The 57,671-nt window shown below is 68.0% G+C and carries 50 protein-coding genes, 2 tRNA genes and 1 pseudogene (1 of these 53 running past the window's edge); 25 read left to right on the top strand and 28 right to left on the bottom strand.

The genetic code is table 11. The annotated features are described in order from the left end of the window. A protein-coding gene (locus AC5P09_RS22500) for a peptidylprolyl isomerase (RefSeq protein ID WP_266436628.1) crosses the window boundary here: on the bottom strand, positions 1 to 25 show its 5' portion. The gene continues 509 nt to the left of window position 1, outside the view; the window shows 25 of its 534 coding nt (coding positions 1-25); its start codon is at positions 23 to 25; the stop codon falls past the left edge of the window. 364 nt (positions 26 to 389) lie between these two features. Here AC5P09_RS22500 and AC5P09_RS22495 point away from each other — a divergent pair, with 364 nt between their 5' ends. Continuing rightward, positions 390 to 1,103: a DUF5324 family protein gene (locus AC5P09_RS22495; RefSeq protein WP_493875610.1), complete on the top strand. Its 714-nt coding sequence runs from the start codon at positions 390 to 392 to the stop codon at positions 1,101 to 1,103. Positions 1,104 to 1,284: 181 nt separating this feature from the next. Here the strand turns inward: AC5P09_RS22495 and AC5P09_RS22490 are convergent. Next, positions 1,285 to 1,357, bottom strand: a tRNA-Ala gene (locus AC5P09_RS22490). 182 nt (positions 1,358 to 1,539) lie between these two features. On the opposite strand from AC5P09_RS22490, the gene AC5P09_RS22485 reads away from it, so the two are divergent. Then, positions 1,540 to 2,088 carry a helix-turn-helix domain-containing protein gene (locus tag AC5P09_RS22485; RefSeq protein WP_053753862.1) on the top strand — a complete coding sequence of 183 codons (549 nt, stop codon included), beginning with the start codon at positions 1,540 to 1,542 and terminating at the stop codon, positions 2,086 to 2,088. A 203-nt stretch (positions 2,089 to 2,291) separates the two neighbouring features. Then, a complete protein-coding gene (locus AC5P09_RS22480) occupies positions 2,292 to 4,595 on the top strand; it encodes a protein kinase domain-containing protein (RefSeq protein ID WP_493875609.1) in 2,304 nt (767 codons plus the stop codon). A gap of 31 nt (positions 4,596 to 4,626) precedes the next feature. Here AC5P09_RS22480 and AC5P09_RS22475 read toward each other — a convergent pair whose 3' ends face one another. Further along, positions 4,627 to 6,018 carry a hypothetical protein gene (locus AC5P09_RS22475; protein WP_493875608.1) on the bottom strand — a complete coding sequence of 464 codons (1,392 nt, stop codon included), beginning with the start codon at positions 6,016 to 6,018 and terminating at the stop codon, positions 4,627 to 4,629. Positions 6,019 to 6,160: 142 nt separating this feature from the next. After that, positions 6,161 to 6,289 carry a DLW-39 family protein gene (locus tag AC5P09_RS22470; RefSeq protein WP_003999697.1) on the bottom strand — a complete coding sequence of 43 codons (129 nt, stop codon included), beginning with the start codon at positions 6,287 to 6,289 and terminating at the stop codon, positions 6,161 to 6,163. A 338-nt stretch (positions 6,290 to 6,627) separates the two neighbouring features. Between AC5P09_RS22470 and AC5P09_RS22465 the strand changes: the two genes are divergently transcribed. Next, complete coding sequence (locus AC5P09_RS22465) at positions 6,628 to 7,005, top strand: DUF6344 domain-containing protein (protein WP_493875607.1); 378 nt, start codon at positions 6,628 to 6,630, stop codon at positions 7,003 to 7,005. Positions 7,006 to 7,266: 261 nt separating this feature from the next. Here AC5P09_RS22465 and AC5P09_RS22460 read toward each other — a convergent pair. The 9 genes from AC5P09_RS22460 to dnaA form a co-directional block, all read right to left on the bottom strand. Then, positions 7,267 to 7,343: transfer RNA gene (locus AC5P09_RS22460), tRNA-Ile, on the bottom strand. A gap of 111 nt (positions 7,344 to 7,454) precedes the next feature. Further along, entirely contained in the window at positions 7,455 to 8,297 is an 843-nt protein-coding gene (locus AC5P09_RS22455; protein ID WP_493875606.1) for a DUF3566 domain-containing protein, read from the bottom strand. An 18-nt stretch (positions 8,298 to 8,315) separates the two neighbouring features. Continuing rightward, the gene (gene gyrA, locus AC5P09_RS22450) at positions 8,316 to 10,910 is read right to left on the bottom strand and encodes a DNA gyrase subunit A (RefSeq protein WP_493875605.1); all 2,595 of its coding nucleotides are present in this window, start codon (positions 10,908 to 10,910) and stop codon (positions 8,316 to 8,318) included. A gap of 42 nt (positions 10,911 to 10,952) precedes the next feature. After that, positions 10,953 to 13,022: a DNA topoisomerase (ATP-hydrolyzing) subunit B gene (gene gyrB / locus AC5P09_RS22445; RefSeq protein ID WP_493875604.1), complete on the bottom strand. Its 2,070-nt coding sequence runs from the start codon at positions 13,020 to 13,022 to the stop codon at positions 10,953 to 10,955. Between the two features lie 406 nt (positions 13,023 to 13,428). Further along, entirely contained in the window at positions 13,429 to 13,965 is a 537-nt protein-coding gene (locus AC5P09_RS22440; RefSeq protein WP_307676045.1) for a DciA family protein, read from the bottom strand. Next, positions 13,962 to 15,083, bottom strand: coding sequence for a DNA replication/repair protein RecF (recF, locus tag AC5P09_RS22435; RefSeq protein ID WP_493875603.1), 1,122 nt, complete (start codon positions 15,081 to 15,083; stop codon positions 13,962 to 13,964). Before recF ends, AC5P09_RS22440 begins: the two co-directional genes overlap by 4 nt. A gap of 92 nt (positions 15,084 to 15,175) precedes the next feature. Beyond that, positions 15,176 to 16,051, bottom strand: a complete 876-nt coding sequence (gene gnd, locus AC5P09_RS22430; RefSeq protein WP_307676043.1) for a phosphogluconate dehydrogenase (NAD(+)-dependent, decarboxylating) — start codon at positions 16,049 to 16,051, stop codon at positions 15,176 to 15,178. A gap of 228 nt (positions 16,052 to 16,279) precedes the next feature. Next, a complete protein-coding gene (gene dnaN, locus AC5P09_RS22425) occupies positions 16,280 to 17,410 on the bottom strand; it encodes a DNA polymerase III subunit beta (RefSeq protein WP_266436648.1) in 1,131 nt (376 codons plus the stop codon). Positions 17,411 to 18,291: 881 nt separating this feature from the next. After that, positions 18,292 to 20,208 (bottom strand): chromosomal replication initiator protein DnaA, encoded by a 1,917-nt coding sequence (dnaA, locus tag AC5P09_RS22420; RefSeq protein WP_493875602.1) that lies wholly within the window; start codon positions 20,206 to 20,208, stop codon positions 18,292 to 18,294. A gap of 371 nt (positions 20,209 to 20,579) precedes the next feature. On the opposite strand from dnaA, the gene rpmH reads away from it, so the two are divergent. From rpmH to AC5P09_RS22375, 9 genes are all read left to right on the top strand, one after another. Next, the gene (gene rpmH, locus AC5P09_RS22415; RefSeq protein WP_006381191.1) at positions 20,580 to 20,717 is read left to right on the top strand and encodes a 50S ribosomal protein L34; all 138 of its coding nucleotides are present in this window, start codon (positions 20,580 to 20,582) and stop codon (positions 20,715 to 20,717) included. A gap of 21 nt (positions 20,718 to 20,738) precedes the next feature. Then, the gene (gene rnpA / locus AC5P09_RS22410; protein ID WP_307676041.1) at positions 20,739 to 21,110 is read left to right on the top strand and encodes a ribonuclease P protein component; all 372 of its coding nucleotides are present in this window, start codon (positions 20,739 to 20,741) and stop codon (positions 21,108 to 21,110) included. Then, positions 21,107 to 21,460, top strand: coding sequence for a membrane protein insertion efficiency factor YidD (gene yidD / locus AC5P09_RS22405; protein ID WP_266436653.1), 354 nt, complete (start codon positions 21,107 to 21,109; stop codon positions 21,458 to 21,460). The genes rnpA and yidD overlap by 4 nt, the downstream gene beginning before the upstream one ends. 3 nt (positions 21,461 to 21,463) lie before the next feature. Continuing rightward, positions 21,464 to 22,717, top strand: a complete 1,254-nt coding sequence (yidC, locus tag AC5P09_RS22400) for a membrane protein insertase YidC (RefSeq protein ID WP_493875601.1) — start codon at positions 21,464 to 21,466, stop codon at positions 22,715 to 22,717. Positions 22,718 to 22,733: 16 nt separating this feature from the next. After that, positions 22,734 to 23,246, top strand: coding sequence for a Jag family protein (locus AC5P09_RS22395; protein ID WP_307676038.1), 513 nt, complete (start codon positions 22,734 to 22,736; stop codon positions 23,244 to 23,246). Between the two features lie 126 nt (positions 23,247 to 23,372). After that, the gene (gene rsmG, locus AC5P09_RS22390; RefSeq protein WP_208780334.1) at positions 23,373 to 24,089 is read left to right on the top strand and encodes a 16S rRNA (guanine(527)-N(7))-methyltransferase RsmG; all 717 of its coding nucleotides are present in this window, start codon (positions 23,373 to 23,375) and stop codon (positions 24,087 to 24,089) included. Between the two features lie 265 nt (positions 24,090 to 24,354). Beyond that, on the top strand, positions 24,355 to 25,428 hold the full coding sequence (locus tag AC5P09_RS22385; protein ID WP_307680130.1) for a ParA family protein: 1,074 nt from the start codon (positions 24,355 to 24,357) through the stop codon (positions 25,426 to 25,428). Then, a complete protein-coding gene (locus tag AC5P09_RS22380) occupies positions 25,425 to 26,525 on the top strand; it encodes a ParB/RepB/Spo0J family partition protein (protein ID WP_307676037.1) in 1,101 nt (366 codons plus the stop codon). The genes AC5P09_RS22385 and AC5P09_RS22380 overlap by 4 nt, the downstream gene beginning before the upstream one ends. Positions 26,526 to 26,846: 321 nt before the next feature. After that, a complete protein-coding gene (locus tag AC5P09_RS22375; RefSeq protein WP_266436666.1) occupies positions 26,847 to 27,464 on the top strand; it encodes a GNAT family N-acetyltransferase in 618 nt (205 codons plus the stop codon). A gap of 52 nt (positions 27,465 to 27,516) precedes the next feature. On the opposite strand, the gene trxA is transcribed toward AC5P09_RS22375, so the two are convergent. The 7 genes from trxA to AC5P09_RS22340 all read right to left on the bottom strand — a co-directional run bounded on the left by trxA (position 27,517) and on the right by AC5P09_RS22340 (position 37,263). Continuing rightward, positions 27,517 to 27,849, bottom strand: coding sequence for a thioredoxin (gene trxA, locus AC5P09_RS22370; RefSeq protein ID WP_217234882.1), 333 nt, complete (start codon positions 27,847 to 27,849; stop codon positions 27,517 to 27,519). A gap of 42 nt (positions 27,850 to 27,891) precedes the next feature. Continuing rightward, positions 27,892 to 28,860, bottom strand: a complete 969-nt coding sequence (gene trxB / locus AC5P09_RS22365) for a thioredoxin-disulfide reductase (protein ID WP_493875600.1) — start codon at positions 28,858 to 28,860, stop codon at positions 27,892 to 27,894. Positions 28,861 to 29,027: 167 nt separating this feature from the next. Next, the gene (locus AC5P09_RS22360; RefSeq protein WP_493875599.1) at positions 29,028 to 29,951 is read right to left on the bottom strand and encodes an anti-sigma factor family protein; all 924 of its coding nucleotides are present in this window, start codon (positions 29,949 to 29,951) and stop codon (positions 29,028 to 29,030) included. Further along, on the bottom strand, positions 29,948 to 30,673 hold the full coding sequence (sigM, locus tag AC5P09_RS22355; protein WP_493875598.1) for an RNA polymerase sigma factor SigM: 726 nt from the start codon (positions 30,671 to 30,673) through the stop codon (positions 29,948 to 29,950). The genes AC5P09_RS22360 and sigM overlap by 4 nt, the downstream gene beginning before the upstream one ends. Before the next feature lie 74 nt (positions 30,674 to 30,747). Continuing rightward, the gene (locus AC5P09_RS22350; protein WP_493875597.1) at positions 30,748 to 32,439 is read right to left on the bottom strand and encodes a protein kinase family protein; all 1,692 of its coding nucleotides are present in this window, start codon (positions 32,437 to 32,439) and stop codon (positions 30,748 to 30,750) included. 118 nt (positions 32,440 to 32,557) lie between these two features. Next, positions 32,558 to 34,825: a murein biosynthesis integral membrane protein MurJ gene (murJ, locus tag AC5P09_RS22345; protein ID WP_493875596.1), complete on the bottom strand. Its 2,268-nt coding sequence runs from the start codon at positions 34,823 to 34,825 to the stop codon at positions 32,558 to 32,560. A 44-nt stretch (positions 34,826 to 34,869) separates the two neighbouring features. After that, a complete protein-coding gene (locus AC5P09_RS22340) occupies positions 34,870 to 37,263 on the bottom strand; it encodes a DUF6049 family protein (protein ID WP_493875595.1) in 2,394 nt (797 codons plus the stop codon). A 257-nt stretch (positions 37,264 to 37,520) separates the two neighbouring features. Here AC5P09_RS22340 and AC5P09_RS22335 point away from each other — a divergent pair, with 257 nt between their 5' ends. Continuing rightward, positions 37,521 to 38,963, top strand: coding sequence for a CCA tRNA nucleotidyltransferase (locus AC5P09_RS22335; protein WP_493875594.1), 1,443 nt, complete (start codon positions 37,521 to 37,523; stop codon positions 38,961 to 38,963). Between the two features lie 117 nt (positions 38,964 to 39,080). Here the strand turns inward: AC5P09_RS22335 and AC5P09_RS22330 are convergent, their stop codons facing one another. The 3 genes from AC5P09_RS22330 to AC5P09_RS22320 all read right to left on the bottom strand — a co-directional run bounded on the left by AC5P09_RS22330 (position 39,081) and on the right by AC5P09_RS22320 (position 42,233). After that, a complete protein-coding gene (locus tag AC5P09_RS22330; protein WP_493875593.1) occupies positions 39,081 to 40,343 on the bottom strand; it encodes an MFS transporter in 1,263 nt (420 codons plus the stop codon). Positions 40,344 to 40,422: 79 nt separating this feature from the next. Then, positions 40,423 to 41,505 (bottom strand): inositol-3-phosphate synthase, encoded by a 1,083-nt coding sequence (locus AC5P09_RS22325; protein ID WP_266436686.1) that lies wholly within the window; start codon positions 41,503 to 41,505, stop codon positions 40,423 to 40,425. A gap of 44 nt (positions 41,506 to 41,549) precedes the next feature. Further along, positions 41,550 to 42,233 (bottom strand): PadR family transcriptional regulator, encoded by a 684-nt coding sequence (locus tag AC5P09_RS22320; protein ID WP_493875592.1) that lies wholly within the window; start codon positions 42,231 to 42,233, stop codon positions 41,550 to 41,552. A gap of 386 nt (positions 42,234 to 42,619) precedes the next feature. Between AC5P09_RS22320 and AC5P09_RS22315 the strand changes: the two genes are divergently transcribed. Together AC5P09_RS22315 and AC5P09_RS22310 are read left to right on the top strand one after the other, a co-directional pair. Beyond that, complete coding sequence (locus AC5P09_RS22315) at positions 42,620 to 45,331, top strand: transglycosylase domain-containing protein (protein WP_493875591.1); 2,712 nt, start codon at positions 42,620 to 42,622, stop codon at positions 45,329 to 45,331. Between the two features lie 100 nt (positions 45,332 to 45,431). Next, positions 45,432 to 46,958, top strand: a complete 1,527-nt coding sequence (locus AC5P09_RS22310; RefSeq protein WP_493875590.1) for a glycosyltransferase family 87 protein — start codon at positions 45,432 to 45,434, stop codon at positions 46,956 to 46,958. A gap of 100 nt (positions 46,959 to 47,058) precedes the next feature. On the opposite strand, the gene AC5P09_RS22305 is transcribed toward AC5P09_RS22310, so the two are convergent. From AC5P09_RS22305 to AC5P09_RS22295, 3 genes are all read right to left on the bottom strand, one after another. Then, positions 47,059 to 48,090 carry an alanine racemase gene (locus AC5P09_RS22305; RefSeq protein ID WP_307676025.1) on the bottom strand — a complete coding sequence of 344 codons (1,032 nt, stop codon included), beginning with the start codon at positions 48,088 to 48,090 and terminating at the stop codon, positions 47,059 to 47,061. A 74-nt stretch (positions 48,091 to 48,164) separates the two neighbouring features. Beyond that, a complete protein-coding gene (gene femX / locus AC5P09_RS22300) occupies positions 48,165 to 49,286 on the bottom strand; it encodes a peptidoglycan bridge formation glycyltransferase FemX (protein WP_266436693.1) in 1,122 nt (373 codons plus the stop codon). Positions 49,287 to 49,464: 178 nt separating this feature from the next. Further along, entirely contained in the window at positions 49,465 to 49,767 is a 303-nt protein-coding gene (locus AC5P09_RS22295; protein WP_266436695.1) for a hypothetical protein, read from the bottom strand. Between the two features lie 265 nt (positions 49,768 to 50,032). Between AC5P09_RS22295 and rpsF the strand changes: the two genes are divergently transcribed. From rpsF to rplI, 4 genes are all read left to right on the top strand, one after another. Continuing rightward, entirely contained in the window at positions 50,033 to 50,323 is a 291-nt protein-coding gene (gene rpsF, locus AC5P09_RS22290) for a 30S ribosomal protein S6 (protein WP_005482942.1), read from the top strand. 77 nt (positions 50,324 to 50,400) lie between these two features. Next, complete coding sequence (locus tag AC5P09_RS22285) at positions 50,401 to 51,009, top strand: single-stranded DNA-binding protein (protein WP_307676022.1); 609 nt, start codon at positions 50,401 to 50,403, stop codon at positions 51,007 to 51,009. A 57-nt stretch (positions 51,010 to 51,066) separates the two neighbouring features. Then, entirely contained in the window at positions 51,067 to 51,303 is a 237-nt protein-coding gene (gene rpsR, locus AC5P09_RS22280; RefSeq protein ID WP_003949403.1) for a 30S ribosomal protein S18, read from the top strand. Positions 51,304 to 51,321: 18 nt separating this feature from the next. Beyond that, positions 51,322 to 51,768: a 50S ribosomal protein L9 gene (gene rplI, locus AC5P09_RS22275; RefSeq protein WP_067018185.1), complete on the top strand. Its 447-nt coding sequence runs from the start codon at positions 51,322 to 51,324 to the stop codon at positions 51,766 to 51,768. A 143-nt stretch (positions 51,769 to 51,911) separates the two neighbouring features. Here rplI and AC5P09_RS22270 read toward each other — a convergent pair whose 3' ends face one another. Beyond that, complete coding sequence (locus AC5P09_RS22270; RefSeq protein WP_493875589.1) at positions 51,912 to 53,249, bottom strand: MATE family efflux transporter; 1,338 nt, start codon at positions 53,247 to 53,249, stop codon at positions 51,912 to 51,914. Between the two features lie 459 nt (positions 53,250 to 53,708). On the opposite strand from AC5P09_RS22270, the gene dnaB reads away from it, so the two are divergent. Then, positions 53,709 to 55,187, top strand: coding sequence for a replicative DNA helicase (dnaB, locus tag AC5P09_RS22265; RefSeq protein WP_266436707.1), 1,479 nt, complete (start codon positions 53,709 to 53,711; stop codon positions 55,185 to 55,187). 230 nt (positions 55,188 to 55,417) lie between these two features. Then, positions 55,418 to 56,233: a TnsA-like heteromeric transposase endonuclease subunit gene (locus AC5P09_RS22260; protein WP_493875588.1), complete on the top strand. Its 816-nt coding sequence runs from the start codon at positions 55,418 to 55,420 to the stop codon at positions 56,231 to 56,233. Here the strand turns inward: AC5P09_RS22260 and AC5P09_RS22255 are convergent. Next, positions 56,146 to 56,325: pseudogene (locus AC5P09_RS22255) on the bottom strand (helix-turn-helix domain-containing protein); the annotation flags it as partial. The gene AC5P09_RS22260 and the pseudogene AC5P09_RS22255 sit on opposite strands and share 88 nt — an antisense overlap. A 129-nt stretch (positions 56,326 to 56,454) precedes the next feature. On the opposite strand from AC5P09_RS22255, the gene AC5P09_RS22250 reads away from it, so the two are divergent. The 3 genes from AC5P09_RS22250 to AC5P09_RS22240 all read left to right on the top strand — a co-directional run. Then, on the top strand, positions 56,455 to 56,850 hold the full coding sequence (locus AC5P09_RS22250; protein WP_493875587.1) for an MmcQ/YjbR family DNA-binding protein: 396 nt from the start codon (positions 56,455 to 56,457) through the stop codon (positions 56,848 to 56,850). Then, positions 56,847 to 57,215 carry an MmcQ/YjbR family DNA-binding protein gene (locus tag AC5P09_RS22245; RefSeq protein ID WP_493875586.1) on the top strand — a complete coding sequence of 123 codons (369 nt, stop codon included), beginning with the start codon at positions 56,847 to 56,849 and terminating at the stop codon, positions 57,213 to 57,215. The genes AC5P09_RS22250 and AC5P09_RS22245 overlap by 4 nt, the downstream gene beginning before the upstream one ends. A gap of 202 nt (positions 57,216 to 57,417) precedes the next feature. Beyond that, the coding region (locus tag AC5P09_RS22240) for an SDR family NAD(P)-dependent oxidoreductase (protein ID WP_493875585.1) at positions 57,418 to 57,671 on the top strand (254 nt) is incomplete at its 3' end.

Genomic DNA, 57,671 nt, shown 5'->3' with positions numbered 1-57,671 from the left:
GGGTGGCGTAAAGCTGCTCGGCCACGATCTGCCTTCCGTTGTCCTTCTGTGCCCTTCCGATCCTTGCATGGTTCCTGCCGTGCGTCGTCCGGCACCCGCCCGGGCGCCCGGCGTTCGGCGGTTTCGCATGCAGAAATCCGGTCGAGTGGCCCCGGGCCGGGGGCGCATGGCGTCGATCCGTGGCATTGTCGACGACAAGCTCCTGTTGCCCTGTATTCATCCGCTATTACACGTGATCGGATCTTGAGCAGTTCTTGATCGGAGATCATCCGGAGTCTGTGGCTGTGACCCGGATGCCCGCCCTCACATGCTCCGGCGCTTCCGGACAGGCATGATCCGTAAAAGGGTGGAAAGTCGAAATACCGTACGCCACCGAGGAGGAGGAACCCGTGACCCGCATCGACAGCGTGCGCGCCGCGACCGGCTCGGCGAAGGACAGCGTGCTGCACGCCGCGGAAGTGGTGGCGCCCTACGCCGACACGGCCAAGGACAGGGCCGCACACTACGCACACGAGGCACGCGTACGGCTCGCGCCGAAGGTGTCGCAGGCCGCTGAACAGGCTCGTGTCCAGTACGACGCTCATCTCGCGCCGCGTCTGGAGTCGGCCCGTTCGCAGGCTCTCGCACATGTCCCGCCGAAGGTCGACCAGGCCGCACACGAGGCCGCGACCCGTACCCGTATGGCCGCCAAGCAGGCCGCCGACTACTCCCGACCGCGGATCGGGCAGGCGGTGGCCGTGGCCGGTCCCGTTCGCGACGAGGCCGCCGCCCGTAGCGTGGCCGCGGTGGCCGCCCTGCGCGGTCAGGTCTCACCCAAGGAGATCCAGAAGCTCATCCGCAAGCACGAGCGGCGGGCGCGGGCCGGCCGGCTCGCCAAGGCGCTGGCAGTGGCGGGCCTGGTCGCGGGCGGCGCCTTCGCCGCCTGGAAGTGGTGGGACAAGCAGGCCAACCCGGACTGGCTGGTCGAGCCGCCCGCCGCGACCGAGGTACCGGAGTCGAGCCACCTGACCTCGGTCGACGGCAGTGGTCAGGCCGTACTCGACCCTGAGGTACAGGCCAAGCAGGCCGAGGAGGAGGCTGCGCACCGCGACGAACGCGGGTGAGCAAGACTCTCACTGTGGGGCGGAGGACCGAGCGGTCCTCCGCCCCACAACTTCCTTGAGTCGGCCACGGGTTGGGCGGTTTCACGTGAAACAGCGCCCACTCGCCCAGGCCACCCCGGCATGACCATGCAAAAACGCCCCCTGAAACTGCGTTTCCGCAGATCAGGGGGCGTTTGGCGCGTGGAGCCTAGGGGAGTCGAACCCCTGACATCTGCCATGCAAAGACAGCGCTCTACCAACTGAGCTAAGGCCCCGGAAAATGGCCGCCCGCCCGGAAGAACCGCACACCGGGTGGCGACGCTGACCAGAGTACCGGGTCACCCCCAGGATCTCGCAAAAAGATGGGGGGTCCCCGTGGACGACCACTCTCCGTAAGATGCTCCGCGTGGTTCGCTACAGCGAACCACCGTTTTTGGGGAAGCGATGGGGAGACGCAATGGACGCCGCACAGCAGGAAGCCACCGCAAGAGCGCGGGAACTGCAGCGGAACTGGTACGGGGAGCCGCTGGGGGCGCTCTTCCGTAAGCTCATAGACGATCTTGGTCTCAACCAGGCTCGTCTCGCGGGGGTTCTGGGACTGTCCGCACCGATGCTGTCGCAGCTGATGAGCGGCCAGCGGGCGAAGATCGGCAATCCTGCCGTGGTCCAGCGGGTGCAACTGCTCCAGGACCTCGCGGGACAGGTCGCGGACGGCAGCGTGAGTGCGGCCGAGGCGACCGACCGTATGGACGAGATCAAGAAGTCGCAGGGGGGCTCGGTGCTCAGCAACACCACACAGACGACCAGCAGTTCGGGAGCGCCCACGGTCAAGCGGGTGGTCCGCGAGATCCAGTCGCTGCTGCGCTCGGTGGCGGCCGCGGGGGACATCATCGAGGCGGCCGACACTCTCGCCCCGACCCACCCGGAACTGGCAGAGTTCCTCCGGGTGTACGGCGCCGGCCGCACCTCCGATGCGGTCACGCACTACCAGTCCCACCAGAGCTGAACCCGCGGCCCGGCCACCGAAGGGGGTTCGGCAGCCGGGCCGAAGGCCGAGGAGGAACGCGAGGGGGGCGCGGCCCTCGCCAGGAGGGACACGCGGGGGTGTGTCCCGAAGCGACGAGGGCGCGAGAGGGGTCGTATCGCTCATCACGGGGGAAGCAGGGAGAAGCAAGGGGGTAACCGAAGGGGGAGGGGCGACGCACAGCCATGGGTGAGGTCTTCGCCGGCCGGTACGAACTGGCCGACCCGATCGGACGCGGAGGAGTGGGCGCCGTCTGGCGCGCCTGGGACCACCGCCGCCGCCGGTATGTCGCCGCCAAGGTCCTGCAACAAAGCGACGCGCACGCGCTGTTGCGCTTCGTCCGTGAACAGGCGCTGCGGATCGACCACCCTCATGTGCTCGCGCCCGCCAGCTGGGCCGCCGACGACGACAAGGTCCTGTTCACCATGGACCTGGTCGCCGGCGGTTCGCTCGTCCACCTGATCGGCGACTACGGCCCTCTCCCACCCGCCTTTGTCTGCACCCTGCTCGACCAACTCCTGGCCGGCCTCGCCGCGGTGCACGCGGAAGGTGTCGTCCACCGCGACATCAAGCCCGCCAACGTGCTCCTCGAAGCCACCGGCATGGGCCGGCCCCGGCTACGCCTGTCCGACTTCGGCATCGCGATGCGGCTGGGCGAGCCGCGCCTGACGGAGACCAACCTCGTGGTGGGGACGCCCGGTTATCTCGCGCCCGAGCAGATGATGGGCGCCGAACCGGACTTCCCCGCCGACCTGTTCGCCGTGGGACTGACCGCGCTGTACCTCCTCCAGGGCGCCAAACCGGATGCCAAGGCCCTGATCCAGTACTTTGCCGCGCACGGCACCCCGAGTGCCCCCCAGGGCATTCCCGACCCGCTGTGGCAGGTCGTGGCCTCCCTCCTCCAGCCCGACCCGCACGCCCGCTTCCGCACGGCAACCGGTGCGCGCAAGGCACTCGCCCCGGCCGCCGAACTCCTTCCGGAACCCGGCCCCGACGACGAGACCATCGAAATCTTCGACCAACTCGGCCCTCTCCCCCCTGGCTTCGCCCCGACCGGCCCACTCAAGCGGGCACCCGGAGTGGAGACGGGTGCGACTTCCCGGTGGTCGGCCGAGGGGGCTTCTTCCCAGTCGACGGCAGGAGCTTTCCCGCCGGCAGAGGGGGCCTCCTCGCCGGCAGCGGACGCCCGGTCGGCGGTGGGGCCTGACGGGTCGGCACTGAGGTCCCGGTCGGCGGAGGGAGCCAAGGGAGCCGACGGGCCGGTGGAGGCGGCCTGGTCGGTGGAGGGGGCCACGGGGCAGGCAGAGGGAGCTGCCGCCAAGGCTGTGGACGAGCTCGGGCAGGTGGAGGAACCTGCCGAGGCGGTGGAAGTAGCCCGGTCGTTGGAGCAAGCTGCCCGGTCGGCAGAGGGCTCTCGGCGGGTGGAGGGAGCAGCCGCGCCGACGGCAGAGACCGCCGGGTCGGCGGGCGATGGCGTCTCCTCGACACGAGGGGAAGGTGCACATTTCCGTCCCGGAGAAGGTCCGCCCGCCCACCCAGAAGCCGCCGGCATCCCCTTCCGTCTCCGTCCAGAAGAAGGGCATGCTGCTTCCCTGCCGGGAGATGCGACCCCGGTATCCGGATCGGCCGACGCGGCCTCGGTCGCACGGCATGGCAACGGCCCCAGGGCAGCCCACACCGGTACGGACTCCTCCTTGCCCACCTCCGGCACGGATTCCCTCACGCCCACCTCCGGCACGGATTCCCTCGCGCCCACGCCGGGCACGGGCCCCATGGCCGTCCAAGCCGACTCGGGCCACGTACCCGATACCCCCGTTACAGGCACCGCGCCCCCGCCCGAGCCGAGCGCGGCCAATCCAGTCGGCCAGGGCGTGGAGTCCGTATCCCCCGATGGTCGGCAAGGCGTCGGATCGATATCGCCCCCGGCCGGCGCGACGCCGTTGCCGCCCACTCACGCCCCTACGCCGCCTACCGTCCGCCCGCGACCGTCCGCCCGCACGCAACAGCCCTCGATGTCGGACACCGGCAGCTTCCTCCTGCCGCCCCCGCAGACCACCGCTGCCCCGTCCTCCCCCCAGACACCCACCCCACAGCAGCACCACTGGCAACCAAAACCACAGCCACAGCCACAGCCACAGCCACAGCCACACGCTCAACCCCACCCGGCTCCCCCGGCCCCGCCCTTCCACGTCTCCCCCCACGACCCCACCCAGGTCCTCTCCTCCTCCCCACCCAACGCCGCCGCCCCCCACTACTCCCCTCACACCCCCACAGCAGCCGCCCCGCACCATCGCGCTGAACCCTCTACTGCTTCGTACACCGCTCAGAGCCCGCAGGTTCCACCTCCCGAGCAGGCGATTTCACAGCCGCGCCACCGAGCAGCCCGCTCCGCACGCCGCGGCGGCCCGCCCGCCAAGGTGGCGGTCTCGCTTCTGTTGCTCGCGCTGACCTGCTATGCCGTGGGTTTCTGGGCGCTGACCCAAATCTGAGCAACTCGGCCCTACGCCGAGCCGTCAAGCATCACCGGCCGGCGGCACCGCGCGTCCTCACCGGCTCCCGCCGTCGCCCCAGCCCCATCCACACCCCAAGTACCGCCAGCACCACGGTTCCCCCGCCGAGACCTCCCGCGGCGATCATCTTCATCAAGGCATTCCCGCCCGCCGCAGACGCCGCCCCGCCCTCCGATGCCGCCGTCTCCCGTCGCCCCTGTGCCGTGACCTGGAAGATGTCCCGCGGCTCGGACTGCCCCGCGTACGCGGGACCGGCCTCCGCGCCGTGCGCGACCCGCACGCGCAGGGTCAGGTCGAAGGGACCGTCGCCGAAGTCGTCGGCCGTCTGGGCGGCGAGATGGACGACGAGGTAGTACGAACCGGCGAACCTCATGCCGCTGACGTGGTCGGCCACGTCAAACCGGTTGGCGTACGCGACCGGCGGAAGCGGTCGAAGCGTCGCCGACCGCTGGCTGCCGTCGTAGCCGACCCCGTCGTAGTCGACGTGGGCACGCACGGGGTTGTAGAGGGACAGGGTCAGCGCACTGGGCACGAAGCCCGCGTCGCTGCTCGCGCTGCCCAGTTCGGCGGTGGCGTAGAGCTGCTGCCCCCAGTCCACGGGCACCTCGTAGAAGCGCGTCTGCCCGGGCCGGACGTCGTCCTGCCAGACTCCCTCGCCCAGGGACGTCGCCGCTCCGAATCCCGCACCGCCCTCGCGGCGCTCCGGTTCGCCGCTGGGGGGCGCGGGTGAGGCCGAGTCCCAGACCTCGGGCGCGCTCGTCGCACCGGCCTGCGCGAGTCCGGGCTCCGACACGGGGTCGAGCTCCAGATCCCACTCGCCGAGCAACGAAGGGGAGACATCAGCAGTCCTCCGGACACGCTCGACGACCACGTAAAAGGTGCCGGCTCCCTTGCATATGGACCCACTGCGCGTGGCCTCGCGCTCCCCCATCGCCGTGACGGGGTGGGCGCTCCGGCCGGCCCCGATGCTGACCGTGTCGACGGAGCAGGTGTGGCTGTCGGCGTCCTGGAGCGACACCTTGACGCCGTCGCCGGCGGAAACCGTGGCGCCGGGGGGAGGGACGGCCGTGACGGAGACGTACGCGTTCGACGTGGCGTCGAGTTCGAGGCGGTAGTAGCGCTCGCCGGTGGCGGGGAGTGAACTGCGGTACGTCGTGCCGGGTGCCAGGCTTTCGGCTTCGGCGGTGCTCGTGGCGCCCTGGACCGACCGGGCGTCCTCGTCAAAGGCGTACGAGCCCGGAGCTCCGGCCGCCACCGCGGGCGACCCGCCCGGTACCGCCGCCGCCATCCCCAGCACCACACCCACGGCGGCCACCCGCACCACGGGCCCACGACCACGCCGTGCCGCCGCCCGCCACCACGCCGTACGCCGCCCCATCACGCGCCACCCCTCGTCGTACACCGGACCGGGACCGTGGCCCATCCTGCCCCGCAACGCCGCATGACATCCGCGCAATCCGTACGAGCGTCCGAAACACCCGACTCGCAACACAAAACCCCGACCGCGAGGCGGCCGGGGTCTGTTCAGAATCCGTTGTCGGTACTCAGGAACCCGTGGGCACGGAGTCAGTCGCCTCCGTCCACAGATCCTGCTCGGCGCGATCCGCCTGGATCTGGCGGTACACGAGGAGCCCGCCGATGGCGGCCAGTGCGACCAGGAGAAGCTTCTTCACCGCGCGACCTCGTCTTTCCTTGACGTAGGGGACTTCTGGCGCCCGACTATACACACCGACCGAGACCGATCGGTGACCTACGTCGGGCCCTCAACTCCCGTCCGGAACACAGAAAAAGAAGCGGACGGAGACGCTCCGATCAGAGGGTGATCACACCCTCACGAACGGCTACTTTGACCACTCTTCTCCCGCATCCTCTCCTTTTCGCCACCCTTGCACCCATCCGGGTGGTGTTCATCGGAAGATCGACGCGCCACGGGCGTCGGTCCACCACTTCGCGACCCTCATACACATGATGAGGAAAGTACGCAAATCGCCCAACCCGAAAGTGAGGGGCCATGGCCCAGAACAAGGTCATGAAGCTGTGGACCGCCATCGTCACCGCCTTCCTGGCGCTGTGCACGACGCTCGGCCTGATCACGACGACCGCCGCCGCGGCCGTACCGCAGACCGGGACGCCCCGCAACAGCACCGCACACACGACGACACCGGCGACGCCCCTCTGGTGCCGGTCCTCGACCAGGGACCTGCCCCCCACGATGAAACAGCGCATCCGCGCCGAGGCCCACGGCAAGACCCCCAGCTGCCGCCACCGCCCGTCGACGGACGCGGACACGGAAGCAGGTGCGGGTACGGGTACGGAGTCGAGCACCGAGTCGAGCACGGACACAGACCCTGACCCAGCGCGCGACCTCTCGACACCTCTCCTGCGCTGACCGCACGCACCGACCGCACGGCACACTGACGTAAAGGCGAACTTGCGTACGCCCGGCAAGCACATCGAGCCCCGACCACACCCGGTCGGGGCTCGACTGCGTGCCACGACATGGCGTCGGCACTCTGCTGAGACCACGAAGGACCGACACCTGTGACAGCGCAAAGCACCGACAGCACAGACAGTCGATCCAACAGTCGAACCAGCCGTTGGCCCGACGAACGAAAGACCCCCAACCGTGACCGGTTGGGGGTCTTCTCGATGGTGGGGCTAACAGGATTTGAACCTGTGGCCTCATCCTTATCAGGGATGCGCTCTAACCAACTGAGCTATAGCCCCGCCGCGCTCTGCGGTGTGTGTCCCGCGCGCTGACTCCTGAAGATTAGCGCACGACGTGGGCAGTCCCAAAATCGATAACCGGAGACCGTCAGCAGGCGGGAAACGGCACGCTCACTCGTCCTCCGCCAGCGTCAGCTCGACGCCGCCGACGAAGCCCGCGGAGAGGTTGTAGATGAACGCGCCGAGGGTCGCGAGGGCGGTCGCGAGGACGACGTCGATGACCGCGATGATCGTCGTGAACATCAGGACGTTCGGGAGGGACAGGAACGACTGGAGGTCGAAGCCGTTCGACTCGTTCGAGCCGGTGGCCTCCGAGATCGTGCCGCCGACCGTCGAGAAGACGCCCATCGCGTCCATGACCATCCACAGCACGGCGGCCGCGACGATCGTGCAGATGCCCAGCGCGATGGAGAGCAGGAAACTGACCTTCATCACGGACCACGGATCCGCCTTGGCCACCCTCAGACGTGCCTTGCGGGTGCGGGGCACGGTGCGCGCGCCGGTGCGGGGGCGGCGTACGGCACCCGCCGGGGCGGCCTGCGCGGGGTAGGCCTGCGGCGGGTGGTAGGGCCCGGCGGGCTGCTGCGGCTGCCGCTCCCCGGGCAGCGGGGAGGTCGCCTCGGGCGGCGTCGGCGGGACCGGCTGCTGCGGCTGAGGCTGGGCGCCCGGAGCGGCCGTGGCCTGGCCCGCGCCGGTGGCGGGCCGCTGGGCCTGCGGACCTCGGGTGTCCGTCACAGTTCCCCCCTGGGATCCATGCGTGTCGGGCGAGGGCGACTCGGTCGCTGGGGACTTGATCGCCTGGAGGTTGGTCGTATGCGGGTCGTTCACGCGCCCGTCCGTGGTGTGCGAGTTTGTCGAGTTCGCGGCGGAGCCACGGCCGCCGCCGTCCGTTTCCTTACCGGAAGAGGTACCGCTGGAGGTACCGACCGAACCGGCGCCCGTGGCTCCGCTCACGATGACTCACTCCTCGTGCTACTCGGGCGAGGGCACCTCACCCTCGTCCGTGCCGGTGGTCGCGGCACCTTCGGCGGTCTCGTCGACGGCCACGTCGCCGTCGACCTCCTCCGCCTCGCGTCCCGCCTCGGCGTTACGTGCGATGCCGACCACGGCATCGCGCTTGCCCAGGTTGATCAGTTGGACGCCCATGGTGTCACGGCCCGTCTCCCTGACTCCGCTGACCCGCGTACGAATCACACCGCCCGACAGTGTGATGGCGAGGATCTCATCGGTCTCCTCGACCACCAGCGCACCGACGAGCGATCCACGGTCCTCGACGATCTTGGCAGCCTTGATGCCGAGGCCGCCGCGACCCTGGACGCGGTACTCGTCGACGGCGGTCCGCTTCGCGTACCCACCGTCCGTAGCAGTGAACACGAACGTACCGGGTCGAACAACATTCATCGAGAGCAGCTGGTCGCCCTCGCGGAAGCTCATGCCCTTGACGCCCGAGGTGGCACGGCCCATGGGACGCAGAGCTTCGTCCGTGGCGGTGAACCTGATCGATTGGGCCTTCTTGCTGATCAGAAGCAGATCGTCCTCGGCCGAAACGAGTTCTGCTCCGATCAGTTCGTCGTCCGAACCGTCGTCCGTCTCCCGAAGGTTGATCGCGATGACGCCACCGGCACGCGGCGAATCGTAATCCTTCAGAGGCGTCTTCTTGACCAGACCGCCCTTCGTGGCGAGCACCAGGTACGGCGCCACGTCGTAGGTGCGGATCGCGAGGATCTCGGCGATCGCCTCGTCCGGCTGAAAGGCCAGCAGGTTGGCGACGTGCTGTCCACGCGCGTCACGTCCGGCATCGGGAAGCTCGTACGCCTTCGCCCGGTAGACACGGCCCTTGTTGGTGAAGAACAGCAGCCAGTGGTGCGTGGTGGAGACGAAGAAGTGGTCGACGATGTCGTCTTCCTTGAGCTTCGCTCCGCGCACGCCCTTGCCGCCGCGCTTCTGGGCGCGGTAGTCGTCGGTCTTGGTGCGCTTGACGTAGCCGCCGCGGGTGACCGTGACGACGATGTCCTCCTCGGCGATCAGGTCCTCCATGGACATGTCGCCGTCGTAGGGCACCAGCATGGTCTTGCGGTCGTCGCCGTACTTCTCGACGATCGCGGCGAGTTCCTCGCTGACGATGCCGCGCTGGCGGACCGGGGAGGCGAGGATCTCGTTGTAGAGCCTGATCTTCGCCTGGAGTTCGTCGTGCTCCTGGACGATCTTCTGGCGCTCCAGGGCGGCCAGTCGCCGCAGCTGCATCTCCAGGATCGCGTTCGCCTGGATCTCGTCGATCTCCAGGAGCTGCATCAGGCCCGTGCGCGCGATGTCGACGGTGTCGCTGCGCCGGATCAGCGCGATGACCTCGTCGATGGCGTCCAGGGCCTTCAGCAGGCCGCGCAGGATGTGCGCCCGCTCCTCGGCCTTGCGCAGGCGGAACTTCGTACGCCGGACGATGACCTCGATCTGGTGCGTCACCCAGTGGCGGATGAACGCGTCGAGCGAGAGCGTGCGCGGGACGCCGTCCACCAGCGCCAGCATGTTGGCGCCGAAGTTCGTCTGCAGGTCGGTGTGCTTGTAGAGGTTGTTCAGTACGACCTTGGCGACCGCGTCCCTCTTCAGGACGACGACCAGACGCTGACCGGTACGCGAGGACGTCTCGTCCCGGACGTCCGCGATGCCGCCGATCTTGCTGTCCTTCACCAGGTCGGCGATCTTCTGCGCGAGGTTGTCCGGGTTCACCTGGTACGGCAGCTCGGTGACCACCAGGCACTGGCGGTTCTGGATCTCCTCGACCTCGACGACCGCCCGCATGGTGATCGAGCCGCGGCCCGTGCGGTACGCCTCCTCGATGCCCTTGCGGCCCACCACGAGGGCGCCGGTCGGGAAGTCGGGGCCCTTGATGCGCTCCATGAGCGCGTCCAGCAGCTCCTCGTGCGAGGCCTCGGAGTTCTCCAGGTACCACTGGGCGCCGGCCGCGACCTCGCGCAGGTTGTGCGGCGGGATGTTGGTCGCCATACCGACCGCGATACCGGCCGAACCGTTGATCAGCAGGTTCGGGAAGCGGGCCGGCAGGACGGTCGGCTCCTGGGAGCGGCCGTCGTAGTTGTCCGTGAAGTCGACGGTCTCCTCGTCGATGTCACGGACCATCTCCATGGACAGCGGCGCCATCTTGCACTCGGTGTAGCGCATGGCCGCCGCCGGGTCGTTGCCCGGAGAGCCGAAGTTGCCGTTGGAGTCCACCAGCGGCATCCGCATCGACCACGACTGCGCGAGGCGGACCAGCGCGTCGTAGATCGAGGAGTCGCCGTGCGGGTGGTAGTTGCCCATGACGTCGCCGACGACACGCGCGCACTTGTAGAAGCCGCGCTCGGGGCGGTAGCCGCCGTCGTACATGGCGTACAGGACGCGGCGGTGGACGGGCTTGAGGCCGTCCCGGACGTCGGGCAGCGCACGCGAGACGATGACGGACATCGCGTAGTCGAGGTACGAGCGCTGCATCTCCGTCTCGAGCCCGACGGGCTCGACACGCTGGGCGATCTCGCCGCCCGCTTCGGGCGTGAGGGGGGTGATGTCGTCGGCCATTGCTGGTGAAGATCCTTTCTGCTGCGGTCAGCTGAGACCGACTCAGATGTCGAGGAAGCGGACATCCTTGGCGTTGCGCTGGATGAACTGGCGGCGCGCCTCGACGTCCTCGCCCATGAGGACCGAGAACAGGTCGTCGGCCTGGGCGGCGTCGTCGAGGGTGACCTGGCCCAGGACGCGGTGTTCCTGGTCCATCGTCGTGATGCGCAGTTCCTCGGCGTTCATCTCGCCGAGACCCTTGAAGCGCTGGATCGAGTCCTCGCGGATGCGCTTGCCGCGCTGGCGGCCCATCTCGATCAGCGCGTCGCGCTCGCGGTCCGAGTAGGCGTACTCGATGTCGTCCCGGCCCCACTTGATCTTGTACAGCGGGGGACGGGAGAGGTACACGTGCCCGGCCTCGACCAGCGGCCGCATGAAGCGGAACAGGAAGGTGAGCAGCAGGGTGCTGATGTGCTGGCCGTCCACGTCGGCGTCCGCCATCAGGATGATCTTGTGATAGCGCAGCTTCTCGATGTCGAAGTCCTCGTGGACTCCGGTGCCGAAGGCCGAGATCAGCGCCTGGATCTCCTGGTTCTGCAGGATCTTGTCGATCCTGGCCTTCTCGACGTTCAGGATCTTGCCGCGGATCGGGAGGATCGCCTGGTACTCCGGGTTGCGGCCGGACTTGGCCGAGCCGCCGGCGGAGTCACCCTCGACGATGAAGATCTCGCACTTGATGGGGTCGTTCGACTGGCAGTCGGAGAGCTTGCCCGGCAGGGACGCCGTCTCCAGGAGGCCCTTGCGGCGGGTCAGGTCGCGCGCCTTGCGCGCCGCCACGCGCGCGGTGGCCGCCTGGATGCCCTTGCGGACGATGTCCGCCGCCTCGACCGGGTTGCGGTCCAGCCAGTCGTTCAGGTGCTCGTAGACCGCCTTCTGAACGAAGGTCTTGGCCTCCGTGTTGCCCAGCTTGGTCTTGGTCTGGCCCTCGAACTGCGGCTCGCTGAGCTTCACCGAGATGATCGCCGTCAGACCCTCGCGGATGTCGTCACCCGTGAGGTTGTCGTCCTTCTCGCGCAGCAGCTTCTTGTCGCGCGCGTACTTGTTGATCAGGTTGGTGAGCGCCGAGCGGAAGCCCTCTTCGTGGGTACCGCCCTCATGCGTGTGGATGATGTTCGCGAAGGAGTACACGCCCTCGCTGTAACCGCTGTTCCACTGCATGGCGACTTCGAGGGAGAGGCTCTTGTCCTTGTCCTCGGCCTCGAGGTCGATCACCGTCGGGTGCACCGCCTCTCCCTTGCGGGAGTTGAGGTACTTCACGAAGTCGACGATGCCGCCCTCGTAGTGGTACGTGACGGTCTTGACCTCGGCCGTCTCGTCCGCGCCCGCCTCGTCCGCCCCGGAGGTGGCCTTCGCCGACTCCCGCTCATCAGTGAGCTTGAGCGTCAGGCCCTTGTTGAGGAACGCCATCTCCTGGAAGCGCCGCGAGAGCGTCTCGAAGGAGTACTCCGTGGTCTCGAAGATGTCGGCGTCGGCCCAGAAGGTGACCGACGTGCCGGTCTCGTCCGTGGCCTCGTGCTTGACCAACGGCGCCGTGGGGACGCCCATCTTGTAGTCCTGCGTGTGGCGGTACCCGTCGGTCTTGACCTCGACGGCGACCTTCGACGACAGGGCGTTCACGACGGAGACGCCCACGCCGTGCAGACCGCCGGAGACCGCGTAGCCGCCGCCGCCGAACTTGCCGCCCGCGTGCAGGACCGTCAGCACGACCTCGACGGCCGGCTTGCCCTCGGAGGCCACGATGCCCACCGGGATGCCACGGCCGTTGTCGACGACGCGAACACCGCCGTCGGCCAGGATCGTCACGTCGATGGTGTCCGCGTGGCCGGCCAGCGCCTCGTCGACGGAGTTGTCGACGACCTCTTGCACAAGGTGGTGAAGTCCGCGCTCACCGGTCGAGCCGATGTACATACCGGGTCGCTTGCGGACCGCGTCCAAACCCTCGAGGACGGTGATGGCGCTGGCGTCGTACGCCGTGGCTGAGGCCTCGGCGCTTCCGGCCGGAGCCTCGGTGGACGGGATGTTCTCGTTGGGGTTGCCGGAATCGGCCACGAAGCGCCCTTTCTGGCACAGCACGAGCCGGGCTCGTCGGCGGGTTGCCGGAGCGGCTGCGGCATGTTGCGTTGGTAAGCCTTGTTCAGCGTTGCTCAGCTTTTCCCGGGCGGTCCCCACGATTGGGGCGGGATTAGCTTCCAGTCTACCGGTAGCGCCGACAGTGATGGGGGTTTGCCGGTACCTGAGTCCGCATGTGCCGCCCTCAACCGGCGTCTTCCGGGTCCCCATATACGGAACGGGGCTCAAGGAGGCTCACGGAGGCACTCAGCGCTTCGGGCTGTCAACCCTCGGCTACTTGGGAGTCAGGTCGGTATTCGCCACCGCGTGCGGTGACCCGACGGGATCGTCCGGGACCTGTGGTTGTGACGTCAGTCACCCTTTGATACGGCTCGCACGTGGGCGCAGCCGGTCACCCCGGGCGCGCCCGTCACCCGTAGGTGTCGCCGGGTCCCGTGCTGCCGGGGGCGCGCAGCGGGCCGTAGCGGCGGGGAGGACCGCCGGGGCCCTGCACCTTGATCAGCGTCACCGTGCCGTGGCCCAGGTCCTCGTTCAGGCGTGCGATCAGCTGCGGAGCGAGCAGGCGCAGGTTCGTCGCCCAGGCCGTGGAGTCGCAGCGCACGACCAGGACCCGCTCGTCCTCGTCGTACTTCTCCGGCTCACAGTGCTTGGCCAGGTCCTCGCCGACGATCTGCGGCCAGCGGCCCATCACTCCGCCCACCGCGGCCGGCGCCTCCCAGCCGCGCTCGGTGATCAGCCGGTTGATCGCGGCGCCCAGCGCCATGGGGTCGCGTCCGTCGGCGCGCGCGCCGGAGCGCAGGCCGCCGCGACGCGCCTGCTTCTTCTGCTGCACCGCGTCCCCACGCGCGCGTGCCTGCTCTTTGGCGGCCCTGAGCGCCACGCGCGCGAGGTCGACGCCGGAGGGTTCTGGCTTCTTTTCGGGGGCCGGTCCGTCTTCGGTGCTCATACGCGCTCCACCGTCCCGTCCGCCACGGTGAACCGTGTACCCGCCAGCACGTGCGGTACGTCGTCGTCGACCGCGGCCGTCACCAGGACCTGCTCGCCCGGCGCGACCAACTCGGCCAGGCGCTCGCGGCGACGGGTGTCCAACTCGGCGAAGACGTCGTCCAGAACGAGCACCGGTTCGTTGCCCTCCGCCCTGAGGAGGTCGTACGACGCCAGACGCAAGGCCAGCGCGTACGACCACGACTCGCCGTGCGAGGCATAGCCCTTGGCGGGCATCTGGCCGAGCTTGAGCAGCAGTTCGTCCCGGTGCGGTCCGACGAGCGTGACACCCCGCTCGATCTCCTGCTTGCGGGCCTCGGCCAGCGCGGCCATGACCTGCTCGTAGAGGTCCTCCCGCGTGTGTGCCTCGCCCGGCGCGGACGGCTTGTACTCCATGGCGACCGGGCCGCCGCCGGGCGCCAGCTGCTCGTACGCCTTGTCGGCCAGCGGCTGGATCGCCGCGATCAGGTCGAGCCGCTGGGCGAGCAGCTCGGCACCCACGCGCGCGAGATGCTGGTCCCAGACGTCGAGGGTGGACAGGTCCATGGAACGGCCGCCGTGCCGACGGGCGAGCGCGGCCGACTTCAGCAGCGTGTTGCGCTGCCTGAGGACGCGTTCGTAGTCGGAACGAACGCCGGCCATCCGCGGAGAGCGCGCCGTGATCAGCTCGTCGAGGAAGCGGCGCCGCTCGCCGGGATCACCCTTGACCAGCGCGAGATCCTCGGGCGCGAACAGCACAGTCCGTACGATCCCCAGCACGTCACGCGGTCTGACCTGCGAGGACCTGTTGATGCGGGCCCGGTTGGCCCGGCCGGGGTTCAGCTCCAGCTCGACCAGCTGCTGGCGCTCGCCCTGTCTGACCTGGGCCCGGATGACCGCGCGGTCGGCGCCCATGCGAACCAGGGGGGCGTCCGAGGAGACGCGGTGGCTGCCGAGGGTGGCGAGGTAGCCGATCGCCTCGACCAGATTCGTCTTGCCCTGCCCGTTCGGGCCGACGAACGCGGTGACGCCCGGGTCGAGCGGAACTTCGACCCGGGCGTACGAGCGGAAGTCGGCCAGCGACAGATGCGTGACGTGCATGGTCGTGCGCGACCTCCCCCAGCTCGTGGGCTGCAGCTTGTGGACCGCAGCTTGTTAACCGCAGCTTGTGGACCGCTGTGCGGCCCTGTGGATTACTTCTTCTCGACCGCGTGGCCGCCGAACTGGTTCCGCAGCGCGGCGACCATCTTCATCTGCGGCGAGTCCTCCTGGCGCGACGCGAACCGCGCGAAGAGGGAGGCCGTGATCGCGGGCAGCGGCACGGCGTTGTCGATGGCGGCTTCCACAGTCCAGCGTCCCTCGCCGGAGTCCTGTGCAAAACCCTTCAGCCTGTCCAGGTGCTCGTCCTCGTCGAGGGCGTTCACCGCGAGGTCGAGCAGCCAGGAGCGGATGACCGTGCCCTCCTGCCAGGAGCGGAAGACCTCCCGGACATCGGTCACGGAGTCGACCTTCTCCAGGAGCTCCCAGCCCTCGGCATAAGCCTGCATCATCGCGTACTCGATGCCGTTGTGGACCATCTTCGCGAAGTGGCCCGCGCCGACCTTGCCGGCGTGCACCGAGCCGGCGTCACCCTCCGGCTTGAGGGCGTCGAAGATCGGCTGCACCTTGGCGACGTTCTCCGCGTCGCCGCCGTACATCAGCGCGTAGCCGTTCTCCAGGCCCCAGACGCCGCCGGAGACTCCGCAGTCGACGAAGCCGATGCCCTTGGCCGCCAGCTCCTCCGCATGCTTCTCGTCGTCGGTCCAGCGGGAGTTCCCGCCGTCCACGACGACGTCCCCGGGCTCCAGCAAGTCGGCGAGTTCGTCGACGGTCGCCTGGGTCGGGGCACCGGCCGGAACCATCACCCAGACCACACGCGGGCCCTTGAGCTTGCCCACAAGCTCAGCGAGGCTGTGGACGTCGGCGAGATCCGGGTTGCGGTCGTATCCGATGACGGTGTGGCCTGCGCGGCGGATCCGCTCGCGCATGTTGCCGCCCATCTTGCCGAGGCCGACGAGACCGAGCTCCATCAGTGTTCCTTAGGTGTGCGACGTGGCGTTACGGCACTTCCGTACCTGCGTCCGAGCCTAAACCCGGACGCTCGCGCACATCTGTGGGCATACGCGCTCAGACGTAGGCCCCGACCTGCGAGTTCTCCGACGGATCCGGTCAGCCGCTCAGCCGCACCGGCATACTGCGATCTTGTGGGGGACGACCCCCAGCAGAGACGTCCGGCGAAGTGGCCGGGTTCACATCGCTCAGCCGCTCAGCCGCACCGGCATGATCAGGTACTTGTAGGCCTCGTCCGCCTCGGCGTCCAGGGCCGGCTTGCCGCTGAGCAGGGCCGGCTTCGTGGACGTCGTGAAGGACAGCTGGGCCACCGGGGAGTCGATGGCGCTCAGGCCGTCCAGCAGGAATGTCGGGTTGAAGGCGATCGAGACGTCGTCGCCCTCCAGCTGGGCGTCGACCCGCTCCACAGCCTGTGCGTCGTCGCTGGACCCCGCCTCCAGGATCAGCACGCCCTGCTCGAAGCTGAGCCGCACCGGGGTGTTGCGCTCGGCGACCAGGGCCACACGCTTGACGGCCTCCACGAAGGGGGCGGTCTCGATGACGGCCACGGAGTTGAACTCCGTCGGGAACAGCGAGCGGTACTTCGGGAGGTCGCCTTCCAGCAGACGCGTCGTCGTACGACGGCCGGCGCCCTCGAAACCGATCAGGCCCTCGCCCGACCCACCGCCGGACAGCGCCAGGATGACGCTGTCGCCGCTCGTGAGGGCCTTGGCGGTGTCCAGGAGCGTCTTGGCGGGCACCAGCGCCACCGCGGACGCCTCGGGGTTCTCCGGCTTCCACAGGAACTCGCGGACCGCGAAGCGGTAGCGGTCGGTGGACGCCAGCGTGACCGTGTCGCCCTCGATCTCGATGCGTACACCGGTGAGGACGGGCAGCGTGTCGTCACGGCCGGCGGCGATGGCGACCTGGGCGGCGGCCGCGGCGAAGACCTCGCCGGGAACGGTGCCCGTCGCGTTCGGCATCTGCGGCAGGGCCGGGTACTCCTCCACAGGCAGTGTGTGGAGTGTGAAGCGTGAGGAGCCGCAGACCACCGTCGCCCGTACACCGTCTGTGGAAATCTCCACCGGCCGGTTGGGGAGGGCGCGCGAGATGTCGGCAAGGAGGCGGCCGGAGACCAGCACCGTGCCCTCCTCGTCGACCTCCGCCTCCACGGACACCCGTGCCGAGACCTCGTAGTCGAAGCTGGACAGGCTCAGCTGGCCGTCCTCGGCCTTCAGGAGAAGGCCGGCGAGGACAGGCGCCGGCGGACGGGCCGGGAGGCTGCGTGCCGCCCAGGCCACTGCCTCCGCGAGTACGTCGCGTTCCACCCGGATCTTCACCGTTGCCGCCTCCTGCTGTTGCCGGCGCTTCTCGCCCTGCCTGGCTTCGTCGTCTGTCGCGGTGTCGTCGATCCCTGTCAGGGGAAGGACACCGGGGACCAGTCTGACGCACAGCACTGACAGTCGGTGCCTCTCGGGGTCAAGTCGTGACGAGGGGCAGTCGGGAGCCGGACAGCGAGTTGTGCACAGGGCCCGCTTCGAAACGGATTCCCAGCTCTCTCTAGTTGGGAGTAGTAGTAGGGCCTGTGGATACCGTGGATAACCCCGTTCTCCCAGCTCAGAGGGGAAATTTTGTCCACCGACCCTGTGGGTGACGACGGTGGACAACCGGGCGTTTCTGTGGAGAACGGAAAGTTCTGCACACTCCATGCACAGCCTCGGGCTACTTCTCCCCAGCACCGTCCCCAGCTTTACCCACGTTTCCCACAGCCCAACCCGGCACCTTCGTGTGACGCCTTTCACTCGACACGGTGAGGAGGCGCGTCGCGTTGCCGAACAGTGGACAGCGGTGTGGAGAAGCTGGGGATCGCTGGGGACAACCGTCCTCAGCCTGTGGGCGGCCGGTGGACAACTCGATGCACAGGCTGTGGATCATCTCGCTGTCCACAGTCTGTGGAGATCGTTCGTCCACGGATCCACAGCCACCTGACCTGGTCTGATGGTCTCTCGACGAGGGTCCCTGTGGACACGATCTGGACAACTTCCCAGTCCCCAGGATGTGGACGGAAGAAAGTCGCCGGATCTGTGGAGAGAGGCCGTAACCCGGCAGGTATTCGAACAGCGGATGTCGCGACGGGCCCGGTTGCTGGTCTCCGGAACGACTGAGGGCGCCCCCGGTAATCCGTCCCGGGGGCGCCCTCAGAGGCGTACGAGCGGCTCTGTCAGCCGTTCTTGATGCGGTTCGTCAGCTCGGTGACCTGGTTGTAGATGGAGCGCCGCTCGGCCATCAGATTGCGGATCTTGCGGTCCGCGTGCATGACCGTCGTGTGGTCGCGGCCGCCGAACAGCGCGCCGATCTTCGGCAGGGAGAGGTCCGTCAGCTCGCGGCACAGGTACATGGCGATCTGGCGGGCCGTCACCAGCGCGCGGCCCCGAGAGGTGCCGCACAGGTCCTCGACCGTGAGGCCGAAGTAGTCGGCGGTCGCGCCCATGATGGCCGTGGAGGTGATCTCCGGGGCCGAGTCCTCGCCGCCGGGGATGAGGTCCTTGAGGACGATCTCTGTCAGGCCGAGGTCCACCGGCTGCCGGTTGAGCGACGCGAACGCCGTCACCCGGATCAGCGCGCCCTCCAGCTCGCGGATGTTGCGCGAGATCCGGGACGCGATGAACTCCAGCACCTCCGGCGGGGCGTTGAGCTGCTCCTGGACCGCCTTCTTGCGCAGGATCGCGATGCGCGTCTCCAGCTCGGGCGGCTGGACGTCGGTGATCAGGCCCCACTCGAAACGGTTCCGCAGCCGGTCCTCCAGCGTCACCAGCTGCTTGGGCGGCCGGTCGCTGGACAGCACGATCTGCTTGTTGGCGTTGTGGAGCGTGTTGAAGGTGTGGAAGAACTCCTCCTGCGTCGACTCCTTGTCCGCGAGGAACTGGATGTCGTCGACGAGCAGGATGTCCATCTCGCGGTAGCGCTTGCGGAAGCTGTCGCCCTTGCCGTCGCGGATGGAGTTGATGAACTCGTTGGTGAACTCCTCCGAGCTCACATAGCGGACGCGTGTGCCCGGGTAGAGGCTGCGCGCGTAGTGCCCGATCGCGTGCAGCAGATGCGTTTTGCCAAGTCCCGACTCCCCATAGATGAACAGGGGGTTGTACGCCTTCGCGGGCGCTTCGGCGACGGCCACCGCGGCCGCGTGCGCGAAGCGGTTGGAGGCGCCGATGACGAACGTGTCGAAGAGGTACTTCGGGTTCAGGCGCGCGGTCGGCTCGCCCGGACCGGTCGCCGGCGCGGGCTGCGCGGCCAGCGGGCCGGGGGCGCCGGTGGTGGGCAGATGGGAACCGACCGGACCACCGCGGCTCATGTGCCCGGAGCCGGCCGACGGCTCGGGCCGCTCGCGGCGGGCGTCGCGCTGCTCCTCGTCGGCGCGGTGGCGGCCGTAGTCCGGTCGCTGCTCGTACTCGGGGCGCTGGTTGTCGTACGACGGGCGCTCCATCGACTGCGGACGGTAATCCTGCGAGTACGCGTCCTGGGAGCGGCCGCCGTAGGAGTCCTGTGACGGCGAGGCGTACGGGTCGCGCTCGGGGAAGCCGAGGCGCTGCTGCTGCCAGCCGTAGTCGTCCTGCTGCGGGCGGGGCCAGGCGCCGGGCTCGGGGCGCTGGTACTCCGAGGGGTATGCGGGGCGGGCGTTCGGGAGCCCGTCCGGGCGGGGCGTGTGGTCACCCTGGGGGCCCGGGTGCTGCTCGGAGCGGCCCGGCCTCTGGTCGTCGGCGCGGTGGCGGCCGTAACTCTCGTACTGGCCGGAGGGGAGCTCGGGCTCCTCGTAGCGCTGCTGGGGCCTAGGCGGCGGGCTCGGGGGGCCCGGGGGTTCGCCGGCGGAGTCGTCGACGGTGATCGCGATGCGGATCGGACGTCCGCACTCACGGCTCAGGGTTTCGCTGACGACGGGGGCGAGGCGGCCTTCGAGCACGCCCTTCGCAAATTCGTTCGGTACGGCGAGCAGTGCGGTGTCCGCCACGAGCGCGAGCGGCTGGCAGCGTCGGATCCAGTGCTCGTCCTTGACCTCGACACCCTGCCCACGCCCTTCACCGAGAAGCTGCTCGAGTACTCGTGGCCACACTGCGGCAAGATCGGCAGGTACGTCAGCCACAGGGCACGCTCTCTCACGGGTCCCACGAACGTGTGGTTCGGGAACGGTCGGGATTCAAATGGGGTGGGGCAGGTACAAGGGAACGAATCGGAGTCCAGCCACGGTAGTCAGGGCGACCGGTGCGGTTCAAGTTGTTGTCCCCAGCCTGTGGATAGTGTCTCCTGGTGACCGCTGGTTTGACCGGATGGCGTAGCCGCGCGTACCGTAACCAGGTCGAGTTGTCGATGGCTGCTGCCGCCTGCCTCCGATGGGCACAGATCATTTGGGTGATCGGTCAGCGGTGCACTCGGGCGTGACGCGAGCTACTCGTGGGCGCACGGTGACAGCCAGGACGGCACCCCGAAAACCCCGATTTATTCTGGAGCCCCCGAGTGAGCAAGCGCACCTTCCAGCCGAACAACCGTCGTCGCGCCAAGACCCACGGCTTCCGCCTGCGGATGCGCACCCGCGCCGGCCGCGCGATTCTCGCGAACCGCCGTGGCAAGGGTCGCGCCAGCCTGTCCGCCTGATTCCGGTCAGGTCATGACATCGTGCTGCCCACCGAGAACCGGCTGAGGCGGCGCGAGGACTTCGCGACCGCGGTACGACGAGGTCGTCGGGCCGGACGCCCGTCTCTCGTCGTCCACCTTCGTAGCGGTGCAACGAACCCGCACGCGCCTGGGGAGAGCGCTCCCCCGACGCGTGCGGGTTTCGTCGTGAGCAAGGCCGTGGGCGGTGCGGTGGTGCGTAACAAGGTGAAGCGCAGACTTCGCCACCTGATGCGCGATCGAGTCGCCTCGTTGCCCCCCGGTAGCCTGGTAGTCGTACGAGCGTTGCCCGCTGCGGGGGACGCCGATCATGCACAACTGGCCCAAGACCTGGATGCCGCCCTGGAGCGGTTGCTGGGAGGGGGCGCGCGATGAAGTACCCGCTGCTGGCGCTGATCAAGCTGTACCAGTGGACCATCAGCCCGCTGCTCGGGCCGGTGTGCAAGTACTACCCGTCGTGCTCCCACTACGGGTACCAGGCCATCGACCGGCATGGTGCGATCAAGGGCACGGGACTTACGGCCTGGCGCATCCTGCGGTGCAATCCGTGGTCGCTGGGCGGTGTGGACCATGTCCCGCCGCGCAAGCGTCCGCGGTGGCACGAAATGCTGCGTGGCGCCTGGCGTACACGCAGGGGCGGGCCCTCCTCCGCCGAACCGGCCACCGAGGGGCAGGCTCCTACGAGCCCGGCCGCAGAGACCCCGTCCCATGCCCAAGGAGCATGATTAGTGGACACGATTGCCAGCTTCTTCAGCTTCATCACGACACCTGTCTCCTGGGTCATCGTCCAGTTCCACACGGTGTACGGCGCCATCTTCGGCGATGACACCGGGTGGGCCTGGGGCCTGTCCATCGTGTCGCTGGTGATCCTGATCCGTATCTGCCTGATCCCGCTCTTCGTGAAGCAGATCAAGGCGACCCGGGCCATGCAGACGCTGCAGCCCGAGATGAAGAAGATCCAGGAGCGCTACAAGAACGACAAGCAGCGTCAGTCCGAAGAGATGATGAAGCTGTACAAGGAGACGGGCACCAACCCGCTCTCCTCGTGCCTTCCCATCCTGGCGCAGTCGCCGTTCTTCTTCGCCCTGTACCACGTGCTCAACAGCATCGCGAACAACGACACCATCGGTTCCATCAACCAGAACCTGCTGGACAGCGCGCAGAAGGCGCACATTTTCGGCGCTCCGTTGGCCGCGAAGTTCACCGACAGCGGCTCGGACGTCGCCGCCCTCGACGCCTCGCTGACCACGGTGCGCATCGTGACCGCGGTCATGATCGTCATGATGTCGGCGTCGCAGTTCTACACGCAGCGTCAGCTGATGACGAAGAACGTCGACACCACGGTGAAGACGCCGTTCATGCAGCAGCAGAAGATGCTGATGTACGTCTTCCCCATCATGTTCGCCGTCTTCGGCATCAACTTCCCGGTCGGTGTCCTCGTCTACTGGCTGACCACCAACGTGTGGACCATGGGCCAGCAGATGTACGTCATCCGCAACAACCCGACTCCGGGTTCCAAGGCGCAGGCCGCGTACCTGGAGCGTCTGTACAAGCACGTCACGCACCACGGCAAGACGCGCGGCCGCGGCGAGAGGGCCATCGTCAAGGCCATCGTGGCCAAGGGCCGCGACCGCAACGAGTTCGAGCGCAAGTTCATCAACGGCCTGAACAAGGCGGGCCTCACGGCCCAGGCCGACGGCAACGTGGTGAAGGGCGAGGCCCAGGCCGTATCGCAGACCGAGGACGGTACGCCCACGAGCGCCGCCGCTCCCAAGCGTCAGCAGCCCAAGCGGCAGAGCAAGTCCCAGCGCCAGTCCGGTGCTCCCAAGGCGGCCGGTGAAGGCCCGTCGCTGATCAAGTCCGACGAGCCCGAGGACGCCAAGCCCTCCGCCGCTGCCAAGAAAACCGGCGGTACCCGCAGCAAGGCCCAGTCCGGACAGCGCAAGGGTCCGCAGCGGCCCAAGTCCCCGTCCAAGAAGTAAGTAAGGAGTCCATCCCGTGACGGAAGGCACCACCTCCGCCGCTGCCGAGGGCGTAGACACCCTGACCCGCCTGGAGCAGGAGGGCGAGATCGCGGCGGACTACCTCGAGGGGCTGCTCGACATCGCCGACCTCGACGGCGACATCGACATGGATGTTGAGGCCGATCGCGCCGCTGTGTCGATCATCAGCGACGCGGGCGGCCGCGACCTGCAGAAGCTGGTCGGCCGCGACGGCGAGGTGCTGGAAGCCCTGCAGGAGCTCACGCGCCTGGCCGTGCACCGGGAGACCGGGGACCGCAGCCGGCTGATGCTGGACATCGCGGGCTACCGCGCCAAGAAGCGCGCCGAGCTGTCCGAGCTCGGTGCCAAGGCCGCGGCCGAGGTCAAGAACACCGGTGAGTCCGTGAAGCTGAAGCCGATGACACCGTTCGAGCGCAAGGTCGTGCACGACGCGGTCAAGGCTGCCGGCCTGCGCAGCGAGTCCGAGGGCGAGGAACCGCAGCGCTTCGTCGTGGTTCTTCCCGCCTGATCGGCCCGTACGTTCCTCCGGCCCCGTCTGCCCGGCAGGCGGGGCCGGACTTTGTCAGCCTGATAGTTCTGGTGGTTCTGGCGTCGGCGCCCGGAGCGTCTACGCGGTACGGAAGGACGGTCCCCCGTGACGGAGGCAGCGGAGCTTCCCCCCGCGCCCGAACATGCCCGTGAGGTGTTCGGTGATCGCTTCGCGGACGCGGTGCGATACGCGGAGCTGCTCGCCGAGGCGGGCGTGCAGCGCGGCCTGATCGGTCCACGCGAGGTGCCGCGCCTCTGGGAGCGGCACCTGCTGAACTGCGCGGTGCTCTCGGAGGTCGTTCCCGAGGGTGTGACGGTGTGCGATGTCGGCTCGGGTGCGGGTCTGCCCGGCATTCCCCTGGCGCTCGTCCGGGAAGACCTGAAGATCACGCTGCTGGAGCCCTTGCTGCGGCGCACCACCTTTCTGACCGAGGTCGTGGAGCTGCTGGGCCTGGACCATGTGACGGTCGTTCGTGGGCGGGCCGAAGAGGTCATGGGCAAGCTCACACCCGTCCATGTGGTGACGGCACGAGCCGTGGCTCCACTGGACCGGCTGGCGACCTGGGGGATCCCCCTGCTGCGCCCCTACGGGGAGATGCTCGCGCTCAAGGGCGACACCGCGGAGGAGGAGCTCAAGAGCGCGGCGACGGCACTGAGCAAGCTCGGAGCCGTGGAGACATCCATCCTGCATGTGGGTGAGGGCGTGGTGGATCCGTTGTCCACCGTCGTGCGGGTCGAAGTCGGCGAGAGTCCGGGTGGTGTGCGCTTCGCGGCGAAGCGAGCGAAGGCGGCCAGGACGGGACGTGCACGTCGGCGCCGCTGATCCGTCCTGACGACGAGACGTACTCCACACAAGCTGCCAAACGTACCCATGCCGGAGTGTCGCGACAGTTCGGGCCCCGTTGCTGTGCATCGTGTTTCACGTGAAACGTCGCTCACTGCTACACGGCATCATCAGCCGGGGCCGAGCCGCGGCCGAACCCCGCGACCGAAAGCCTCTCGGTTCACTCGATGAGGGACCTGAGTTGTCCACAGACGTGGATTTCTCCACAGAACAACAGGCCTCACTGGTTCACGACCCCGAAGGCATGGGAGGCTCTGTTCATTGCGAGCCTGAAGTCGAGGAGAGTGAATCCTTGCGGTCCGACGCCAACATCGCGGGACCGATGACCGATCCGGTCCCCGGTCCCCGTACCGAGTCGATGGGGGAGGATGTTTCACGTGAAACACCACCCCCGATGGACGACACTCCGATCGGTCGTGCTGCCCAACTGGCGGTAGAGGCTCTGGGCCGCGCCGGCGAAGGTCTGCCGCGTCCCGAGCAGACCCGCGTCATGGTGGTCGCCAACCAGAAGGGCGGTGTGGGCAAGACGACGACGACCGTCAACCTTGCCGCGTCGCTCGCTCTGCATGGCAGCCGTGTCCTGGTGATCGACCTTGACCCGCAGGGCAACGCCTCCACGGCGTTGGGGATAGACCATCACGCCGAGGTCCCTTCCATCTACGACGTGCTGGTCGACAGCAGGCCTCTCGCCGAGGTCGTCCAGCCGGTCCCCGACGTCGAGGGACTCTTCTGCGCCCCTGCCACGATCGATCTCGCCGGTGCGGAGATCGAGCTGGTGTCCCTGGTGGCGCGAGAGAGCCGACTGCAGCGGGCGATCCAGGCCTACGAGCAGCCACTGGACTACATCCTCATCGACTGCCCGCCCTCGCTCGGCCTGCTGACGGTCAACGCGCTGGTCGCCGGCCAGGAGGTCCTCATCCCGATCCAGTGCGAGTACTACGCACTGGAGGGCCTCGGTCAGCTGCTGCGCAACGTCGATCTGGTTCGGGGGCACCTCAACCCCACCCTGCATGTATCGACGATCCTGCTCACCATGTACGACGGCCGGACGCGTCTCGCGTCCCAGGTCGCGGACGAGGTGCGCAGTCACTTCGGTGACGAGGTGCTGCGGACGAGCATTCCCCGCTCGGTCCGTATCTCCGAGGCGCCGAGCTACGGACAGACAGTGCTGACCTACGATCCAGGATCGAGCGGTGCACTGTCCTATCTTGAGGCGGCACGAGAAATCGCGCTGAAGGGTGTCGGCGTCTCCTACGACGCGACACACGCACACATCGGCGCACAGAGCGACCGGAGCATGGTGGAGGGGATCCAGTGAGCGAGCGACGGAGGGGTTTGGGTCGTGGTCTCGGCGCACTGATCCCTGCTGCCCCGACGGAGAAGACGGTGGCTTCGGCCGCGCTGGGGAGCGCCGTTTCGACGTCCCCGGCGGCGGTGCCGGTGCTGACCACCGACCGTGGGGTGGCTGCGGCGAAGGTGGCCTCACTGCCGCCTGTTTCACATGAAACAGACGAGCCGTCGACGAACGGTGCCGTGGAGACGCCCGCGCCTCCCCTGGGTGCCCATTTCGCGGAGCTCCCCCTCGACTCCATCAAGCCGAACCCCCGGCAGCCGCGTGAGGTCTTCGACGAGGACGCTCTTCAGGAGCTCGTCACCTCCATCAAGGAGGTCGGTCTCCTCCAGCCCGTCGTCGTACGGCAGCTCGGCCCCGCGCGCTACGAGCTCATCATGGGCGAGCGGCGCTGGAGGGCCTGCCGCGAGGCGGGGCTGGAGGCGATTCCGGCGATCGTCCGGGCCACGGACGACGACAAACTCCTCCTGGACGCTCTCCTGGAGAACCTGCACCGCGCCCAGCTGAATCCACTGGAAGAAGCGGCCGCCTACGACCAGCTGCTGAAGGACTTCAACTGCACGCATGACCAGCTGGCGGACCGCATCGGTCGCTCCCGTCCGCAGGTCTCCAACACGCTGCGTCTGCTGAAGCTCTCGCCGGCGGTCCAGCGGCGCGTGGCAGCCGGAGTCCTCTCGGCCGGACACGCGAGGGCCCTGCTCTCCGTCGACGACTCGGAGGAGCAGGACCGGCTGGCCCACCGGATCGTGGCTGAGGGACTCTCGGTGCGGGCCGTCGAGGAGATCGTGACCTTGATGGGCTCTCGGCCCCAGACGGCTCAGCGCTCCAAGGGCCCGCGGGCCGGTACTCGGGTCTCGCCGGCCCTGACCGACCTCGCGACCCGTCTCTCGGACCGCTTCGAGACGCGGGTGAAGGTCGACCTTGGTCAGAAAAAGGGCAAGATCACCGTCGAGTTCGCCTCGATGGAGGACCTTGAGCGGATTCTCGGCAGCCTCGCCCCCGGAGAGGGACCGGTGCTGCAGAGGAGCCTCCTGGACGGTGACTCCGAGGAGACGGACGACTGATCTGCCGACGGGCGGGGCGATCTCGCTCAGGCGCCAGGACGGGCCGTGTCCGGTGTGTACCGGACACGGCCCGCTCTTTGCTTTCAGGCGGTATCGGTGGAATCGCATCGTGGATACGATGCGTTCGGGTATGGCGAATCCACCCGGCAGCACCTCTGAGGGAGAGGCAGGGGCCATGCGAACGGTGAGCCGGACAGGACTGGTGAGCGCAGGCCTGGGGCTGGGCGCCGTCGGCGGCTTCGTCGGCAGCCTGCTCAGGGAACGAAGCGCTCTGACGGCCGCCCGCGACGTGGCGGGCGAAGGAAGCGAGGAACAGCCTTCATGGGGCGTCGGCTCGTACCGCTCACGCTGGACAACCTTCAGGACCTTCCCAAGCGCTGTCGCACGTGTGTCTTCTGGGAGTTGGACCCAGTCAGTGGCGAGGCCGCGGTAAAAGCCGGAACACCCGCCCTCGAGAAGGAGGCCTGGATCTCCGCTGTCCTCCTGGACTGGGGATCCTGCGGCAGGGTCGTGTACGTCGACGACGTACCGGTGGGCTTTGTGCTCTACGCCCCTCCGGCCTACGTACCCCGCTCGACGGCATTCCCCACGAGCCCTGTCTCGCCCGACGCCGTGCAGCTGATGACCGCGTTCATCATGCCGGGCTACCAAGGGCAGGGACTGGGCCGGGTGATGGTCCAGACGGTCGCCAAGGATCTGCTGCGGCGGGGCTTCAAAGCGATCGAGGCATTCGGAGACGCGCGCTGGAAGGAGCCCGCCTGTCTGCTGCCCGCGGACCATCTCCTCGCAGTGGGCTTCAAGACGGTTCGGCCTCATCCCACGTACCCGCGGTTGAGGCTGGAGCTGCGGACCACGCTCTCCTGGAAGGAGGACGTGGAGATGGCACTGGACCGGCTCCTGGGCGCCGTACAGAAGGAACCGGTTCTCCGGCCGCTCTAAAGCGAATGGGCCGACCCCTCAGGGCCGGCCCATTCATGTTTCACGTGAAACGTCACTCGGAGATGAAGTCCTCGAGGTCGCGGACGATCGCGGCCTTCGGCTTCGCACCGACGATGGTCTTGGCGACCTCGCCACCCTGGTACACGTTCAGGGTCGGGATGGACATGACGCCGTACTTGGCGGCCGTACCCGGGTTCTCGTCGATGTTCAGCTTGACGACCTCGATCTTGTCGCCGTACTCGGCGGCGATCGCCTCGAGGGACGGCGCGATCTGGCGGCACGGGCCGCACCAGGCAGCCCAGAAGTCCACCAGGACGGGCTTGTCGCTCTTGAGAACGTCCTGCTCGAAGGAATCGTCGGTCACATGCTTGAGGGTGCCGGCCACGGCGGGCTCCTTAACTGGTTGGTGCGGTGGGGCGGATGGGGGTCAGACGGAGGTCTTCTCGGGCTCAGCCTTCTCCTCGTCCGCGAGGGCGGCGAGGAAGCGCTCGGCGTCGAGGGCGGCGGAGCAGCCGGTGCCAGCCGCGGTGATCGCCTGGCGGTAGGTGTGGTCGACCACGTCACCGGCACCGAAGACACCGGTCAGGTTGGTCCGCGTGGAGGGCGCCTCCACCTTCAGGTAGCCCTCTTCGTCCAGTTCGAGCTGGCTCTTGAAGAGCTCGGTGCGCGGGTCGTGGCCGATCGCGATGAACAGGCCGGTGACCGGGAGAGCCGAGAGTTCGCCGGTCTTGAGGTTGCGCAGCTTCAGGCCCGAGAGCTTCTGATCCCCCTGGATCTCGGCGACCTCGCTGTCCCAGACGAACTTGATCTTCGGGTCGGCGAAGGCACGCTCCTGCATCGCCTTGGAGGCGCGCAGGGTGTCGCGGCGGTGGACGATCGTCACGGACTTGGCGAAGCGGGAGAGGAAGGTGGCCTCCTCCATCGCGGTGTCACCGCCGCCGATCACGGCGATGTCCTGGTCCTTGAAGAAGAAGCCGTCGCAGGTGGCGCACCAGGAGACACCGCGGCCGGAGAGAGCGTCCTCGTTCGGCAGGCCGAGCTTGCGGTGCTGCGAGCCGGTGGTGACGATGACGGCCTTCGCCTGGTGGACGGTACCCGCGGTGTCGGTGACGGTCTTGATCTCACCACTCAGGTCGACGGAGACGACATCGTCCGGGATGAGCTCGGCACCGAAGCGCTCGGCCTGGGCGCGCATGTTGTCCATGAGCTCGGGGCCCATGATGCCGTCCTGGAAGCCGGGGAAGTTCTCCACCTCGGTGGTGTTCATCAGCGCCCCACCCGCCGTAACGGCGCCCTCGAACACCAGCGGCTTCAGCGACGCGCGCGCGGTGTAGAGCGCCGCCGTGTAGCCGGCGGGCCCGGAGCCGATGATGATCACGTTTCGGACGTCACTCACGGCTTGATTCCTCGTCTCTGGACTGCGTCGTGGACCGGGGGAGCGCCTTTCAGAACTCTCACCCCACCCAACGGATCCTAAGGGGCGCGCATTCCCGCTGTGTCCGGGCACACGAGGATGCGCCACCGTACGAGATACCACGCAGGACGGAGACGAAGCGTGCGCCTTCAGGAACCGTTGTAGGACTGCTTCAGCAAGACCTTGGCCGTGGCGGACGACGGCTGACCCATGCAGGTCGCGTCCATGAGGTAGGCGGTGACCCGGGTGCCGTCAGGAGCGTCGGGGAGCACGACGAGGAGCGCTTCCGTCCCCTTGTAGATCCCCTTCTCGGTCGCGAGCGCTACGTCGTCGCGGCCGATGCCCTTCTGAATGCAGCTGGGGACCACCGGGTCCTTGAAGACCCTGGGCGAGTTGCCGGGGACGGATTCCATCCCGAGAGTGTCCGGAGCGCGGGAGCCACTGTCGCCGCTCTGGCTCTTGGCGAGGAGATCGGAAACCTGCTGCTCCAGCTTCTCCTTGGAGAAGGTGTCCGCGGTGGTGGACTGGGCCTCGGGGGCGGACGGATTGCCGTCGTTCAGCGAGGAGAACAGCACGGAACCGAATCCCAGGGCAGCGGCGGTGAACACGGCGCCGAGGACGACCGCCCGACGTCGACCGCCCCGCCGGGTCTCCTTGCGGCCCGGGCCGGTGGTCGAGGCTCGCGCGTGGCCTGCGGGGCGGTCGGTCGATGTTTCACGTGAAACATGCGGGCTGTCGTCCGAGCCGGAAGCGGGTGACGCATCGGACAGGGACTGGGCGCTGATGGGTGCCGACGCGTCGACAGCGTCGGGAGCCGTAGCGTGCAGCAGAGCTTCCGCGGCGAGCGCGGCGTCGATCCGGCCGGCGACATCGGCAGGCATGCGCGGAGGACCCGGCAGAGTTCCGAGCAGTGCTCGGATCTCCTCCAGGGAGGCGTGGACATCCGCGCAGAGTTCGCACTCGGCCAGATGCTGTCGTACGTCCGCGGTCCGGGACGGCGGGAGCAGTCCTTCGGCGAGGTCGGAGATCTCCGTGACGTCCGGGTGCCCGGCTGTGTCTGTCGTGGATGTCACGCTCGCCCACCTCCGCCCTTCACTGCAGCTGAATCGCTTGGCCCCGTATCAGGCGGACCCGCTTGACGCGGCCCCGCTGCGGGTGGGACGGATGTCCCCTGCGTCCGGTTCCGCCCGTCGCCCGCTTCTCTTTCGGCGCCGGTGTTTTCCGGCCGCAGATGCTTGAGCAGGGGGAGGAGTCTGGCTCGGCCACGGGCACATCGGCTCTTCACCGTCCCGGTCGGCACGTCGAGGACGCGGGCCGCCTCGGCGACCGGGTAGCCCTGCATGTCGACCAGGACGAGCGCGGCCCGTTGGTCGGGAGGAAGGGTGCCGAGTGCCTCCAGGAGCTGACGGTGGAGGTCGTTTCGCTCGGCGGGCGCCGAGGCCGACTCGTGCGGCTCCAGCAGCTGCTCCAGGCGCTCGGTGTCGTCGACCGGAGACGTCTTGCGGGAGGCCGCCTTACGGGCGCGGTCCAGGCAGGCGTTCACCGTGATCCGGTGCAGCCACGTCGTGACCGCCGACTGGCCCCGGAAGGTGTGGGCGGCCCGGTAGGCGGAGACAAGGGCGTCCTGGACGGCGTCAGCGGCCTCCTCCCGGTCCCCCAGTGTCCGCAGGGCCACCGCCCAGAGCCGGTCGCGGTGCCGACGCACGAGTTCACCGAAGGCCTCGGCATCGCCCTCGACATGGCGGGCGAGCAGATCCTGATCGCTCACATCGCCGTATCCGGCGCCTTCCGCCATGGGGCCCCTCCCTTGCGGCGCTCCTGCGTTCCCACAGGAGCGCGCTCTATCGTCGGCTGACGGACAGCAGCCCCTTAGCTGGTCACCTTGATGTCAGCGACCCGGCCGCGGAAGGTGCCTTCTTCCGTCTGCGGCAACTTGGTCAGCCAGACCAGCAGGTACCGGCTCTCGAAGGACTTGTCGGGCTTGAGCGTCACACTCGCACCGGAGCCCCCGGCGACCTTCGTGTAGGAGTCGAAGGACGTCGGCTGCGAACCTGCATCACTGGAGGCGGCGAGAAGTTCGACCGACGTGTTCCCCACGAAGGAGACCGTCACCTTCCCGACCTGCTGCACCTTGCCGAGATCGAGGATGACACCGAGGCCCGGCTTCAGCCGCCCGAAGTCGGCGCTCGTGTAGAAGTCCGTCTGCCAGTACGTGCTGGAACTGCTGTCGTAGGTCTTGTCTATGTCGGACGGCTTCTCGGAGCCGTCGCCGTACGGGTCGAAGTCGCTGGCCCCGCTGATGGCGATCGGCTTGCTGGGCGCCTGCGTCGGACTCTTGTCGTTCCCGTCCGTCGTCTGCGTCTGGTTCGTGTCGTCCGACTTGTTGCCCTGGTCCATGAGCGCGTCCGCCAACTGCCAGCTGCCCAGGCCGAGGGCGGCGATGAGGAGGGCCGAGACGGCCCACTTCAGCGCTCTGCCGGTACGGCTCTGCAGGGGAGGCGGCGGGGCCTGAACAGGCTGCGTGACGCCCGGACGCGGCGCCTGACGGCCGTACGTGCCCTGCTGGTACGTCGTGCGCTGGTAGTCCGGCGGGGCGGTGAACGCCGGCTCCGGCGGGCGGATGCGGGGCATCTCGCCGATCGCCTTCACCAGTTCCTCGGGCGTGGTGCACGGGGACTCATGGCGGGAAGCGGTCGCGCCGTCGTTGGCGAGCGCCCGCATGGTCAGCTCGGACAGGCCGCGGTGGACACCGGCACGCACCTGGTCGGGGGCGATGAGACCGATGTCCTTCGGCAGGCCGGACAGTCCGTAGGCGTCGTTCTCGTACGGCCAGCGCTGGGTGAGCGCTGCGTACAGCAGCGCTCCGATCGCTTCCGTGTCGGTGCGCTGCGGGGTTTCGGAACTGATGCCGCGCAGTGCGGCGTTGACGGCGAGACCACGGATGCGCCACTGGCCGGTCGACGTGCGCAGCACGGCGTTGGGGTTCAGACGCAGATGGGCCAGGCCCTCGCGGTGGGCGGCGGCCATGGCGGAGGAGATCTGGCTGACCAACTGGTAGGCGTCGTACACCTCCAGGGGGCCGGAGGCGAGAAGCGTGGTCAGTTCGGTGGCGTCGGGCAGCCACTCGTGAACGACGTAGACGAGGTCGTTCTCCTCGACGGCGTCGAGGACTTGGACGAAGCGCGGATCGCCCAGCAGTGCAGAAGAGCGGGCCGCGGCCAGCACTGAACGAGCCCGCGAGTGGTCCGCGGGCAGCAGGTGGACGCCGACGGCGCGACGCAGCTTCTCGTCCACGGCACGCCAACTGCTGAATCCGTCCAGACGGGTGACGCACTCCTCGAGCCGGTAGCGTCTGGCGAGCTTGTGTCCGCTGTGCAGCTCCGGTGGTGAGGCCTTTTCGGGACTCCCGGTCCCGCCACTCCCCTGTGCCTCGACGTCTTCCGTGTCCCGCTCCCGGTTCTTGGCCACCCCGTCGGCCGTGGACTGGTCCGCCTCGGCGGTCAGCGGCTCGTCACCGCTGTTGTCTGCCACGTCGACGGCAGCCGTGCTCCGTTCCGCCACCGTCGTTCCTGCCTCCCCATCCATTGCGCGTCGTGCGACGCCGAAACCAATTGTGCCCACAGTCCGCCGCTATGCACGACACACAGTGGCGGACGATGGTTGTGCGCGTACCCCCGCCTCAGCGCCCCAGGCGCCCCCGGACCATGCCGACCAGTGAGTTCAGCTCCTCGATGCGCATCTTGCGGGCGGCGACGAAGAAGGTTCCGAGCAGTACCGCGCCGCCAGCGATCAGTGCCGCGAAGGAACCGAGGACGCCCTGACCGAGAGTGTGGCCGATGCCGTAGCAGGCGGCGCCGCTGAGCAGGGCCGCCGGTACCGAGGCGATGCAGAGACGGGCGTACGTCCGCAGGACGCGCCCGCCGTCCAGATCCCCGCCCAGTCGCTTGCGCAGCCGGCGCCAGGCGACGCCGACACCGATCGCATACGCCAGGCCGTACGCGGCGGCCATGCCGACCACGGCCCAGCGAGCCGGCAGCACGATGAAGCAGACGGCGGAGGCGGCGGCGTTGACGGCCGCCACGATGACCGTGTTGTAGAAGGGGGTCCGGGTGTCCTCGTACGCGTAGAAGGCGCGCAGGACGACGTACTGCACCGAGTACGGGATCAGGCCGAGGCCGAAGGCCATCAGCATGTATCCCATGTTCGTGGCGGCGCTGGTGCCGGAGGAGCCGAAGATGAGCGTGCACATCGGGATGCCGAGCGAGACGAAGCCGAACGCGAGCGGCACGATCGCGACCGCAGTGGTGCGCAGGCCCTGCGAGATGTCGTCGCGCACGGCGCCGCCGTCGTCCTCCGCGGCCGAGCGCGAGATGCGCGGCAGCAGGGCGGCCATCAGGGAGACGGTGATGATGGCCTGTGGCAGGCCCCAGATGAGCTGGGCGTTGGCGTAAGCGCTGAAGCCGGTGCCGGGGATCTTCGTGTCGGCGACCGACGCGGTGGCCAGCTGGGTGACGACGAGCGCGCCCGCCTGGTTGGCGAGGACGAACAGGATGGTCCACTTCGCGAGCATCGCGGCCTTGCCCAGGCCGTGGCCCCGCCAGTCGAAGCGCAGCCGCAGCCGGAACCCGGTCTCGCGCAGGTACGGGATCATCGCGAGCGCCTGCACCACCAGCCCGAGCAGGATGCCGATGCCGAGCAGTCGCTGACCTTCCGGCGGGATGTTCGTGACGCTCATGCCGGAGTGCTCGGCCGTGCCGTACACCCAAAGGAACGTCCCGAGCGTCACGATGATGACGATGTTGTTCAGGACCGGGGTCCACATCATCGCGCCGAACCTGCCACGGGCATTGAGGATCTGCCCCATCACCACGTGGACGCCCATGAAGAAGATGGAAGGCAGGAAGTAGCGGGTGAACGTGACGGCGACCTCGTTGGCCGCGGGGTCGCTCGCGACGGGGTTCGACAGAGCGCGCACCAGGAGGGGCGCCGCGAACATCGCGATCGCGGTGAGCGCCGCGAGCGCCACCATGACGAGCGTGAGCAGCCGGTTCGCGTAGGCCTCACCGCCGTCTTCGTCGTCCTTCATGGCGCGCACGAGCTGCGGGACGAAGACGGAGTTCAGGCCGCCGCCGACGGTGAGGATGTAGATCATGGTCGGCAGCTGGTACGCCACTTGGAAGGAGTCACCCAGGAAGGCGGTGCCCAACGCCGAGACGATCAGCGCGGAGCGGACGAAGCCGGTGAGGCGGGAGACCATCGTGCCCGCCGCCATCACGGCGCTCGACTTCAGCAGGCCACCGGCCCGCCCGCCCTTCTTGGCGGAGGGCGTCGGAGCCGCGGTGGGCGTGGCGGTGAGGTTCATGGTCTGGTCGGCCGCGGGCGAGGGGGCCGCCGGAGCCCGGTACTGCGGCGCCGATGCCTGCTCGCCCGGGGCCGCTGCCGGTCCCGGCACCGACGGCGGGTCGTACTGCGGGAGGCCGCCGCCCTGCTGCTGGTCCCGGAAGAGGTGGGCGAAGGCATCCGGCTCGTGGCGTTCCCCGCCTGCCTGGGACACCAGGTCGTCGACGCCCACGAACTGGGTGGTGCGGGGATCGTCGCCGTACGGCAGGTACTGGGTCGGACCCTCCGGCTCCGGGGCCGGAGTCTGCGCCCACACGCGCGGGTCGGGGGCGTACGGCGACTGGGGTGGCTGGGCATACAGAGGCTGCTGCGGCTGGTACGTGCCCGACGGCGGCGGTGGGTGGGCCGCGCGGTCGTAGAGCGCCTCGGCGACGGGGTCCTGGGCGTAGAGATCCTGTGCCTGGTAGGGGTCCTGGTCGTAGGCGTCCTGGAGGTACATGTCGGCGGGGGGCTGCGGCGGTACCTGGCCGTGCTCAGGCGCCGGGCCCTCGGGGTGGCCCGAGCTGCCCGCGGCCTGGCCGCGGTCACCGTCGTACGGCGCGTTCATGGTTACCCCACCTCATCGTCCCGGGCCCACCGGCCACGACATCCTCAACGGTCCACTCTCTCACCCGTGCCGGACGGGTCTGCGCTTTCCGCTGGGGTGTCCGGTGTCGGGTCACTCGGGTGCTCAGGGTCGTCTGTCCGGGCCCGAGTGCCGGACTCCTCCTTGAGACGGTCTTCGAGGCCCTCGGGGTTCTCGGGTCCGCCCTCGGACTCGTCCGCCCCGTCGGGGCCGTCCTCCTCGGCCTCACGGGCGGCCGCGCGCTTGCGCTGCGTGTACATCCGGAAGCCGGCAAGGACGAGCAGGAGGAAGCCGCCGCCGATGACCAGCATCACGGTGGCCGTGAACTCGGTGACCTTCACGTCGAAGGTGACGGGGTCGCCGTACTCCTGGCCGTCCTGCGTGTACAGCTGGGCGATCACCGTGGCCTTTCCGTTGGCCTTGGCTGTCGTGGTGAACTTCACCGTCTGGCTGTGACCGCCGGAGACCTCGACCTGCTGCTCGTAGTAGGAGTCGCCGCCGATCTCGAGGCGCTTCGGGCTCAGCGAGGTGAGCCGCAGCACCAGGTGGTCCACGCCCTGCACCAGGTTGTTCTGCACGGTCACCGGAATGGTGGCGCTGCGACCCGAGAGCTTGGTCTCCGACTTGTCGATCAGGTCGACCTGGCCGGTGAGCCCGGTGAGGTACTCCTGCACGTCGTTGCGGAAGCTGGTCGCCTCCGTGGCGCGGGCGCGCCAGGACGTGGACATCTCACGGTTCATCGCCCGTCCGAAGGGGGTCACCACCCGGGACTGGTTGGCGAGGATCACCTTGAAGCTGTCGAGCTTCTCCTGCGTGCCGGCGATCTGCTCGAAGGCCGACCTGGGCAGCTCCTGCTTGCGCAGCGAGGAGGGGTACTTGGACGTCGACGGCACCTTCGTGGTGGCGCCAGGGTCCGGCTTGGCGGTGGCTGCCGCCGTGAGTTCCTGGAACTGGGACCAGTTTCCGCCCTGCAGGGCCGTCACCGCTTCGGCCATGGCCTGGGCCTGGCGCGCCGACGGCATCCGCTGCGGGGCGACGACGATGCTGCGCTGCTTGTCCGTCTGAAGGTTGAGGGTGAGGCTCTGAGCCAGGAACTGCTGCACGGAGAGCGTGGCGGCGGAGGCCTTCAGCAGATCGCCCTGGAAGGCCGTCGACAGCCGGGCGTCCGCGACGACCGCCGTGGTGCCGCCGCCGATGGGCCGGGCCGCGGAGGGCGTGTACGGCAGGCCGCCGGCTTCTTGGAGGCTGTCACTGCGCGCGATGACCTTGTCCGCACCGGCCGAGGTGGCGACCTTGACGATCGACGGGTCGACGGCGCCTTCCACCGGCCAGGCGAAGTCGGTGGTCGGTTTCACGTGGAGGATCGTCTCCACGGTGTTCGTGACGACGTCCGTGGCCTCGTTCAGACGGCTCAGCGAGCCGGTGACGCTCGTGCCGTTGTGTGCGAGGGAGGCGAGGTCCGGGTCGGAGAAGGGAAGGGCGACGACCTCCTTGTCCGCCACGGCATCCTGCAGCTTGGCGAGCCACTGGCCCGCGAGTGTCTGATTCTGCTGGGATCCCGGCCGGGTGGTGTTGCCCGACTTCACGCGGTAGGTGTTCGTCATCGCGTCGACCGAGGCCAGCAGGTCGGGGTCGACGACCCAGGTGACGTCGAGGTCCTTGCCCAGTGACACCAGCTGGTCCAGCCGGCCTCCCGGGGCGATCTCCTTGGCGAGGTCATCGTTGAGGAAGACCGGCGTCTGCTGTTCGTTCGACCCCGTCTCCGCCGTCATGTGGACGGTGGAGATGAGCGGCCAGAGGTACGTCGTCTTCGTCTTCGTGTCGGCCTCGCCGGACTGCCACGGCAGGAACGTGCTCCGCGCGCCGAGCACCTGCTCCCAGGGCTGCGCGGCCGTCTCGCCGGAGAGCGAGACGGCGAACGGGTAGACTCCGCTGCTGCCGAGGTCGAGCTCGTCGACCGGAACCGAGATGGAGAAGCTCTCGGCAACGCCCGGCGTCAGCTTGGAGAACTCCTCGACGTACTTGCCGCCGATCTCCGGGCTCGTGACGGACTGGGTGCTGCTGCTGTTCCTGGCGGCGCTGTCGACGGCCGAGCGGGTGGTCAGCTCGCTCCCCACCCGCAGGCCCACGTGTGCGTCAGTGACGGTCTGCTTGCCGTTGTTGGTCACCGTGCCGGACACGGTCAGCGTGTCGCCGTCCGTGGGGGCGCTGGGGCTGAGCGTGTCGAGGGCCACGGAAACCGTGCCCGAATCCGCGGCGGCCTGTGCCGAGGACTGACCGGCGGCGTGTGCGGACGTGGCGGCGGGCAACTGGCACAGTCCGGCCAGGAGAGGCGCCCCGGCGAGCAGCGCTCCGGTGCGCCGCAGCCAGCGGCGGGCAGGTGAGGGACTCGTCCCCTGGAAGTCTGCCGCCTCGGCCACGCGCTCGCCCGTCCCTCGTCGTCGTCAGTGGTCGTCGGAATGTGCGTCCACGCATGGTAACGATGCGCGCTGAGGGGAAGTGCCGCGGACTGCTCCACAAGATCGGGGGACACGGCCGTGCTGTCCCGAATGTGCACGTATAAAGAGGATCGTCTCCGTGGGTCTCATGGGCAGGCCTTGTGCAGGTCGGGGTGGAGGGTCTGTGCCCGTTTAATGGAGGAGCTCGCGGTCGCCCGGGCCACGTACCCTCTTTTGTTGTGCCGAACGCCAACGAAGACAACTCCAGTGCCCTGAGTCAGGTGCAGCACCGCGCGGTGATTGAGCTGCTGCGAGTCGCCCCTGTCGCCGACGACCTCGCCCGCCGCTTCCAGAAGGCCGGGTTCTCACTCGCCCTGGTCGGCGGCTCGGTCCGGGACGCGTTGCTCGGCCGGCTCGGCAATGACCTGGACTTCACGACCGACGCCCGACCCCAGGACGTACTGAAGATCGTGCGGCCGTGGGCGGACTCCGTGTGGGAGGTCGGTATCGCCTTCGGTACGGTCGGGGTGCAGAAGGACGGCTACCAGATCGAGGTGACCACCTACCGGTCGGAGGCGTACGACCGGACCTCACGCAAGCCCGAGGTGTCGTACGGCGACTCCATCGAGGAAGACCTGGTCCGGCGCGACTTCACCGTGAACGCGATGGCTGTCGCGCTGCCGGAGAAGGAGTTCATCGATCCGCACGGCGGCCTGGACGACCTGGCGGCGCGGGTACTGCGCACCCCTGGCACGCCCGAGGAGTCCTTCTCGGACGACCCGCTGCGGATGATGCGGGCGGCACGCTTCGCGGCGCAGCTCGACTTCGAGGTGGCCCCCGAGGTCGTGACAGCCATGAAGGAGATGTCCGAGCGCATCGAGATCGTCTCTGCCGAGCGGGTACGGGACGAGCTCAACAAGCTGATCCTCTCCGCGCACCCGCGCGAGGGGCTGACGCTGCTGGTCGACACGGGGATCGCCGACCATGTCCTGCCCGAGCTTCCGGCCCTGCGGCTGGAGAGCGACGAGCACCACCGGCACAAGGACGTCTACGAACACACGCTGATCGTTCTGGAGCAGGCGATCGCGCTGGAGGGGAACGGTCCTGACCTCGTCCTCCGCCTCGCCGCACTGCTGCACGACATCGGCAAGCCGCGTACGCGCCGCTTCGAGAAGGACGGCCGGGTCTCGTTCCACCACCACGAGGTGGTCGGGGCGAAGATGACCAAGAAGCGCATGACCGCGTTGAAATACTCCAATGATCTGGTGAAGGACGTCTCGCACCTGGTCGAACTCCACCTGCGCTTTCACGGGTACGGCACTGGGGAGTGGACCGACTCGGCGGTCCGCCGCTATGTCCGGGACGCGGGACCGCTCCTGGACCGTCTCCACAAGCTGACCCGGTCGGACTGCACGACCCGGAACAAGCGCAAGGCGGCCGCACTGTCGCGAGCGTACGACGGCCTGGAAGAGCGGATCGCCCAGCTGCAGGAGCAGGAGGAGCTCGATGCGATCCGGCCCGACGTGGACGGCAACCAGATCATGGAGATCCTCGGCGTCGGACCCGGTCCCGCTGTCGGCCGCGCCTACAAGCACATGCTGGAGCTTCGTCTGGAGAACGGGCCGATGGGGCACGACGAGGCGGTGGCCGCACTCAAGGAGTGGTGGTCCGAGCGGAACTGAGGCCGTGGAACGGGGGGCATGTTTCACGTGAAACATGCCCCCGGATGCGGAAGAGAGCCGGCGGCGGATGCGCTTGCAGGCAGGCGATGTTTCACGTGAAACATCGCCTGGCGACACTCACTGGCGTTCAGAGCGAGCCAGAGCAACGGCAACCACTCCATAGATGACGCCGATCGTGACCACCAACGGCACCGAGCGGCCATCCGGCGGCAGCATCAAGGCGGCCACGGCAGCGGCACCGACGAAGGCGACGTTGAAGAGCACGTCGTAGACGGAGAAGATCCGGCCGCGGAAGCCGTCCTTGACCGAGGACTGGACGATCGTGTCTGTGGCGATCTTCGCGCCCTGGGTCGTCAGGCCCAGCACGAAGGCCGCGGCGAGCATGGGTGCGGTGGCGAACGGCAGGCCGAGGGAGGGCTCCAGGATCGAGGCGGCCGCAGCGCACACGACGATCCACGTGCTGGCCCCGAGTCGGCCGGCAGCCCAGGGCGTCACGACGGCCGCCGCGAAGAAGCCGGCGCCCGAGATCCCCAACGCCAGCCCCAGCAGGGCGAGTCCGTCGTCGGTGTTCGAGGAGAACTCGTACCGGCAGAGCATCAGCAGCATGACCAACAGGGCGCCGTAGCAGAACCGCATCAACGCCATCGCGCCGAGCGCTCGAGCGGCCGACCGGCGGGAAGGCGCGGCGAGGTGGCGTAGGCCCGCCACCAGGTCGCGGGCAGTGCCGGCGAGTGCTGCCCCGATCCGGGGCTTCACCAACTGGCGGTCGGGCCCCAGGAGTTCCGGTGACATACGCAGCGATGCGAGCGCTCCGCACAGGTACAGCGCGGCTCCCAGCAGGACCACGGCAGCATCCGAGTCCGCGACCACCAGTCGTACGGCGAAGGCGAGACCACCGCCCGCGGTCGCGGCGAGCGTTCCGGCGGTCGGGGAAAGGGAGTTGGCGATCATCAGGCGGTCAGCGTCGACCACGCGGGGCAGCGCGGCGGACAGGCCGGACAGGACGAAGCGGTTGACGGCCGTGACGCACAGCGCGGAGACGTAGAAGAGCCAGTCAGGAACCTGGCTGACGATCAGGACAGCCGTCACCGATGCCATCAGGGCGCGCACCAGGTTGCCGTAGAGGAAGACCTGGCGGCGGCGCCAGCGGTCCAGCAGGACGCCGGCGAAGGGGCCCACCAAGGAGTAAGGCAGCAGCAGGATGGCCATCGCGGAGGCGATCGCGGTGGCCGAGGTCTGCTTCTCCGGCGAGAAGACGACGTAGGAGGCGAGCGCGACCTGGTAGACGCCGTCGGCGCCCTGTGAGAGCAGACGTACGGCGAGGAGGCGTCGGAAGTTCCGGAAGCGGAGCAGGACACGCAGGTCACGGACGACGGCCATGGGGCACAGCCTCACATACGGGGAGGGTCCCCGGGCGTAATGCCTCGGGGACCCTCAACAAGCCGAAAAGCCAGACGTCTTAGCGCTCGACCTCGCCCTTGATGAACTTCTCGACGTTGTCGTAGGCCTCGTCGTCGAAGTACTGGACCGGCGGGGACTTCATGAAGTACGAGGACGCCGACAGGATCGGGCCGCCGATGCCGCGGTCCTTGGCGATCTTCGCGGCACGCAGGGCGTCGATGATGACACCCGCGGAGTTCGGGGAGTCCCAGACCTCGAGCTTGTACTCAAGGTTCAGCGGGACATCACCGAAGGCGCGGCCCTCGAGACGGACGTACGCCCACTTGCGGTCGTCCAGCCAGGCCACGTAGTCCGAGGGACCGATGTGGACGTTCTTCGCGCCCATGTCACGGTCGGGGATCTGCGAGGTGACGGCCTGCGTCTTCGAGATCTTCTTGGACTCGAGGCGGTCGCGCTCCAGCATGTTCTTGAAGTCCATGTTGCCGCCGACGTTGAGCTGCATGGTGCGCTCGAGACGGACACCGCGGTCCTCGAACAGCTTCGCCATCACACGGTGGGTGATGGTGGCGCCGACCTGCGACTTGATGTCGTCGCCGACGATCGGGACGCCCGCCTCGGTGAACTTGTCCGCCCACTCCTTGGTGCCGGCGATGAAGACCGGGAGGGCGTTGACGAACGCGACCTTGGCGTCGATGGCGGCCTGGGCGTAGAACTTCGCCGCGTCCTCGGAACCGACGGGCAGGTAGCAGACGAGGACGTCGACCTGCCTGTCCTTGAGGATCTGGACCACGTCGACCGGGGTCTCGTCGGACTCCTCGATGGTCTCGCGGTAGTACTTGCCGAGACCGTCGAGCGTGTGCCCACGCTGGACCGTGATGCCCTTGTTCGGGACGTCGCAGATCTTGATGGTGTTGTTCTCGCTGGCACCGATGGCGTCCGAAAGGTCGAGGCCGACCTTCTTCGCGTCGACGTCGAAGGCGGCGACGAACTCGACGTCACCGACGTGGTAGTCGCCGAACTGGACGTGCATCAGGCCCGGGACCTTGGACGCCGGGTCGGCGTCCTTGTAGTACTCGACGCCCTGCACCAGCGAGGCGGCGCAGTTGCCCACGCCGACGATGGCTACGCGAACCGAACCCATTCCGGTTGCTCCCTGTGTGTACGAGTGAGGCCCTGAGTGGGCTCTCACGTGGCGGTGTCGTCGGGCGAATCCGGCCGGGAGGTGTTCCCCGGCCGGGGCAGATCGCCCGTCGCTCCAGATGTGGTGTCCTGCTGAGCGGGCCCCCCGGAACCGGAACCCTTGAGGTCCCGTCCGGCCCGCTCGCTCTCGATGAGCTCGTTCAGCCAGCGCACTTCGCGCTCCACGGACTCCATTCCGTGGCGCTGGAGCTCAAGCGTGTAGTCGTCGAGGCGCTCCCGGGTGCGCGCCAGTGAGGCGCGCATCTTCTCCAGGCGCTCTTCCAGACGGCTGCGGCGGCCCTCAAGAACGCGCATGCGTACATCGCGAGAGGTCTGCCCGAAGAAGGCGAAACGCGCGGCGAAGGTCTCGTCCTCGTACGCGTCAGGCCCTGTCTGGGAGAGGAGCTCCTCGAAGTGCTCCTTACCTTCCGCCGTCAACCGATAGACGATCTTGGCGCGACGCCCTGTGAGTGGTGCGGCGAGAGCGTCTTCGGGGGTGTTCCCCGGCTCTTCGATCAACCAGCCGTTCGCGACCAGCGTCTTGAGGCAGGGGTACAGAGTCCCGTAGCTGAACGCACGGAACACACCCAGTGACGTGTTGAGTCGCTTGCGCAGCTCGTAGCCGTGCATCGGGGATTCGCGGAGCAGGCCGAGTACAGCGAACTCGAGGATCCCGGAACGCCGGCTCATCGTCGCCTCCTCTCTGCCGCGCCCCGTCGAGACGGGGGCCGTGACGGTCTTTATGCCGAGCTGATGTATCGACTCGATACATCCAGACGATAGAACGGCCTTCCGGTTGCGGCAAGAGGGGGGACGGTGAACGGGATCACATCACTGATTCATGGGAAGCGAGTTGCCTGGTTTGGGGTGAACTTCGGGGCTAGGCAGGTTTTGACGGTGCGTAGTCTGTGCGCCATGCACACCACCGGGAACCGAGTGACGCCTGGGGGGCGTCATTGTCCTCGGTGCAGTACGGGTGAATGCGGAAGCGACCGCATCCGTACTTCGGGGGGACCGGAAACCAGCCGCCGTTTCCAGGCGCGCAAAGGTGCGCCTGCCCGAGGAGTAGTCGTTCGATGAGCGAGCACCGTCGCAAACCGCCGCAGGCGCAGGGAGGCGGACGTGCCGCGGCCCGACGCGGCCAGTCCGGTTCGTCCTCCGGCCGCCGCGCGGCTCCGCGAGGCGCCACCGGGTCTCCTTCCGACTCCTATGGGGCGAGCTCCCATGAGTCGGATTCCTACGGTCCGGGTGGCGAGGAACGTCAGTTCGGCAGCCGCGCCGAGGCCCGGCGAGCGGCACAGAGAAGCAGCAGTGGTGGCCGACGCAGAGCGGCCGAACCCGCCGGCCGCGCCGGTCGGCGCAGTGGCCCCGGCGGCGCGGCCGGCCCCGGGCGGGGCCGGGGGCGTGCAGCCGCTCCGGGCAAGAAACGGATCATCGACTACCCGCGTGCCGGCAAGTACGGCGTGGCGCGCTGGGTGCCGTCGTGGAAGCTGGTGACCGGCCTGTTCATCGGCTTCTTCGGAGGCCTGGTCGCGGTCGCGGGCGTCGGGTACGCACTGGTGAGCGTCCCGAACATTGACCAGACCGCGACGGCGCAGAACAACGTCTACTACTGGGCCAACGGTGACGAGATGGTCGCCACGGGCGGTGAGACGAACCGCCAGAACGTCAACCTCTCACAGATCCCGAAGGCGATGCAGTACGCCGTCATCTCGCAGGAGAACAAGACCTTCGAGACGGACAGTGGCATCGACCCCAAGGGCATCGCCCGTGCCGTGTTCAACATGGCCCGGGGCGGTGAGACGCAGGGTGGCTCGACCATCACCCAGCAGTACGTGAAGAACGCGATGCTGAACGACCAGTCCCAGACGGTCTCGCGAAAGTTCAAGGAGATCTTCGTCTCGATCAAGGTGGGTGCCACCAAGTCGAAGGACGAGATCATGGAGGGTTACCTGAACTCCGCGTACTACGGTCGCTCGGCGTACGGCATCCAGGCGGCTGCCCGCGCGTACTTCAACAAGGACGCCGTCGACCTGAACGAGGGAGAGTGTGCCTTCCTCGCGGCGACACTCAAGGGTGCCACGTACTACGACCCGGCGGGCGCGCAGTCCATCGACCCGACCAACGCCACTCCCGAGGCCAACAGCAAGCGGGCTCTGGCGCAGATGCAGGACACGCTCGACAAGATGGTCGAGTACGGCCATCTGAGCCCCACGGTCCGGGCCGAGTACCGGAAGCTTCCCGACGTGAAGAGCCCGCGCTCGAACAACGAGCTGAGCGGCCAGGTGGGCTACCTCGTCGACCTCGCCAAGGCGTATCTGATCAACAACAACGTCATCAGCGCCGACAAGATGCAGCAGGGCGGCTACTCGATCTACACGACCTTCGACAAGAAGAAGGTCGACGAGCTCGAGAAGTCGGTCCAGAAGGTCCAGAAGGCGAACATCAAGCCCAAGGAGCGCCCGGAGACGGACACCCACGTCCAGTTCGGCGGAGCCTCCGTGGATCCGACGACCGGCGCCATCAAGGCCATCTACGGCGGTGAGGACGCGACGAAGCACTTCACCAACAACGCCGACGCGACCGGCGCCCAGGTGGGTTCGACCTTCAAGCCGTTCGTGCTCGCGGCGGCGATGAAGTGGGGTGTGCGCGATCCGGACCTGGGCGAGAGTCAGGCGCAGGACGAGCGCACGGTCGTTTCCCCGAAGAGCCTGTACAGCGGCAAGAACGATCTGAAGATCAAGAACTACGACGGGACGATCTGGAAGAACGAGAAGGACAAGGAGTGGCTCCAGGAGAACGACGGCCAGGAGTCGTACGGCAGTCCTCCGAAGTACCAGATCGACCTGCGTGAGGCCATGCGGGAGTCCGTGAACTCCGCCTTCGTACAGCTCGGCATGGACGTCGGGCTGGACAAGGTGAAGGAGGCGGCCATGGACGCCGGCCTCAAGGAGAACAGCCTCGCGGGCACGAGCTTCCCGTCCTTCTCCATCGGCATCTCCGACCCCAGCGCGATCCGCATGGCGGGCGCGTACGCCACGTTCGCGGCCAGCGGCACGCAGCGCGAGCCCTTCTCGGTCCAGAAGGTCACGAGCAAGGACGGCCAGATCTACACGCACAAGGACGCGCCCAGGGACGCCTTCGACCCGAAGGTCGCCGACAACGTCACGGACGTCCTCAAGACCGTGGTCGACAAGGGCACCGGCACCAACGCCAAGCTGACCGACCGTGAGGTGGCGGGCAAGACCGGCACCACCGACGGCAACAAGTCCGCCTGGTTCGTGGGCTACACCCCGCAGCTGTCCACGTCGATCACCATGTTCCGGATGGACGACGACGAGACCAAGAAGAACCGCGAGTTCCTGGAGATGTTCGGGACGGGTGGCCAGGAGAAGATCCACGGTGCCTCGTTCCCGTCCGAGATCTGGCACGACTACATGGAACAGGCGCTGAAGGGCGTGAAGGCGGAGACCTTCCCGACCCCGGAGCCCATCGGCGAGATCGTCAACGACGTTCCGAGTCCGACGCCCACTCCCACGGTCATCGAGACGCCGTCCGCCACTCCCACGCCGAGTCCGACGCCCAGCCAGACGTCGCCGTCGCCGTCGCCCACCCCGACCGAGAGCTGCCAGTTCGACTGGCAGTGCACCGGTGACAACACCGGGGGGACGGACACCGGAGGCACGACCGACGGGGGTGTGACCCAGACACCCACGGTCACGCCGACAGGCGAGAACGGGAACAACGGAAACAACAACGGCGGCATCTTCGGAGGCCCAGCCGGTTAGCCGCCATATCGCCCGCCAAGGGTGTTTCACGTGAAACATGGGGCCGCCGCACCCACCAGGTGCGGCGGCCCTCGGCATGTTGCCAGGCGCGTACGGCAGGATGTGCGACATGCCCAGTGCAGAATCGACGCCAGCGAGCGTGCACGAGCCGGACCTGGTACGGCCGACCAAGAGCGACGAGATCGCCAAGAGCGGCAGCGAGCTGATCGGTGGCCCCGTCGGGCGGCGTGCCCTGCTCGGGACGTCCTGGTGGACTCCCGTCCGGATCATCGCTCTCGTGGCGATCGGCATGTTCGCCCTCGGCCTGGTCCAGAAGGCGCCCTGTTACAACGGTGCCTGGTTCTTCGGCGCCAGCTCGCAGTACACGCACGCGTGCTACTCGGACATCCCGCACCTCTACCAGGGGCGCGGCTTCGCCGACGGGCTCGTGCCCTACTTCGACAAACTCCCCGGCGACATGCAGTACCTCGAATACCCGGTGCTGACCGGAGTGTTCATGGAGGTCGCCAGCTGGCTCACACCCAGCAGCGGCAGCATCCAGGACCAGGAACAGTGGTACTGGATGGTCAACGCCGGGATGCTGATGGCGTGCGCCGCCGTCATCGCCGTCTGCGTGACCCGTACGCACGCCCGGCGCCCCTGGGACGGTCTGTTGGTCGCCCTGGCGCCCGCGGCCGCGCTCACCGCCACCATCAACTGGGACCTTCTCGCGGTCGCTCTGACGGCCGCCGCGATGCTGATGTGGTCGCGGGGCCGATCCCTCGCTTTCGGCGTTCTGCTCGGGCTCGCCACGGCCGCCAAGCTCTATCCCTTCCTCTTGCTCGGCCCGTTGCTCGTGCTGTGCTGGCGCGCCGGCAGATGGCGGGAGTACGGGACGGCCCTGGTGGGTGCGATCGTCGCCTGGCTGATCGTGAACCTGCCGGTGATGTTCTTCGCCTTCGACGGCTGGTCGAAGTTCTACACGTTCAGTCAGGAGCGGGGCGTCGACTTCGGCTCCTTCTGGCTGATCTGGTCCCAGAACTCGAGCAACCCGCCCAGCACCGAGACCGTCAACACGATGGCCACACTGTTGATGCTGCTGTGCTGCGGAGGCATCGCGGTGCTCACGCTGACCGCTCCGCGCCGTCCCCGCTTCGCCCAGCTCGCCTTCCTGATCGTCGCGGCCTTCATCCTCACCAACAAGGTCTACTCGCCGCAGTACGTCCTCTGGTTGGTGCCGCTGGCCGTGCTGGCCCGGCCCAAGTGGCGGGACTTCCTGATCTGGCAGGCGTGCGAGGTGGCGTACTTCCTGGGTATCTGGATGTACCTCGCGTACACGACCAGCGGCGACGCCCACAAGGGCCTGCCGACCGACGGCTACCACTGGGCCATCGCCCTGCACCTGCTGGGCACGCTGTACCTGTGTGTCGTGGTCGTGCGCGACATCTTCATGCCGGAGCGGGACGTGGTGCGCCGGGCCGGCGACGACGATCCCTCGGGCGGCGTGCTCGACGGTGCGGAGGACGTCTTCGTCCTCGGTCCCGCCGCCCATCCCCCGCGGCACGCCGCCCACTTCGACGTCCCTCAGGTGGAGTGGGGAAACCGAGGCGGGGAGTCCCCCTCCGAGCCCTCCGGCGGTTCGCTCTGAGCGAACGCGGCGTAGGGGAACCACGCAAAAGGCCGTACACGGGTTCCGTGTACGGCCTTTCGGCTGTTCCTGGCTTGCTCAGCGGGCGGGGAGCCGCTGTTCAGCGATCGACGAGCCGGTCGAACTGCGTGGTGGTGTGCCGCAGGTGGGCCACCAGCTCCTCGCCGACCTTCGGCTCCGGGGCGTCGGACGGGACGAACAGGATGGAGACCTGCATGTGCGGGGGTTCGGCGAACCAGCGCTGCTTGCCGCCCCAGACGAACGGAGAAAGGTTCCGGTTGACCGTGGCGAGGCCGGCGCGGGCGACGCCCTTGGCGCGCGGCATGACGCCGTGCAGCGCCTTGGGGGCTTCCAGGCCCACCCCGTGGGACGTACCGCCCGCCACGACCACCAGGAAGCCGTCCGAGGCGGCCTTCTGCTGCCGGTAGCCGAAGCGGTCGCCCTTGGCCACGCGCGAGACGTCCAGAACGGCCCCGCGGTACTCGGTGGCCTCGTGGTCCCCCAGCCACAGTCGCGTGCCGATACGGGCGCGGAAGCGGGTCTGCGGGAACTGCTGCTGCAGTCGTGCCAGGTCCTCGGCCTTGAGGTGGCTGACGAACATCGTGTGCAGTGGCAGGCGGGCCGCGCGCAGCCGGTCCATCCAGCCGATGACCTCCTCGACGGCGTCCGAGCCGTCGGTACGGTCCAGCGGGAGGTGGATGGCGAAGCCCTCCAGGCGGACGTTCTCTATGGCCGCGTGCAGCTGTGGCAGATCCTGCTCGCTGATGCCGTGCCGCTTCATCGAGGACATCACCTCGATGACCACCCGGGCGCCCACGAGGCCGTACACGCCGTCGATCGACGACACCGAGCGGATGACCCGGTCGGGCAGCGGGACGGGCTCCTCGCCGCGCCGGTACGGCGTCAGCACCAGCAGGTCACCGCCGAACCAGTCCTTGATCCGGGCGGCCTCGTACGTCGTGCCGACGGCGAGGACGTCCGAGCCGAGCCGCGTGGCCTCCTCCGCCAGCCGCTCGTGTCCGAAGCCGTAGCCGTTGCCCTTGCAGACCGGGACGAGTCCCGGGAACTGCTCCTGCACGTGCTTGTGATGCGCCCGCCAGCGCGCGGTGTCGACGTAGAGGGTGAGCGCCATGGCCGGACCTGGAACCTTTCTCGTGGCTGCGGTGTATCAGAGGTATGGGAGCTATTGAAGCGAAGAACGCGACCTCAGCGACGCGACATGTAGATGTCGAGCGCCTTGTGGAGCAGCTTGTTCAACGGGAAGTCCCACTCGCCGAGGTACTCGGCGGCCTGGCCGCCCGTGCCCACCTTGAACTGGATCAGGCCGAAGAGGTGGTCGGTCTCGTCCAGCGAGTCGGAGATGCCCCGCAGGTCGTAGACCGTGCCCCCGAGCGCGTAGGCGTCGCGCAGCATCCGCCACTGCATCGCGTTCGAGGGCCGGACCTCACGGCCGATGTTGTCGGAGGCGCCGTAGGAGTACCAGACGTGCCCGCCGACGATCAGCATCGTCGCCGCCGACAGGTTCACGCCGTTGTGCCGGGCGAAGTACAGCCGCATACGGTTGGGGTCCTCGGTGTTGAGGGCCGTCCACATGCGCTGGAAGTACGACAGCGGCCGGGGCCGGAAGTGGTCGCGCACAGCTGTGATCTCGTACAGGCGCTGCCATTCCTCGAGGTCGTGGTAGCCGCCCTGGACGACCTCGACGCCGGCCTTCTCGGCCTTCTTGATGTTGCGGCGCCACAGCTGGTTGAAGTTCTTGTGGACCTCTTCCAGGGAGCGGTTCGCCAGCGGCACCTGGAAGACATAACGGGGCTGTACGTCGCCGAAGCCGGCGCCTCCGTCCTCGCCCTGCTGCCAGCCCATGCGGCGCAGCTTGTCGGCGACCTCGAAGGCGCGCGGTTCGATGAAGTCGGCCTCGATGTCCCGCAGCCGCTTCACGTCCGGGTTCTGGATACCCGCCTTGATGGAGGTGGCCTCCCAGCGCCGAATGATCACCGGCGGGCCCATCTTCACGGAGAAGGCGCCCTGCTGCTTGAGGTGGGCGAGCATCGGTTCCAGCCACTCGGTCAGATTCGGCGCGAACCAGTTGATGACCGGGCCCTCGGGCAGGTATGCGAGGTAACGCTTGATCTTGGGGAGCTGGCGATAGAGGACGAGGCCGGCACCGACCATCTCGCCGGTGCGGTCGTCGAACCAGCCGAGGCTCTCGGAGCGCCACTCCGCCTTGACGTCGGCCCAGGCCGGAACCTGCATGTGGCTCGCCGAGGGCAGGCTCTGGATGTACGCCAGATGCTGCTCACGGCTGATCGTCCTCAGGGTCAGGCTCATTCGGGGCGCTCCTCGGGCTGGTGTGTCCCCATGGGTACAGGGGCTCCGGCTCTCGCGCCGAAGCCTACTGCGCCTTGCGAGCGCCCCGACTGGGCATACGGCACCTTCGCCCCGGCCTGTGGCCGCCGAGGCGTTCCGCCGTACTTTATGGGTGGTTCAGCGGGCGATGTCCGTGGCCTCAGCCGAAGAGACCGCCGTGCGCCATGCCGAGGAAGAAACCGACCCCCGCCGCGCCCAGGCCGAGGATCAGCCCGAAGCGCTCACGCGTCGTCTCCGAGATCCACTGCCCGTACGCGCCGGTGAGGATCCCCACCAGGCCGGTCCAGGAGCTGAGCAGATGCAGGCTGTGGAACATCGCCGTGACGAACGACGTGAGGCCCAGTACCAGGGTCACCGCGAGCAGCGTGTCCTGGAGTGGGTGGGGCCTGCCGTCCGTGGCGAAAAGGCCTCCGACGGTGTTGGGTCGCATTGCTTGTGCCATAGGGCACCTCCTGCGGAAGACGGCGCATCGTAGCGCCATACACACCCGATGTGTACAGATTGACGGTCCCCGCGGCCGGATTTCAACCGGAAGCCGCTGTGCGGGTAGTCTGTAGCGTCTGCACCGGTGTCTGCCCACGTCATGGCAAGGGATTCCCTCTCGGGACCCCCGATTGTCAGTGGCGGCCGATACCGTTGCGTACGCATCACAACCCTCCTGCCACGGAACTGCCGTGGCCGTTGAGTCCAAAGGAGGTGGGTTCTACATGCGTCACTACGAGGTGATGGTCATCCTCGACCCCGATCTGGAGGAGCGCGCTGTCGCCCCCCTGATCGAGAACTTCCTCTCCGTCGTCCGCGAGGGCAACGGAAAGGTCGAGAAGGTCGACACCTGGGGCCGTCGTCGTCTCTCGTACGAGATCAAGAAGAAGCCTGAGGGCATCTACTCGGTCATCGACCTGCAGGCCGAGCCTGCGGTCGTCAAGGAGCTCGACCGCCAGATGAACCTGAACGAGTCGGTCCTCCGGACCAAGGTCCTCCGTCCCGAGACCCACTGAGCTCTTTCGCTCAGCTGATCTCGGGATTCGAGTAGCAGCACTAGCAGCCAGCAGCAAACCCGCCGAGAGGTTCCCCCATGGCAGGCGAGACCGTCATCACGGTCGTCGGCAATCTTGTCGACGACCCCGAGCTGCGCTTCACCCCTTCTGGTGCGGCGGTCGCGAAGTTCCGTGTCGCGTCCACCCCCCGCACCTTCGACCGCCAGACGAACGAGTGGAAGGACGGCGAGAGCCTGTTCCTGACCTGCTCGGTCTGGCGTCAGGCGGCTGAGAACGTCGCCGAGTCGCTCCAGCGAGGCATGCGCGTCATCGTGCAGGGCCGGTTGAAGCAGCGGTCCTACGAGGACCGTGAGGGCGTCAAGCGCACGGTCTACGAGCTGGACGTCGAGGAAGTCGGCGCCAGTCTGCGCAGTGCCACGGCCAAGGTCACCAAGACCGCCGGCCGTGGTGGCCAGGGTGGTTACGGCGGCGGCGGTGGCGGTGGCGCCCAGGGTGGCGGCGGCTGGGGCGGAAGCCCCGGCGGCGGTCAGCAGGGCGGCGGCGCTGCTCCGGCCGACGACCCGTGGGCGACCGGCGCTCCTGCCGGTGGCAACCAGGGCGGCGGCGGTGGCGGCGGCTGGGGTGGAAACTCCGGCGGCGCCAGCGGTGGCGCTGGCGGCGGCTACTCGGACGAGCCCCCCTTCTAGGCCTTCGGGCCGAGGGTGGGTCGTACCCACACTTCTTGATCACACAGGAGATACACCATGGCGAAGCCGCCTGTGCGCAAGCCGAAGAAGAAGGTCTGCGCTTTCTGCAAGGACAAGGTCACGTACGTGGACTACAAGGACACGAACATGCTGCGGAAGTTCATTTCCGACCGTGGCAAGATCCGTGCCCGCCGCGTGACCGGCAACTGCACGCAGCACCAGCGTGACGTCGCCACGGCTGTGAAGAACAGCCGTGAGATGGCGCTGCTGCCCTACACCTCCACCGCGCGATAAGGGAAGGGTGACCGAAACATGAAGATCATCCTCACCCACGAGGTCTCCGGCCTCGGTGCCGCGGGCGACGTCGTTGACGTCAAGGACGGTTACGCTCGCAACTACCTGATCCCGCGGAACTTTGCGATCCGCTGGACCAAGGGTGGCGAGAAGGACGTCGAGCAGATTCGTCGCGCTCGCAAGATCCACGAGATCCAGACCATCGAGCAGGCCAACGCTGTGAAGGCCCGGCTCGAGGGCGTCAAGGTCCGTCTGGCCGTCCGCTCCGGCGATGCCGGTCGTCTCTTCGGTTCCGTCACTCCGGCCGACATCGCTTCCGCGATCAAGGCTTCCGGTGGCCCCGAGGTCGACAAGCGCCGCATCGAGCTGGGCGCCCCGATCAAGACGCTGGGCGCTCACGAGACGTCTGTGCGTCTGCACCCCGAGGTTGCCGCCAAGGTCAACATCGAGGTCGTCGCGGCCTGATCGCTGCGATCGGCACGGATTGCTGAGGGAAGGGGCCGCACCCCGTCGGGTGCGGCCCCTTCCCTGTGCCTGAGACCGGCAGTGGAGTCCATGTTTCACGTGAAACGCTGGTTTCACGTGAAACGGTCGGCGCGTTCAAGCGGTCAGCGCGTCGCACCGATCACCAGCCAGCGGCCGGAGCGGGCTCGCAGCCACAAGGTCAGCATCCGCACGGTCATCATCAGCGTCATGGCCGCCCAGAGCGCCGTGAGCCCGCCACCGAGTGCGGGAACAAGGAAGGCGGCCGGGATGAACACCGCCAGGGTGACCAGCATCGCCCACGCCAGGTACGGGCCGTCGCCCGCGCCCATCAGGACTCCGTCCAGGACGAAGACGACGCCGCAGATCGGTTGCGAGAGGGCGACGATCACCAGAGCGGGCAGGGCGGCATCCTTCACCACGGAGTCGCTGGTGAACAGCGGCAGGAACACCGGGCGGCTGACCACGACCAGGACTCCGAGCGCGATGCCGACGGCGAAGCCCCACTGCACCATGCGACGACAGACGTTACGGGCCCCCTCCGGGTCGCCGGCGCCGAGATAGCGGCCGATGATGGCCTGTCCGGCGATGGCGATGGCATCGAGCGCGAAGGCGAGCAGGCTCCACAGCGACAGGATGATCTGGTGTGCCGCGATGTCGGCGTCACCGAGGCGGGCCGCCACAGCGGTGGCGATCATCAGGATCGCCCGCAGGGAGAGCGTGCGGACCAGCAGAGGTACGCCGGCCTGCGCGGAGGCCCGGATCCCGGCGGCGTCAGGGCGCAGAGAGGCGCCGTGCCGACGGGCGCCGCGGACCACCACCACGAGATAGGCGGCGGCCATGCCGCATTGAGCGATGACCGTGCCCCAGGCGGAGCCCGCGATGCCGAGGTCGGCCCCGTAGACGAGGCCCACATTGAGGACGGCGTTGGCGACGAAGCCTGCGATGGCGACGTACAGGGGGGTCTTCGTGTCCTGTAGCCCGCGCAGGACACCGGTGGCGGCGAGCACGACGAGCATGGCCGGGATGCCCAGGGCCGAGATCTGTAGATACGTGGTCGCATACGGGGCGGCGGTGTCGGAGGCGCCGAAGAGCTCCACAACGGCCGGCGCCGTGGGCAGCACGACGGCTATGACGACGGCACCGAGCAGCAGTGCCAGCCAGATGCCGTCCATGCCTTGCCGTATGGCGGCCTGTAGATCATCCGCACCGACGCGCCGAGCGACGGCGGCCGTGGTGGCGTATGCGAGGAAAACGAAGATGCTTACGGCCGTCATGAGGAGGGCCGAGGCGACGCCGAGTCCGGCGAGTTGGGCCGTGCCGAGATGGCCCACGATCGCGCTGTCGGTCATGACAAAGAGGGGCTCGGCGACGAGGGCGCCGAAGGCCGGGACGGCCAGCGCGACGATCTCTCGGTCGTGCCGACGTCGGGCGGCCTTGAGGGGCGCGGGAGCCTGTGTCATGAGCACCAATCTAATCGTCCACAGGTAAGAGATGCAATGCCTATCTGACCCTTACGTAGTCTCTTGTGGTGCGCACTTGTGAGCACCGGTCGATGTGATCTTGGCCCGACCGGGAAAGTTTTTCTTCTGCACAGCCAGTGGACGGGAAAAAGGCAGGTCAGAGTGGGTGGCGCGAGAGAACGCGAGGCTTGTTCACAGGGCTGTCCACCGGGTCGTGCACAGGTTTTGTGGAGTTCTCCACAGCATCCGGGCCGTCGTCCACATGGCCTGTGGATAACCAGATTGGCTGACGGTGCCCGCGGGCCTACGGTGGACCGGCGCCCGCTCCGTTCGTCGGCTTGGAAATCACGACAAAACCGACGCTCCAGAACCGGAGTTGGGCGTCTCATTTGTCAGTGCCGTGCCGTAGAAAAGAGGGGCACGGCTAGGTCCGCTCTGCGGACGGGAGGAGGTGGCTCGGTGAGTATTTCCGAGCCCTTGGACGACCCCTGGGCCGACAGCGGTCCCAGTGATCGTCTGCCCACCTCCCGCCGACGCGGCGACGGAGCCCGGGGCCGCGACGAGCAGCACGACAGAGGCAGGGAGAACGGCGCTTGGGAGGGCGGCGGATCATCTTTCGAGCGCGTTCCGCCACAGGACCTCGACGCCGAACAGTCCGTGCTCGGCGGCATGCTCCTGTCGAAGGACGCCATCGCCGATGTCGTCGAGGTCCTCAAGGGCCACGACTTCTACAAGCCCGCGCACGAGACGATCTACCAGGCGATCCTCGACGTCTACGCCAAGGGCGAGCCGGCCGACCCGATCACGATCGCCGCCGAGCTCACCAAGCGCGGCGAGATCAACAAGGTCGGCGGGGCGTCGTATCTGCACACGCTCGTCCAGACCGTGCCGACGGCGGCGAACGCCGAGTACTACGCGGAGATCGTTCACGAGCGTGCCGTCCTGCGCCGCCTGGTCGAGGCCGGTACCCGCATCACACAGATGGGGTACGCAGCCGACGACGACGTCGACGAGATCGTCAACCGGGCCCAGGCGGAGATCTACGCGGTCACCGAGCAGCGCACCAGCGAGGACTATCTGCCGCTCGGCGACATCATGGAGGGCGCACTCGACGAGATCGAGGCGATCGGCTCGCGCAGCGGCGAGATGACCGGCGTGCCCACCGGCTTCACCGACTTCGACTCGCTCACCAACGGCCTGCACCCGGGCCAGATGATCGTCATCGCCGCCCGTCCCGCCATGGGTAAGTCCACGCTCGCACTGGACTTCGCGCGGGCCGCGTCGATCAAGAACAACCTGCCCAGTGTCATCTTCTCCCTCGAAATGGGCCGCAACGAGATCGCGATGCGTCTGCTGTCCGCCGAGGCCCGCGTCGCCCTGCACCACATGAGATCCGGCACGATGACCGACGAGGACTGGACGCGCCTTGCCCGGCGGATGCCGGATGTCTCGGCTGCGCCGCTGTTCATCGACGACTCCCCGAACCTGTCGATGATGGAGATCCGTGCCAAGTGCCGCCGGCTCAAGCAGCGCAACGACATCAGGCTGGTCGTCATCGACTATCTCCAGCTGATGCAGTCCGGTGGCTCGAAGCGCGCCGAGAACCGTCAGCAGGAGGTCTCGGACATGTCCCGAAACCTCAAGCTGCTGGCCAAGGAGCTGGAGGTCCCGGTCATCGCGCTCTCCCAGCTGAACCGTGGTCCCGAGCAGCGCACGGACAAGAAGCCGATGGTCTCCGACCTGCGTGAGTCCGGTTCCATCGAGCAGGACGCCGACATGGTCATCCTGCTGCACCGCGAGGACGCCTACGAGAAGGAGTCCCCGCGTGCGGGCGAGGCCGACCTGATCGTGGCCAAGCACCGTAACGGCCCGACGGCGACGATCACCGTTGCCTTCCAGGGCCACTACTCGCGGTTCGTGGACATGGCGCAGACCTGATCAGCCCGTGTTGTAGGTTCCGGATTCGGGTGAGAAATTCCATGTCTTCATGGACAATTGTCTGCCAGTTTCATCAGCGGGCGTGGACGAACGCCGGTATCCGGCTTCGCGCGATGTGATGGCTTGACCGAATGTTCGAATCCCAGTAACAGGCTTCATGCGACCGTGAGTTGAGGGTGCCGGGTAGCTGCGCGTCCCGGTGCCACGTTTCGCGGTGCTGGGGGTACGGCATGGGTCCCGTGGCCGGATCTGTCTCGGTACGGCTCCGTCGTGCGGAGGGCGGGGAGAGCGAGCGCCGGGCGTGGCCGAGTGCGCGCGTCGATGTATTCGAGCCCTCGGTCCCGTGGCGGACGTTCCGGTGGGTGCATGGGCAGAAGCACTACTCGGGCACGTACTGGTCGGCGACCATGCGGGCGCATGTGGTGTACGAGTCCCGGCTGGAGCTGACTCGCCTGCTGTACGGGGACTTCGATCCGGCGGTAGCGGCAATCTATGCGCAGCCTTTCCTGCTGTCGGCCGAGATCGGCGGTCGTGGTCGCAGTCACGTCCCGGACTTCTTGATGGTGCGGGACGATGATGTGCCGCTGCTGGTGGATGTCAAACCCCGTCATCTGCTGACTGCCCCGAAGGTCGCCTTCAGCCTGGGCTGGGCTCGTGAGGTGGTCGAGTCGAGGGGATGGGAGTTCCAGGTGTGGACGGAGCCCCCGGAAGCGGAGCTGGCCAATCTCCGGTTTTTGGCAGGTTATCGCAGGGACTGGCTGTTTGATCCCGAACTCCTCGCGGAGGTACGGGAGATGGGCCTGGCCGGTGCGCGTCTAGGTGAGGCCTTCCGCGCGTTCCCGGGCAGGGAGCCGGAGCTGGTGCGCTCCGCCGTACTGCATCTGCTGTGTTGTTGCCGTCACCTGGTCACCGATCTGGATACGCCGTTGTCCGCGCGGCACGAATTGCGGTCCGGCAAGGTGGCACGGCCAGGACGGGGCGGGTTCCACGGCCAGTCGTCGTGCTGGGCGAAGAAGTCCTCGACGGTACTCACCTCAAGGCCGTAGGGAGTACCGACCGGGGGCTGGAAACCGTACAGCGGAACCGCAGCTGGTCCGGCCTGCCTGCTCGGCCCGGAGCGTCGCTTGTCGACCATCACGTGTCCGCAGCCTGCCGCCCTTCCAGTCGGCTTCGACGGAAGGATGGGACGTGCCACCGCGCCCGCGCGGCGCGCCCTCCGCCTCCTTCGATGCCGCAGTCCGTCACCACCTGAGAAGGCCCACCGCCCATGAACGGATCGGCCCTGCACAAGACCGCCGCCGACTGTGCGGAGGAACTTCCCGGAGCCCAGCTGGAGCATCCCTTCGGCCCCGACTGGGAGGTCTTCAAGGTGCGCGGCAAGGTGTTCATGCTGATGACCGAGGTCCCCGGGCGTCCCGTCGTGATCCTCAAGGCGGACCCCGGCGAGGCCCACGCCCTGCGGGAGCAGTACAGCCACATCACCCCCGGCTACCACATGAACAAGAGGCACTGGATCACCCTGGAGAGCGGAGAAGGCGTCGACAAGGAGCTCGTCAGGGAACTCGTCACCGACTCCTACCGGCTCGTCGTCGCCCACCTGCCCAAGGCCGAGCGGCCTGTCGACCCGCACACCTACGGCACCGGCGCGCGGGCGGCCCGGTGAGCGCGGCCGGTGACCGGCTCCAGGACACCGCCCGCCAGGCGGCCCTGGCCCTCCCCGACGTCAGCCACGGCTACCCCTTCACCCCCGGACTCGACGTGTACAAGGTCGCGGGCAAGGTGTTCCTGATCGTCACCGACGACCCGGACGAAGAGATCATCACGGTCAAGTGCGAGCCCGAGCACGCGCGGGCACTTGAACGCGGCTACGCCTCGATCACACCGGGCCGCTACCTCGACAAACGCCACTCGATCTCACTGGGGCCGGGACCGGGCATCACCGAGCGGCTGATCACCGACGCGGTCGAGGATTCCTACGACCTGGTCACCGAGCGGCTGCCGCGACGCGACCGCCCCGGTGCCCGATGAGCGCCGCGAACTTCCCCACGAACGGCGAACCCCCGCTCATCAGCGTCGTGTGCAAGGGCTCGCCCACACCTTCTCCGGCATGACCGAACCACTCCAGACCGCCGATGGTAAGTGGATTGACTTGCCTAATGGATGGTGCGGGGGTTACCTTCAGGCGGTGAGTCCATTGACTTACCTTACGACTCGGCAAGGAACAATGAACATGAATCGTCTTGCGGGCAAGCGCGCCCTCATCACCGGCGGCACCAGTGGAATCGGTCTGGAGACCGCGCAGCGTTTCATCGCGGAGGGGGCCGACGTGCTGGTCACGGGCGTAACCCCGGCCAGCATCGACAAGGCGCGGCAGATCCTCGGGGACAAGGTGCCGGTGGTGCAGGCCGATGCGCGCGATCTCGATGCGCAGCGCGGCCTGGCGGAGCGGGTGCGTGAGCACTTCGGGGAGCTGGACGTGGCGTT

The organism is Streptomyces sp. a15 (assembly GCF_059026085.1).
The sequence above is the reverse complement of the archived record's forward strand: the minus strand, read 5'-3'. Positions and strand labels throughout refer to the sequence as shown.

What these genes read in the sequence shown, in the direction of transcription:
- AC5P09_RS22485 (WP_053753862.1), top strand. Translation starts at nt 1,540, where the DNA reads ATGGACGCCGCACAGCAGGAAGCCACCGCAAGAGCGCGGGAACTGCAG.
- AC5P09_RS22480 (WP_493875609.1), top strand. Translation starts at nt 2,292, where the DNA reads ATGGGTGAGGTCTTCGCCGGCCGGTACGAACTGGCCGACCCGATCGGA.
- AC5P09_RS22465 (WP_493875607.1), top strand. Translation starts at nt 6,628, where the DNA reads ATGGCCCAGAACAAGGTCATGAAGCTGTGGACCGCCATCGTCACCGCC.
- gyrA (WP_493875605.1), bottom strand. Translation starts at nt 10,910, where the DNA reads ATGGCCGACGACATCACCCCCCTCACGCCCGAAGCGGGCGGCGAGATC.
- AC5P09_RS22440 (WP_307676045.1), bottom strand. Translation starts at nt 13,965, where the DNA reads ATGAGCACCGAAGACGGACCGGCCCCCGAAAAGAAGCCAGAACCCTCC.
- recF (WP_493875603.1), bottom strand. Translation starts at nt 15,083, where the DNA reads ATGCACGTCACGCATCTGTCGCTGGCCGACTTCCGCTCGTACGCCCGG.
- gnd (WP_307676043.1), bottom strand. Translation starts at nt 16,051, where the DNA reads ATGGAGCTCGGTCTCGTCGGCCTCGGCAAGATGGGCGGCAACATGCGC.
- yidD (WP_266436653.1), top strand. Translation starts at nt 21,107, where the DNA reads ATGAAGTACCCGCTGCTGGCGCTGATCAAGCTGTACCAGTGGACCATC.
- AC5P09_RS22385 (WP_307680130.1), top strand. Translation starts at nt 24,355, where the DNA reads ATGGGAGGCTCTGTTCATTGCGAGCCTGAAGTCGAGGAGAGTGAATCC.
- AC5P09_RS22375 (WP_266436666.1), top strand. Translation starts at nt 26,847, where the DNA reads ATGGGGCGTCGGCTCGTACCGCTCACGCTGGACAACCTTCAGGACCTT.
- sigM (WP_493875598.1), bottom strand. Translation starts at nt 30,673, where the DNA reads ATGGCGGAAGGCGCCGGATACGGCGATGTGAGCGATCAGGATCTGCTC.
- murJ (WP_493875596.1), bottom strand. Translation starts at nt 34,825, where the DNA reads ATGAACGCGCCGTACGACGGTGACCGCGGCCAGGCCGCGGGCAGCTCG.
- AC5P09_RS22330 (WP_493875593.1), bottom strand. Translation starts at nt 40,343, where the DNA reads ATGGCCGTCGTCCGTGACCTGCGTGTCCTGCTCCGCTTCCGGAACTTC.
- AC5P09_RS22325 (WP_266436686.1), bottom strand. Translation starts at nt 41,505, where the DNA reads ATGGGTTCGGTTCGCGTAGCCATCGTCGGCGTGGGCAACTGCGCCGCC.
- AC5P09_RS22320 (WP_493875592.1), bottom strand. Translation starts at nt 42,233, where the DNA reads ATGAGCCGGCGTTCCGGGATCCTCGAGTTCGCTGTACTCGGCCTGCTC.
- AC5P09_RS22315 (WP_493875591.1), top strand. Translation starts at nt 42,620, where the DNA reads ATGAGCGAGCACCGTCGCAAACCGCCGCAGGCGCAGGGAGGCGGACGT.
- AC5P09_RS22310 (WP_493875590.1), top strand. Translation starts at nt 45,432, where the DNA reads ATGTGCGACATGCCCAGTGCAGAATCGACGCCAGCGAGCGTGCACGAG.
- AC5P09_RS22305 (WP_307676025.1), bottom strand. Translation starts at nt 48,090, where the DNA reads ATGGCGCTCACCCTCTACGTCGACACCGCGCGCTGGCGGGCGCATCAC.
- femX (WP_266436693.1), bottom strand. Translation starts at nt 49,286, where the DNA reads ATGAGCCTGACCCTGAGGACGATCAGCCGTGAGCAGCATCTGGCGTAC.
- AC5P09_RS22295 (WP_266436695.1), bottom strand. Translation starts at nt 49,767, where the DNA reads ATGGCACAAGCAATGCGACCCAACACCGTCGGAGGCCTTTTCGCCACG.
- rpsF (WP_005482942.1), top strand. Translation starts at nt 50,033, where the DNA reads ATGCGTCACTACGAGGTGATGGTCATCCTCGACCCCGATCTGGAGGAG.
- AC5P09_RS22285 (WP_307676022.1), top strand. Translation starts at nt 50,401, where the DNA reads ATGGCAGGCGAGACCGTCATCACGGTCGTCGGCAATCTTGTCGACGAC.
- rpsR (WP_003949403.1), top strand. Translation starts at nt 51,067, where the DNA reads ATGGCGAAGCCGCCTGTGCGCAAGCCGAAGAAGAAGGTCTGCGCTTTC.
- rplI (WP_067018185.1), top strand. Translation starts at nt 51,322, where the DNA reads ATGAAGATCATCCTCACCCACGAGGTCTCCGGCCTCGGTGCCGCGGGC.
- AC5P09_RS22270 (WP_493875589.1), bottom strand. Translation starts at nt 53,249, where the DNA reads ATGACACAGGCTCCCGCGCCCCTCAAGGCCGCCCGACGTCGGCACGAC.
- AC5P09_RS22260 (WP_493875588.1), top strand. Translation starts at nt 55,418, where the DNA reads ATGGGTCCCGTGGCCGGATCTGTCTCGGTACGGCTCCGTCGTGCGGAG.
- AC5P09_RS22250 (WP_493875587.1), top strand. Translation starts at nt 56,455, where the DNA reads ATGAACGGATCGGCCCTGCACAAGACCGCCGCCGACTGTGCGGAGGAA.